This is a genomic window from Janthinobacterium lyxosi (assembly GCF_051380665.1).
Lineage (GTDB): Bacteria > Pseudomonadota > Gammaproteobacteria > Burkholderiales > Burkholderiaceae_D > Janthinobacterium.
This window is the reverse complement of record NZ_JBNYXM010000009.1, coordinates 226234-266895: the sequence shown is the minus strand read 5'-3', so window position 1 is coordinate 266895 and position 40662 is coordinate 226234. Positions and strand designations below refer to the sequence as shown.

The following is a 40662-nucleotide window of genomic DNA, read 5'->3' as shown; positions in this document are numbered from 1 at the left end:
GATGACCATAGCAAGTTGGTCCCACCCCTTCCCATCCCGAACAGGACCGTGAAACAACTTTGCGCCGATGATAGTGCTGCAACCAGTGTGAAAGTAGGTTATCGTCAGGCTTGTTATTCGTAGTAGAGAAAAACCCCGATCAGAAATGGTCGGGGTTTTTTTTCGTCTGGATATTTATCCACCAAATCGTACAGGCGTAAAAAAGGCAGCGCTACGCGCTGCCTTTGTCATTTATCAAACCCATTAAAAGTGATAAGCGACTTTGATGTTCATGTAATTGACGCCGCTGTTTGGTTTCTTGTAACCGCCGTTCGAGAAATGCTGGATCTTGGCAGCGACTTCCCATTTGTTATTGAAAATATAGCCGACGCCGATATGGTCGCCGAACTGGAAATGGGTCGACAGGCGGTTATCGTCGTTATCGTACAGCTTGGACAGCATGTGTACGCCAATGCCGCCTTCCGCATAGAAGCCCAATTTGTTTGTATTTTCAAAGCGGAACACGGGAGTAAAGCCCAGATCCCACAGTTTTTGATGCTGGCCAGGGACATTGCGATAGCTCTTGGCATCCCAACCGCCGATGCTGGCATCCCAGTAACCGCTCAGCTGCGTACCATTCGATACAAACCAAGCCTTATCCCAGTTCGAGGTCACGCCAGCGCGTACCATTTGTACCTTTACGCCCTTGGCATACTCACCGTAGACGGAGTCGATCAGTTTGTCGTCGGCGGCAAAGCCGGCGTTGGCCACCATCAGCGCGGCAACGGCGGCGATGGATTTGAGGAGATTCTTCTTGAAGAACATAGAGGCTTTCATCGTAAAATTGGCCGATAGGTTATTGTCTTGTTTGTACAGGCACCTTGCTTTGCATGCCGCTCTCGCCACTTGTTGATCTCAGGGGTTCAATTGACATTCTCTACAAAAATCGCATTTCTCGGTATCGGTCTGATGGGGGATCCGATGGTCCGGTGCCTGCTACGCGCTGGATATTCTGTCACAATTTGGAATCGCACGCACAGCAAGGCCCAAGCCCTGCGTGCTGCAGGGGCACAGCCAGCTGTTTCCTTGATTGAGGCGGTCAATGGCGCGGACGTGGTCATCTCGATGCTGGAAGCCGGTCCCATCGTGGCGCAGGTGCTGCAAGAGGCGCTGCCGGCTTTGGCAGCTGACGCGATGTGGATCGATATGAGTTCCACCAAGCAATCAGAAGCCCAGCAATTCCATGCCATCTTGCACGCGGCAGGCCATGCTTTCATCGATGCGCCCGTGTCGGGGGGCGTTGGCGGGGCGCAGGTGGGCACCCTGGCCATCATGGCCGGCGCCAGCGCCAAGGACTACGCCTGTGTGGAAACGATTTTGTCGGCCATGGGCCGTCCGACCCTGGTGGGCCCGCCAGGCAGCGGACAGGTGGCCAAGCTGTGCAATCAGCTGATCGTCGGTGCCACTTTGGCCATCGTGGCCGAAGCGCTGTTGTTGGCACAGGCGGCCGGCGCCGATGCAGCCGCCGTGCGCGCGGCCATTCGTGGCGGTTTTGCCGAGAGCAAGATTTTGGACGTCCATGGCCAGCGCATGCTGGAGCGCAATTTTGTTGCCGGTGGTCAAGTGAAGAGCCAGATCAAGGACATGCACAACATCCTCGCGGCGGCCGAAGCGGCGCATGTCATCTTGCCAGTGACGCAACTGGTGACGCAGCGCTATGAAACCATTGCTGAAACGTACCCGACGGCGGACCATGCGGCGGCCTTGCTGGCCCTGGAAGCGTTGAATCCGGGCCAGCGCCTGGGCACCGTTCCGGATAAACTGAGCTGAATCAAGCGACGGGCAGGCTCGCTTCGGCCAGCTTGACCCAGAAACTGGCGCCGATGGGCAGCAGGTTGTCGTTGAAGTCGTAGCTGCCATTGTGCAAGACGCACGGCCCCAGGCCATGGCCGCCGTCGCGGTGCTCGCCATCGCCATTGCCGATGAAGATGTAGCAGCCGGCTTTTTCTTGCAGGAAAAAGGCAAAATCTTCCGCGCCCATGGTCGGTTCGACATTCGCGTTGACCTTGTCGGCGCCGACCACGCTTTTCATCACTTCGACGGCAAACGCCGTTTCTTTCGCGTGGTTGACCAGCGGTGGATAGTTGCGCTTGAAGTGGAAGTCGACTTCCGCGCCAAAGGCGGCGGCCGTATGCACGGCGATCTCGCGCATGCGCTCTTCGATCAAGTCCAGTACGGGTGTGGTGAAGGTGCGCACGGTGCCGACCAGGCTGGCGTCATCGGGAATCACATTGGTAGCGCTACCCGCATGGATTTGCGTGATCGACAGCACGGCCGTGTCTAGCGGGCTCTTGTTGCGCGTGATGACGGTTTGCCAGCTTTGCGCGATTTGCACGGCCACCATCACGGGGTCGATACCCTTGTGGGGCTGGGCCGCGTGGGCGCCCTTGCCCTTGACGGTGACGTGGAATTCATTGCTCGACGCCATCATCGGTCCTTCCACCACGCTCAGGGTGCCTGTTTCGGCGCCTGGCCAGTTGTGCATGCCGTAGATGGCATCCATGGGAAAGCGTGTAAACAAACCGTCTTCGATCATTTCGCGCGCGCCGGCGCCGCCTTCTTCGGCCGGCTGGAAGACCAGATACACGGTGCCGTCGAAATGGCGGTGCTGGGCCAGGTAATGGGCCGCGCCCAGCAGCATGGCCGTGTGGCCGTCGTGACCGCAGGCGTGCATCTTGCCGGGGTGGCGCGAAGCATGCTTAAAGGTATTCATTTCCTGCATCGGCAAGGCATCCATGTCGGCGCGCAGGCCGATGGCACGTGTCGAGGTGCCATTCTGGATGATGCCGACGACGCCGGTGCGACCCAGGCCGCGTACCACGGGAATGCCCCATTCCGTCAGTTTGGCGGCGATCACGTCCGAGGTGCGCTGTTCTTCATAGCATAGCTCGGGATGCGCGTGCAGGTCGCGGCGGATACCTTGCAGCTCGGATTGAAACGCCAAGATGGGATCAACTAATTTCATCGGACTCTCCTGTGTATGCTGGCGCACGGCATGTATGGCGCGCCGGACCGCGGCTGTTTGATCAAAAACAGGCGCGGCTAATAATGCATTGTAGCCCTTGTTTGCCGGGTAAATCCAGCGCACGGCCCAGCTTGCCATGGCGCCAACAGCAAGCGCGCGGAATGGTTTACAGTATCGCCTTCCCCCAACGTTTTTGGATTGCCCATGACCACCACCCAAGTGCGCGCCGCCTGCCCGCTCGACTGCCCTGATACCTGCGCCTTGCTGGTCACCGTGACCGATGGCGTGGCAACAGCCGTCAAGGGCGATCCTGACCACCCGACCACGGCTGGCGTGCTGTGCACCAAGGTGTCGCGCTTCACGGAACGTACCTACCATGCGGACCGGCTGCTGCATCCGCTGCGCCGCGTGGGCAAGAAGGGGGAGGGAAAGTTCGAGCGCATCAGCTGGGAAGAAGCATTGCAGACCATCGCCGCCCGCTTGAAACCGATCGCCGCGCGCGATCCGCAGGCGATCTTGCCGTACAGCTACTGCGGCACCATGGGCCTGGTGCAGGGCGAATCGATGTCCTCGCGTTTTTTCAACCAGCTTGGTGCTTCCTTGCTGGACCGCACCATTTGCGCCTCGGCCGGCGCCACGGGCTACCGCTACACGGTGGGGGCCAGCATCGGCACGGACCTGGAACAATTCCAGAACGCCAAATTGATCATCATCTGGGGCGGCAACCCGATCGCCTCGAACCTGCACTTCTGGATGCGGGCGCAAGAGGCCAAGCGCAACGGCGCGACCTTGATCGCCATCGACCCGTATCGTTCGCTGACGGCCGAAAAATGCCATCAGCACGTCGCCTTGCTGCCGGGTACCGATGCGGCCCTGGCGTTGGGCTTGATGCATGTCTTGATTGGGGAAGATTGGCTCGATCATGACTACATCGAACGCCATACCGTCGGCTACGATGCCTTGAAACAGCGTGCCCTGGAATGGCCGCCCGAGCGCGCGGCCGAGGTGTGCGGCATTACGACGATGGAAGTGGTGGACCTGGCACGCCTGTACGGCCAGGCGTGCCGCTCTGGCGAGGGCGCCGCCATCCGTACCAACTACGGCGTGCAGCGCGTGCATGGCGGTGGCATGGCAGTGCGCAATATCGCCTGCCTGCCGGCCCTGACGGGCGCGTGGCGCCATCCAGCCGGCGGCATGCAGCTGTCGAGCTCGGGTTCCTTTCCTGTCAATCGCAAGGCCTTGCAGCGCCCCGATTTGCTCAAAGGCACGCCGCGCACCATCAACATGAGCACCATCGGCGACGATCTGCTGAAAACCACGTCACCCGAGTTCGGCCCGCAAGTCGAGGCCGTGATCGTCTACAACTCGAATCCCCTGGCGGTGGCGCCCGATTCCTCGAAAGTGGCGCAGGGTTTTGCCCGCGAAGATTTGTTTACGGTCGTGCTCGAGCACTTCCAGACCGATACCGTCGATTACGCCGACATCGTGCTGCCCGCCACCACGCAGCTCGAGCATGTCGATGCGCACTCCACCTATGGCCACTTGTACATGATGGCGAACAATGCGGCCGTGGCGCCGCTGGGCGAAGCGAAGGCAAATACGGAAATCTTCCGCTTGCTGGCGCAGCACATGGGTTTTGATGATCCATGCTTCCAGGAAAGCGACGATGCGCTGGCGGCCAAGGCGTTCGATGCGACGGATGCGCGCGCCGTGCATTTCGACTGGGAATCGCTGAAACGCACGGGCTGGCAAAAGCTGGCCATGGCCGAGGCGCCATTTGCCGAAGGTGGTTTCCCCACGCCATCGGGCAAGTGCGAGTTTTATTCCAGCGCCATGGCGCAGGCGGGACTCGATCCCTTGCCGACGTACATTGCACCGCACGAATCGCTGGCCAGCAATCCCACGCTGGCGGCGCGCTATCCGCTGGCCATGATTTCCCCGCCGGCACGCAATTTCCTCAATTCCACTTTCGTCAACGTGAAAAGCCTGCGCGCGGCGGAAGGCGAGCCACACCTCGATATTCATCCTGACGATGGCGCAGCGCGCGGCATCGCCGCCGGTGACATGGTGCGCATCTTCAATGACCGCGGCAGCTTTGTTGCCAAGGCCAGGGTCACGGACAAGGCGAGACGGGGCCTGGTGGTGGGTTTGTCCGTATGGTGGAAGAAGCTGGCCAGCGACGGCAAGAATGCCAATGAAGTGACCAGCCAGCGCCTGACGGACATGGGCCGCGCGCCGACCTTTTACGATACGCTGGTCGAAGTGGAAAAGGTTGCCTGACATGCTGCGCTGGCCCGCCTGCTTGCTTGTCGGCACCTTGTGCATGCTGCTGGGCGGCTGCACGCAGTTGCGTTACTACACGCAAGCGGCGCAGGGACAATATGCCCTGTGGTCCGGCGCGCGCCCCATCGGTGACTGGCTCGACGACCCGGCCACCGAGCCGCGCCTGAAAGTGCGTCTGGCCAAGGCGCAGCAAATTCGCCGCTTTGCCGTCAGCGAGCTGGAGTTGCCCGATAATGGCAGCTACAAGAACTACGCGGCCCTGCGGCGCCCGTTTGTGCTGTGGAACGTGGTGGCCACGCCGGAATTGTCGCTGCAGCCGCTGCAATGGTGTTTCCCCATCGCCGGCTGCGTCAGCTATCGAGGCTATTACAGCAAGGAAGAGGCGCTCGCGTATGCCGAGCAGTTGCGCGCCCAGCATTACGATGTGCAGGTGGGCGGCGTGCCCGCCTATTCCACCCTGGGCTGGTTCGACGATCCCCTGCTGTCGACCTTTATCAACTACAACGATGCGGAACTGGCGCGCCTGATTTTTCATGAACTGGCACACCAGGTGGTGTACGTGCCCGGCGATTCGGCCTTCAACGAGTCGTTTGCCGGTGCCGTGGAAGAGGCGGGCGTGCAGCGCTGGCTGGCACGCGAAGGTAATGAGGCCATGCGCGCGTCGTATGCCCAGTATGCGGCGCGGCGCCAGGATTTTCTGGCCTTGCTGCTGAAATATCGTGAGGAGCTGGAGGCCGTGTATGCCAGCGACGCCAGCGATGCGGACAAGCGCGCGCGCAAGGCGCAGGTGTTTGCTGCATTGCAAGACGCGTATCAGGTGCAGAAGCGAGAGTGGGGTGGTTTTGCCGGTTACGACCGCTGGTTCGAGCAGCCATTGAGCAATGCGCACCTGGCTTCCGTGTCTACCTACAATGAATTTTTGCCTGCCTTCAGAAAATTGCTGGAAGAAAAAAAGAACTTTCGTGCTTTTTATGCTGCAGTGCACACAATGACCCAGATCAAAAAGCCTGAGCGCAGGCGTGCGCTGGAACAATTGTCCAGCCCCTGACCCGTAAAGATTGTCTCGCACGTCAGGGCGAACGATCCTGCAACAGTGTATTTATCATGCTGCACTGCAGCACAAAAAGCCCCTAGAGTTGCCGCTCGAATACTGTTAAAAGCGCTTGCATGGAAGCGCGGCGCCCGATAGCATCGCATTAGTAGCATAGAGCAATTGCTCGTCAGAATGCTCAAACTGACTGCAGGACGACAGAATCCGCAGCAATGATCCGCGCCGGCAGGCTGCGCCGGCTCCCCACGATTATTCGAGACAAGAGGCACAGGATGGAAAAAATTTGGCTGAAGTCGTATCCTCCCGGCGTTCCCGCCGACATCGATCCTGATCAATATCGTTCGCTGGTGCATTTGCTGGAAGAGGCGTTTCAAAAATATGCGGACCGCAATGCCTATGTCTGCATGGACAAATTTCTCACCTATGCCGAACTCGACACTTATTCGCGCCAGTTGGGTGCCTGGCTGCAAAGCCGCGGCTTGAAAAAAGGGGCCAGAGTCGCCCTGATGATGCCGAACGTGCTGCAGTATCCGGTGGCGATCGCTGCCGTGCTGCGCGCCGGTTACACTGTGGTCAACGTCAACCCGCTGTACACGCCGCGCGAACTCGAGCACCAGCTCAACGATTCGGGCAGCGAAGCCATCATCGTGCTGGAAAACTTCGCCCATACGCTAGAACAAGTACTGAGCAAGACGGCCGTCAAGCACATCGTCGTCGCCAGCATGGGTGAAATGTTGGGCGGCTTGAAAGGCATGATCGTCAATTTTGTCGTGCGCAACGTCAAGAAGATGGTGCCCGCATATTCCTTGCCGAACGCCATGCGTTTCAAGCAGGCGCTGGCGCTGGGCAGCCGCATGAAACTCACGCCCGTCGAGCTGAGCATCAACGACGCTGCCTTCCTGCAATACACGGGCGGCACGACGGGCGTGTCGAAAGGCGCGACCTTGAGCCACCGCAACGTGATCGCCAATGTGCTGCAGAGCGAAGCGTGGTCGGGCGCGGCGCTCGACCAGAACAGCCGCGAGCAGTTGATCATCGTCTGCGCCTTGCCGCTGTACCATATCTTTGCCCTGACGGCGTGCGCGATGTGGGGCACGCGCGTGGGCGCCCTGAATATCCTGATCCCGAATCCGCGCGATATCCCGGGCCTGATCAAGGAGTTGGGCAAGTACAAATTCAACCTGCTGCCAGCGGTCAATACGCTGTATAACGCGCTGGTGAATCACCCCGACTTCGCCAAGCTCGACTTCTCGGGCTTGAAGATCGCCAATGGCGGCGGCATGGCGGTGCAGCAAGCCGTCAATGACAAATGGCTGCAAGCGACGGGTGTGTCCATCATCGAAGGTTATGGCCTGTCGGAAACGTCGCCCGTCGCTACCTGCAACCGCGCCGACAGCACGGCGTTTTCCGGCACCATCGGCTTGCCGATTCCGTCGACCGAGATCGCGATTTTCGACGATGACGGCAGGGAAGTGCCGCTGGGCCAGACGGGCGAGATCGCCATCCGTGGCCCGCAAGTGATGACGGGCTACTGGAACCGTCCCGATGAAACGGCCAAGGTCATGACACAAGACGGCTACTTCAAATCGGGCGACGTGGGCATCATGGACGAGCGCGGCTACGTGAAGATCGTGGACCGCAAGAAAGACATGATTCTCGTCTCCGGTTTCAATGTGTATCCGAACGAGGTCGAAGCCGTCATCGCGGCCCATCCGGGCGTGCTCGAGTGCGCCTGCGTGGGCGTACCCGATGAGCATTCGGGCGAGGCCGTGAAAGTGTTTGTGGTACGCAAGGATCCGAACCTGACCCAGGCAGCGCTGGCCGCGTATTGCAAGGAACAATTCACGGGTTACAAGCGGCCGAAATACATCGAGTTCCGCGATGAACTGCCGAAGACCAACGTCGGCAAGATTTTGCGTCGCGCCCTGCGTGACGAAACGAAGACAGCAGCATAAACAGTGCGGGATGCGCCAGGAGGCGCATCCCTTTTACAGATAAAGATGAGGCGAGATGGACAAGATTTGGTTGAAGTCGTACCCGGACAGCGTTCCCGCAGAGATTGATTGCACGCAATACCGTTCCGTGACGCATTTGCTGGAAGAGTCGTTCCAGAAATATGCGGACCGTAACGCTTTCGTGTGCATGGATAAATTCCTTACCTACCGCGAGCTCGACCAGCTGTCGCAACAGATGGGCGCCTGGCTGCAAAGCAAGGGGCTGCAGCCAGGTGCGCGCGTGGCGATCATGCTGCCGAACGTGCTGCAGTACCCGGTGGCCATGGCGGCGATTTTGCGCGCCGGCTATACCGTGGTGAACGTCAACCCGCTGTACACGCCGCGTGAATTGCAGCACCAGCTGATCGATTCGGGCAGTGTAGCGATCATCGTGCTGGAAAACTTTGCCACCACGGTGGAGCAGGTGTTGCCGCATACCCAGGTCAAGCATGTGATCGTGGCCACCATGGGTGATTTGCTGGGTGGCTTGAAGGGCACGATTGTTAATTTCGTCGTGCGCAAGATCAAGAAAATGGTGCCCGCGTTTTCCTTGCCGGGCGCCATCAGTTTCAACAAGATGCTGGCCGAAGGTGCGCGCCTGGCGCTCAAGCCCGTGCAGCAGGGGCATGACGATATCGTCTTCCTGCAATACACGGGGGGCACGACGGGCGTGTCAAAAGGCGCGATGCTGTTGCACCGTAACGTGATCGCCAACGTGCTGCAAAACGAGGCGTGGATGTCGCCCGTGATGACGCCTGAAATGCGCGCCACCTCGATGGGCTTCATGTGCGCCTTGCCCCTGTATCACATCTATTCGCTGACGGTCAGCGCCCTGATGGGCATGCGCCTGGGCGGCATGAGCGTGCTGATCCCGAATCCGCGCGACATCCCCGGTTTCGTCAAGGAATTGAGCAAGCACAAGATCGTCGTTTTCCCGGCCGTCAATACCCTGTACAACGCGTTGCTGAACAATGCCGACTTTGCCAAGCTCGATTTCTCCAGCTACAAGGTGTGCAATGGCGGCGGCATGGCCCTGCAGCGCAACGTGGCCGAACGCTGGCTGAAACTGACGGGCTGCCCGCTGATCGAAGGCTATGGCATGTCGGAAACATCGCCCGTGGTGACGGGCAACCGTGTCGATATCACGGAATTCACGGGCAGCATCGGCTTGCCATTCCCGTCGACGGAAGTGGCGATCCTGAACGATGATGGCGTGGAAGTGCCGCTGGGCGAACCGGGCGAAATCGCCGTGCGCGGCCCGCAAGTGATGGCCGGCTACTGGCAGCGTCCGGACGAAACGGCCAAGTCGATGACGGCGGACGGCTACTTCAAGACGGGTGACGTGGGCGTCATGGACGAGCGCGGCTACGTGAAGATCGTGGACCGCAAGAAAGACATGATCATCGTCTCTGGCTTCAACGTGTATCCGAACGAGGTGGAAGACGTGGTCTCTTCGTGCCCGGGCGTGCTCGAATGCGCATGCATCGGCGTGCCGGATGCCAACGCGGGCGAAGCCGTGAAAGTGTTTGTCGTGCGCAAGGATCCTAAGCTGACGGTGGAACAGATCCGCGAGCATTGCAAGCATGAATTGACGGCATACAAGAAGCCGAAATACATCGAGTTCCGCGATGAATTGCCGAAGACCAATGTCGGCAAGATCTTGCGCCGTCAATTGCGCGACGAAAAGAAGGTTGCTTAAGCGTTAGCTCTGCAAGCCAGCTTTGCCATCCTGGACGGTAAAGCTGGCCAATGTTGCGATGCCCGATACGCTGTCGCGCACATTCTCCAAACCCTGGAACAGGGTCGTGGTTTTCTCCGGTGTGATTTCCAGCAACATGTAGCCGCGCTTGTCGCTGCGCCCGTAGCGGATGTGCGGGTTCATCGCCACGTACTGCTCGGTGCGCGCCTGCGGGCGTGAACTCGAGGTGATGGAAGTGCCGCAAAACTCGGTGGCCAGCACGGGATTCTCCTTGCCGGCAGGGCGCATGGCATTGCGGCTCAGTTCCGTGGCATAAAAGGTGTGCACGTCGCCTGACAGCACCAGCGGGTTGCGCGCGCCGCTGCTGCGCAGGGCGTCGAGCAGGTGCTGGCGCGCCATGGGATAGCCATCCCAGCCATCGGTCCAGATGCGCTCGTCGCCGGGCCGCAGGATGGGCACCTGGCTCGATTGCGCCATCAGCGTTTGCTGGGCCAGGATATTCCAGCGCGCGGGAGAATCATCGAGACCGGCTTGCAGCCAGCGCTGCTGTTCCTCGCCCAGCATGGTGCGCTGTGGTTTCAGCAAGTCGGGGCAGTTGCGCGTGGTGACGGAATTGGAGCCGCCGCGGCCCGGCCTGGCGCACGCGTGATAGGCGCGGTATTGCCGGTCGTCCAGCACGTGGAAGCGCGCCAGGCGGCCCCAGTCATAGCGCTGGTAAATACGCATGTCGACAAAGCCCCGTCGTCCCAGCGGCAGCAGGCGCAGCGGCATGTGTTCATAAAACGCCTGGTAGGCGGCCGCGCGGCGCTGCAAAAAGGTGGGCGTGAGCAATTCGTCGCGGTCATTGCCGTAATCGTTGGCCACTTCATGGTCATCCCAGGTGACGATCCACGGCGCGGCCAGGTGTGCGCCCTGCAAATCCTGGTCGCTCTTGTATTGCGCATAGCGGGCGCGGTACTCGTCCAGGCTGAAACTTTCGTGCGTGCGCACTGCCCGGCTCGGGTGCTGCAGCTGGTACGGTCCCCACTCATAAATGTAATCGCCCAAGAAGGCCACCAGGTCGGGTGCGGCCGCCGCGATGTGCCGGTGCGCCGCATACGCGCCGAATTCCCAGTGCTGGCACGAAGCCACGGCCAGTTTCAGCGAGGAAGGCATGGAGCCGGGTTCGGGTGCCGTGCGCGTACGGCCCACGGGGCTGACGGCGTCGCCAAGCATGAAGCGGTACCAGTACCAGCGCCCGGGCGCCAGACCCGCCACGTCCACATGCACGCTGTGCGCGAGGCCGGGCGTGGCCGTGGCCTGGCCCTTGGCAACGATGCGGCGAAAACCTTCGTCGTCGGCCACTTCCCAGCGCACGTTCAGGGCGATGGCGGGTGTGGCGCTTGCGTGCAGCGGGTCGTAGCAGATGCGCGTCCACAGCACCACCGCATCGGGCAAGGGCGAACCGGAAGCGACGCCGAGCGCAAAAGGATAGCCGTTGCCATTCAAGCGCGTGGCGGCGCTCGTGCTGGAACCGGACAGCACGCCGCCAGCGGCGGCCAGCGAGACGATGCGCGCAGCACTGAGCAGGAAGATGCGGCGCTGCCTATCCATGCCGGCCGGCCATGCAATGTAGGATTATTGCGACAGCAGGGTCTCGATGGGCGGCACCTTGCGCGGCTTGCGGTCGGAGTCGGTCGCCACATAGATCAGCGTCGCTTCCGTGACTTTCACGATGCACGCCTGCAGGCGGTTGCGTTCAGCATACACCTCGACATTGACGGTGATCGAAGTATTGCCAACCTTGACGATGTCGGCGTAGAAGGAGAGCAGATCGCCGACGAACACGGGGTTTTTGAAGACGAAGGAGTTGACGGCGATGGTGGCGACACGGCCGTTGGCACGCCGCGTGGCCGGCAGCGAGCCGGCGATATCGACTTGCGCCATGATCCAGCCGCCGAAGACGTCGCCGTACACATTGGCGTCGGAGGGCGCGGGCATCATGCGCAATTCCGGCATTTTTCCGGCGGGCAGGCCGGAGGCGAGGCAGTTATCAGGGCGGTAGGGGGAGGTGCTCATCTTTTATTCTCATGAAAGGCTACAATTGCCCCGATTGAACCATAAAAAGCCGACCTTCGCCATGCGCCGTTCCCAGACTCCCCCCCCACCCCGCTCGCCAGCCTCCGCCAGCCACAGCGATTTCGCCACCATCAAGACCTTGCTGCCGTACCTGTGGGTCTACAAATGGCGGGTCCTGCTGGCGCTGCTATGCCTGGTGGGCGCCAAGCTGGCCAACGTGGGCGTGCCCCTGATCCTGAAAAAACTCGTCGACGCCATGACGATCACGGCGGCCCATCCGCAAGCGCTGCTGGTGTTGCCGGTCGGCTTGCTGGTGGCCTACGGCTTGCTGCGCCTGTCGACCACCTTGTTTACCGAATTGCGCGAATTCCTGTTCGCCCGGGTGACGCAGCGGGCCGTGCGCACCATCGCCCTGCAAGTGTTTCGCCACCTGCATGCCTTGTCGCTGCGCTTCCACCTGAACCGCCAGACGGGCGGCATGACGCGCGATATCGAACGGGGCACGCGCAGCGTCGGCTCGCTCATTTCCTATACCTTGTTCAATATCTTGCCGACCCTGGTGGAAATCACCCTCGTGCTCGGCTACCTGGTCTTGCATTACGACATCTGGTTCACCGTGATCACGGCGGTGGCGTTGGTGTCGTACATCGCGTTTACCGTGCTGGTGACGAACTGGCGTACGCATTTCCGCCGCACCATGAACGACCTCGACTCGAAGGCGAATACCAAGGCCATCGATTCGCTGATCAACTATGAAACCGTGAAATATTTCGGTAACGAGGATTACGAGGCGAAGCGCTACGACGAAGGCTTGCAGCGCTATGAATCGGCCGCCGTGAAATCGCAGACTTCCTTGTCCCTGCTCAATACGGGCCAGTCGCTGATCATCGCCACAGCCGTCACCTTGATCCTGTGGCGCGCCACGGTGGGCGTGATCGACGGCAGCATGACGCTGGGCGACCTGGTGCTGGTGAACGCCTTCATGATCCAGCTGTACATCCCCCTCAATTTTTTAGGGGTCATTTACCGCGAAATCAAGCAAAGCCTGGCCGACATGGAGCGCCTGTTTTCCCTGCTGAACGAAAACCGCGAAATCGCCGATACGCCGGAGGCAAAACCGCTCGTCACGCGCGGCGCGGCCGTGCGCTTTGCGCATGTGGATTTCAACTACGAAGCCAAGCGGCAAATCCTGTTCGACGTGGATTTCCAGATACCGGCCGGCACCACGACGGCCGTGGTGGGCCACAGCGGCTCGGGCAAGTCGACCCTGTCGCGTTTGCTGTTCCGCTTCTATGAAGTCGATGGCGGCAGCATCACCATCGATGGCCAGGACTTGCGCAGCATCACACAGGACTCCCTGCGCGCCGCCATCGGCATCGTGCCGCAAGATACGGTGCTGTTCAACGACAGCATCGAATACAACATCGCTTACGGCAAGCCGGGCGCCAGCAAGGACGCCATCGTGGTGGCGGCAAAAGCGGCGTCGATCCATGATTTTATTGAAAGCTTGCCGGATGGCTACAACTCCATGGTGGGCGAGCGGGGCTTGAAGCTGTCGGGCGGTGAAAAGCAGCGCGTGGCCATCGCCCGCACCTTGCTGAAAGACCCGGCCATCCTGATTTTCGACGAAGCCACGTCGGCGCTCGATTCCAAGGCCGAGCAGGCGATCCAGGCGCAGCTGAAGGACATCGCCAAAAACCGCACCACCCTGGTGATCGCACACCGGCTGTCGACGGTGGCCGACGCCCAGCAAATCCTGGTGCTCGACCATGGCCGCATCGTCGAGCGGGGCACGCATCCGCAATTGCTGGCCGCCGATGGCTTGTACGCGCAAATGTGGCAACGCCAGCAGGTAAATAGGGACGATGAAGCGGAAGAGGACGACGCGCTGGCGGGTTTGGCGTCAGCAAAATAAATCGGTGGAGGAAAATCAGTAGGAAAAATGCTACAGCCGCGCTGATTCAGGCGCGCGTATAGCGCCTATTTGCGGACAATCGCAGAAAACGGCTGGTCCGGCGCTGAAAATGAAATAAAATTAATTCTATTGGTGGCATTTGCACCACAGTTGTTTCGTCCGGCTTTGTGTCCGGTTTGTCCGTCCAGGAGAATTTATGAAATTGACCAAAATCATCGCCACGTTGCTCAGCGTCGGCGTCATCAGTAGCATGTCGCCAGTCCAGGCTCAGGAATTGACCGGCACCTTGGCCAAGATCAAGAAAGCCGGTTCCGTCACCCTCGGTGTGCGCGACGGCTCCGTTCCCTTCTCCTATCTCGATGACAAGCAGCAATACCAAGGCTATTCGATCGACCTGTGCATGAAAGTCGTCACGGCCCTGCAAAAGCACTTGGGCATGAGCGAACTGAAAGTGGTGATGAGCCCCGTCACCTCGGCCAACCGTATCCCGCTGATGGCCAACGGCACCATCGACCTCGAATGTGGCTCGACCACGAACAATCTGGAGCGCCAGCAGCAGGTGGCATTCGCCCCGACCATGTTCGTCATCGGCAACCGCGTGCTATCGAAAAAAACCTCGAACATCAAGACCCTGGAAGACTTGCGCGGCAAGACTCTGGTCGCCACGGCCGGCACGTCGACCATCAAGCAGATGACGATTTTGAACAAGGAAAAGAACCTGGGCATGACGATTGCCGTCGGCAAGGATCATCCTGAGTCGTTCCTGATGCTGGAAACGGGCCGCGCGGTGGCCGAAGCCAACGACGACATCCTGCTGGCATCGCAAGTGGCCAATTCGAAAAACCCGAACGACTACGAAATCACCAAGGAAGCGCTGTCGGTCGAGCCGTACGGCATCATGCTGCGCAAGGGCGATCCGGCCTTCAAGAAAGTGGTCGACGACGCGCTGATCCGCCTGTACAAGAGCGATGACATCAACCGCATTTACGCGAAATGGTTTACCTCGTCTATCCCGCCGAAAAACATCAACCTGAAATTCCCCATGCCGCCGCAATTGAAGGCCGTGTTCATGAATCCGACCGACTCGGGTGACCCGGCTGCGTATGCGGCGGTGCCCGAAGCGCAGAAGACATCGGACAAACGGAAAAAGTAACAAGAGTGCGTAACAAATCGGGGGGCGCAAGCCTCCCGTTTCAATTGCGGGACGGGCGGCAGACAAGCCGCCTTCCTTGGGCTGCATGGGAAGGATGATCATGAATTACAACTGGAATTGGCGCATTTTCTGGGAGATGTCCCCCGATGGCGTGGGCACGTATATGGACACGCTGTGGTCTGGCTTGATCTGGACCCTGGCCACGGCCGGCGCAGCCTGGATCATGGCCTTGATCCTGGGCCTGGTGATCGGCACCGTCCGCACCCTGCCGAACAAATGGCTGGTGGGCGTGGCCAATGCCCACGTTGAATTGTTCCGCAATGTTCCGCTGCTGGTACAGATGTTCCTGTGGTATTTCGTCATGCCGGAACTGCTGCCGCCGGACCTGGGTGCCTGGGTCAAGTCACTGCCGAACGCGCCATTCGTCACGGCCGTTTTATGCCTGGGATTCTTTACCTCCTCGCGCGTGGCCGTGCAGGTGACGACGGGCATCGAGGCGCTGCCGCGCGGGCAGAAACTGGCCGGCACCGCGCTGGGCCTGACCTTGCCGCAAACCTACCGTTTCATCTTGCTGCCGATGGCCGCGCGCGTCATCATGCCGCCGCTGACCAGTGAATTTCTGAATATCATCAAGAACAGCTCCGTGGCATTGACCATCGGCCTGATCGAACTGACGGCCAGCGCGCGCGCCATCCAGGAGTTTTCCTTCCAGGTGTTCGAGGCGTTTTCGGCCGCCACCATTATTTACGTCGTCGTCAATCTGCTGGTGGTGGTGCTGATGCACCTGATCGAGAAAAAGGTCGCCATACCGGGCTTCATCGTCGCCGGCGCCAAGACGGGAGGACACTGACATGTTCGGTAACTTCGACTTCGATGTCATCTCCCGCTCGTGGGTTTACCTGTTCCAGACCGGCATGGTCTTCACCCTGAAACTGACGGCGCTGGCCATGGTGGGCGGCATCGTGCTGGGCACCTTGCTGGCGCTGATGCGCCTGTCCAGCAACCGCCTCATCTCGGGCGTGGCATCGAGCTACGTCAACCTGATACGCTCGATCCCGCTGGTGCTGGTGATCTTCTGGTTCTACTTCCTGGTGCCGTACATCGCCGCCTGGGTCATCGGCGCGAACGAGCCCGTGAAAGTGGGCGCATTTTCTTCCGCGCTGATCACCTTCATCATGTTCGAGGCGGCATACTATTGCGAGATCATGCGCAGTGGCATACAGTCGATTCCTCGCGGCCAGGTATGGGCCGGCCAGGCGCTGGGCATGAACTACGCGCAGACCATGGGTAGCATCGTGCTGCCGCAGGCCTTTCGCAACATGATCCCCGTGCTGCTGACGCAGACCATCGTGCTGTTCCAGGACGTGTCGCTCGTGTACGTGTTGTCGATCCCCGATTTCGTCGGCGCCGCCTCGAAAATCGCGCAGCGCGACGGCCGCCTGGTGGAGATGTATGTGTTTGTCGCCGTCGTGTATTTCGTGCTGTGCTATGCCTTGTCGTTCCTGGTAAAACGCCTGCAGAAACGCGTCGCCATCATTCGCTAACCGAAAAAGAAAGAACAAGATGATCGAACTCAATAACGTCAGCAAATGGTATGGCCAGTTCCAGGTACTGACCGACTGCACCACCAAGGTCGCGAAGGGCGACGTGATGGTCATTTGCGGCCCGTCCGGCTCCGGCAAGTCGACCTTGATCAAGACCGTCAACGGTCTCGAACCGATACAGCAGGGGCAGATTATCGTCGACGGCATCAGCGTCAACGACCCGAAGACGAACTTGTCGAAACTGCGTGCGCGCATCGGCATGGTGTTTCAGAATTTCGAGCTGTTCCCGCACCTGTCCATCCGCGAAAACCTGACCATCGGCCAGATCAAGGTGCTCGGTCGCAGCGCCGACGAAGCCAATGCCAAGGGCTTGAAATACCTGGACCGCGTGGGCCTGCTGTCGCAGCAAGATAAATTTCCGGGCCAGCTGTCGGGCGGCCAGCAGCAGCGCGTGGCGATCGCCCGCGCGCTGTCGATGGACCCGATCGCCATGCTGTTCGACGAGCCCACTTCGGCGCTCGACCCGGAAATGATCAACGAAGTGCTGGACGTGATGGTGGGCCTGGCGCAGGAAGGCATGACGATGATGGTCGTCACGCACGAGATGGGCTTTGCCAAGCGCGTGGCCAACCGCATCGTCTTCATGGACCAGGGCAAGATCATCGAGGATTGCAGCAAGGATGACTTCTTCAACACGACACGCTCGGACCGCGCGCGCGATTTCCTCGCCAAGATCATCCATTAATTTTCACCGTGCGAACAGGAGTTGACGGCCAGGGTGGCTGCATCCTGATTCGCGTGCACTCCTGATATTGAAAACGGCCAGTGCACACTGGCCGTTTTATCGTCCGGCAGCGAGTGTGCACGGGGTGTCCGGGTCGGCGGGCCGGTCCGGCGGCTGGTAAAATGGCACCATCCGCAATGACCGCCTGAGAGCTGCCGCCATGTCCACACTCGATCACACCCCGACTTCCATCACCATCACCCGTCCTGACGACTGGCATTTGCACCTGCGCGATGGCGCCGTCATGGCCAGCGTGCTGCCGCACAGCGCGCGCCAGTTCGGCCGCGCCATCGTCATGCCGAACCTGAAACCGCCCGTCACCACCACGGCGGACGCCGCCGCCTACCGCGAGCGCATCCTGGCCGCCGTGCCCGAAGGCATGAACTTCGATCCGCTGATGGTGCTGTACCTGACGAACAACACCTCGCCCGACGAAATCCGCCGCGCGCAGGACAGCGGCATCGTGCAGGCCGTCAAATTGTATCCGGCCGGCGCCACCACCAATTCCGACCTGGGCGTGACGGATTTGAAGAATTGCTACAAGGTGCTTGACGTGATGCAGGAAGTGGGCATGCCCTTCCTCGTGCACGGCGAAGTGACGGACCCGGAGATCGACATCTTCGACCGCGAAGCCGTCTTTATCGAGCGCGTGATGCGCCCGCTGCGTAGCGCCTTCCCGGCCCTGTCCGTCGTGTTCGAACACATCACCACCAAGGATGCGGCGCAGTACGTGGCTGAAGCGGAAGGCCCGATCGCCGCCACCATCACGGCGCATCATCTGCTGTACAACCGCAACGAGATTTTCAAGGGCGGCATCCGCCCGCATTACTACTGCCTGCCCATCCTCAAGCGCGAAGAGCACCGTTTGGCGCTGATGACGGCCGCCGCCAGCGGCGACGAGCGTTTCTTCCTCGGCACCGACTCGGCGCCGCACGCGCAAGGCGCCAAGGAAATGGCCTGCGGCTGCGCCGGTTGCTACACGGCCCTGCACGCGATGGAAATGTACGCCGAGGCATTCGAACGGGCCGGCGCGCTGGATAAACTGGAAGCATTCGCCAGCTTCCACGGCCCGGCCTTCTATGGCGTGCCGCGCAACACGGACAGCATCACCTTGAAGCGCGAAAGCTGGACTTTGCCAGCTTCGCTGCCACTGGGTGACAGCCACGTGATTCCGCTCAACGCGGGTGAGCAGATCAACTGGAAAATGGTCTAATTCCCCCATGCTGCCATCGATAGACTGGAGCCGCCCCTGGTATGCGACGGTGCTGCCGGCGCGACGGCAGCTGGACCTGCAGCGCGACACGGTGATTGCCGCGCTCAACGGGCAGGCGCGGGCGCTGGACTTGCGCAATCCGTCCGGCTTGCCGGTGTGCTTCGTGCCGCAAGCCGACCTGCCTGAAGGCGTGGCCTACGAGGAGTTCATCGGCGCAACGGGCGGCGTGCCGACGCGCGACAATCTGCATGACTTTTTCAATGCGCTCGTGTGGCTCACCTTCCCGCGCATCAAGCGGCAGTTGAATGCGCTGCAGGCGGCGCAGATCGCCCTGTCCGGCGTCGGCAAATCGCGTGGGCCGGCACGCGACGGCGCCACGATCTTTGACGAAAATTCCGCCTTGCTGGTGCTGCGCAACAGCGATGCCGGACGCGCGTTGGAAGCGGCCTTGCGCGGACACGACTGGCGCAGCGCCTTCATCGCGCAGCGCGACAAGTTTGGCGCCGGCGGCGATGCCGAAGTCTGGCTGTTCGGCCACGCGCTGATGGAAAAACTGGTGGCGCCGCGCAAGGCCATCACGGCGCACACGCGCGTGATCTTCGCCGGCGACGCTTACTTTGCGCTCGATGATGCAGCACGGCGCGCCTGGCTCGACGAGCGGGTGGCGCTAGACCTGGCGCAGCAAGGCCTCACCACGGCGGACTTTACGCCGCTGCCCGTTCTGGGTTTGCCCGGCTGGTGCGAAGGCCAGGACGACGATTTTTACAATGACGCGGCGGTGTTCCGCCCGAAGCGCAAGGTAGCTGGCGCAGAAAGAGATCAATAGCATGGAAAACACCATCCGCTGGGGCATCCTCGGCACCGGCAAGATCGCCCGCGCAATGGCCCATGGCTTGCGCGACGCGCCCGGTGCGCAACTGGTGGCGGTTGCTTCGCGCAACGCCGTCGGCGCGCAAGCCTTTGGCGCCGAATTTGGCATCGAACGTTGCCATGGTTCCTACCAGGCGCTGGCCGATGATCCCGACGTGGACGTGATCTACATCGCCACGCCGCATACGCTGCATGCGGAAAATGCCTTGATGTGCCTGGCCGCCGGCAAGCATGTCGTGTGCGAAAAACCGTTCACCATGAACGCGCGCGAAGCGCAGGCCGTGGTCGATATGGCACGCGAAAAAAATCTGTTTTTGATGGAAGCCATGTGGAGCCGTTTCCTGCCCGCCGTACAGGAAGCGCAGCGCATCATCGCCAGCGGCGAGATCGGCGTGCTGCAGCAAGTGCAAGCCGATATCGGCTTTGTCGCCAATTTCCCGCCCGAGCACCGCATGTTCAATCCCGAACTGGGAGGCGGTGCACTGCTCGACGTGGGCATCTATCCGCTGTCGATGGCGGCCTTCTTCCTCGGCCCGGTATCGCAGGTGCAGGCGCTGGCCGAGATGGGCGCCACCGGCGTCGATGAGCAGGTCGTGTTTTCCTTGCTGCACGCGGGCGGCGGCACCTCGTCCTGCGCCTGCAGCCTGCGCGCGCAAACGCCGACGGAAATGAGCATTTCCGGCAGCCTGGGACGCATCCGCCTGCCCAACCGTTTTTATAAACCCGATCACCTGATCGTCGAAGCGATGCATGGCGAACGCCGCGTTGTCGCCGCACCTTACCTGGGCAATGGCTATGCGCACGAGGCGATCGAAGCGATGCGCTGCATCCGCGCCGGCCTGCTGGAAAGCCCCGTCATGCCGCACGCCGACAGCGTGGCGCTGATGCACAACCTTGACACCATGCGTGGCCAGATCGGCCTCGTTTATAGAGCCGACCAGGCGTGAACAGGAACCCCATGACATTGCACTCATCGCGCCCCAGCCTGAAAACCGTCCTGATCGCCAGTGGCGTCGTCCTGACCCTGGCGATGGGCGTGCGCCACGGCCTGGGCTTCTGGATGCAGCCGATTTCGCAAGCCAATGGCTGGACGCGCGAAACCTATTCGTTGGCGCTGGCCATGCAAAACCTGATGTGGGGCGTCTTCGGCCCGTTCGCCGGCATGGCGGCCGACCGTTTCGGCACCATGCGCGTCGTCATCGTGGGCGCCATCAGCTACATGGCGGGCCTGGTGTGGATGGCGCTCGTGACGCAACCCGTCCTGTTCATCGCCGGTTCCGGCATCTTCATCGGCCTGGCGCTGGCCTGCACGGCCTTTGGCGCCATCAGCGGCATCATCGGGCGCAGCGCGCCGCCCGAGCAGCGCTCGTGGGCCTTCGGCATCTCGTCGGCGGCGGGTTCGTTCGGCCAGTTCCTGATGATGCCGGTCGAACAGCAACTGATTTCCGCCGTGGGCTGGCAAAACGCCTTTTATGTGCTGGCCGCGCTGGTCCTGCTGGCGATGATCCCGATGGCCTTCTACCTGCGCGAGCCGCCCGTGACGCATGCCAGCGGCCCGCAGCAAAGCATCGGCGCCGCGTTCAGCGAAGCCATCGCCAGTCGCTCGTTCTGGCTGCTGCTGGCAGGGTATTTTGTCTGCGGTTTCCAGCTGGTCTTCATCGGCGTGCACTTGCCGGCCTACCTGAAGGATCAGGGTTTGATGAATCCGAACATCGCCGTCACGGCGCTGGCGCTGATCGGCCTGTTCAACATCGTCGGCTCCTATTACGCGGGCAAACTCGGTGGCAAGATCGCCAAGCGCTATCTGCTGTCGGCCATTTACGTGACGCGCGCGGTGGTCATCACACTGTTCCTGCTGGCACCCTTGTCGGCGTGGTCGGTGTACCTGTTCGCCGCAGGTATGGGCGTGCTGTGGCTGTCGACCGTGCCGCTGACGAACGGCATCATCGCCGGTATCTTCGGCGTGAAGCACCTGTCGATGCTGGCCGGGATGGTGTTCTTCTCGCACCAGGTGGGCAGTTTTCTGGGCGCGTGGCTGGGTGGCTATCTATACGAGCACCAGGGTAGTTACCACGTCGTGTGGATGATCACCATCGGCCTGGGCTTGCTGGCCGCGCTGATCAACCTGCCCATCGACGAGCGCGCCGTCAAGCGCGTGGCGGTGGCCGCGTAATGGCCAACTGGCGCACATGGCTATGGCGCCTGGCTGGCGCCGCGCTGCTGGCCATCGTCTTCCTGGCGTATTTGCGGCCCGACTTCATGCTCGACCTGGCGAACCGCTTCTGGATGTGCATGTAGCCCCATTGAAGGATGAATGATTTGACTTTCCATTTTTCTGCGGCCGATGTCGCCGCCAGTTTTGATGCCGGCACCTTGAATCGCGGCCGCGACTATGCGCGCCGCGGCAAGGTGCTGGCCCTCACGGCCGATGGGGATGAGATCAAAGGCAAGGTCAGCGGAAGTGGCGGCCAACGCTACCGGCAAACGGTGCGGATCAAGCCAGGCCTGCGCGGCCTGCGATTCGATGGCGATTGCAGTTGTCCCATGGATTACAACTGCAAGCATGTGGCGGCGCTGCTGCTGCATTATTTGGAATTGAACAAAAATACTCCCGCCGGCGCGTCCGATGCGCTCGCTTCCTGGATGGGAACCGTGGCCAAGGCCTTGACTGAAGCGTCCAAAGTGAAGAGCGGCCTTGTTGCCGATAAGATTATCTATCGCGTAGCCTATGTCTTGATGCCCAATGATGTCGGCCGCCTCGATCTGTATTTGTGCCGTGCGCGCCTGCGCGCCGATGCGACGATCGCAGCGGCGACAATGCTGCCTTACAGCTATGATTTAATGATGAAGCCGCCTGCCTATGTGACACCGGCCGACCGTTACGCAAACTATCGGTTTGGACTGCTGAGCGGCTTTGGGGGCTATGGCAAAGTTTCGGCCGAACCGCATGGCGCTGTCGGTGCGCAGTTGTTGCGTGACTTGGCGCAGGCGGGACAATTGTTCTTCGCTGCCACGCGCGACGCGCTCAAAACGGGACTGTTGCGGCCATTGCATCTGTCGCCTGCGCGCGCCTCTCGCCTGGGATGGTCTGTGCCCGATGAAGTGGATGGTGGCGTGCGCCTGCGCTGGGAATTTGCCGATGGCGCGGCGCTGGAGTACATGCTGCCGACCGAGCCTCCCATGTACGTGCATGGTGCTGACATTGGCGAGCTGGGCATTCCTGATGGCGCCGCCATGATCCCGGCGCGCGATTTGAGGTCACTGGTGGCGATGGCGCCGCGCGTGGCCGGTCCGGCCCGTGAGCAGGTAGCGACACAATTGGCGGCGCATGGTTTGGTGCAGGTGATTCCGCCACCGCCGCCGCCGCGCCAAACTGTGCGCAGCGATATCAAAGCTACGCCCTTCCTGCTGCTCGCCAGCCTTGACAACGGCACTGCCGAATCGGCATGGCACGATTTTGCTCTGCTGGCCTTCGACTACGATGGCGTACGCGTCTCGGCCGATCCGGCGCAGGCGGCCATGCGCCATGGCGTCGGCGGCACCGAGGTGATTAAACGCGACAGCGCCGCAGAGGCGCAGGCCGTCGCCGTGCTGCGCGCATTGGGCTTCGCCGATGCCGCAGGGCAGGATGCGCCATTGCGTTCGCTGGCGGGCGCGCAACAGCTGCCGGAGCAAGCCGCCTGGATAGCCTTCGTGGCGCAGGGCTTGCCGACCTTGCGCCAGCAGGGCTGGCTGATCGAATACGGTCCCGGCTACCGCTACGATCTGGCATCGGTCGACGATTGGTACGCCGAGGTGGAGGAAGACGGCGAGGGCGGCAACGCCTGGTTCGAGCTGGAACTGGGCATCGTCGTCAATGGGCAGCGCGTCCCCTTGCTGCCGGTGCTGCTGCAATGGATACGCGAGGCGCCCGATCACTTCGATCCGGCCGCGCTGGCGCTGCGCGACGATGCCGAACACTTGATCGCCAGTCTGCCAGACGGCATGCGGGTGGCCCTGCCGTGGAGCCGCATCAAGCCCATCCTGCATACCTTGGGCGAGCTGTATTTCAAGGAGCGTATCGGCGCCGGCATGCGCTTGCCGGTGCTCGATGCGGCGCGCCTGGCCGAACTGGAAGCGAGCGCTCAGCTGCGCTGGACGGGCGGCGAACGGCTACGCCAGCTGGGCGCCAGACTGCGCGGTTTCGACGGCGTTGCGCCGGTTGCCGCGCCGGCCGGCCTGCAGGCGAGTTTGCGTCCCTACCAGAGCGAAGGGCTGACATGGATGCAGTTCTTGCGCGAGTACCATTTCGCCGGCATCCTGGCCGATGATATGGGACTGGGGAAAACCATCCAGACACTGTCCCACATCTTGCTGGAAAAGGAGGCGGGCCGGCTAACGTCGCCGGCGCTGGTGGTCGCGCCGACTAGCCTGATGGGCAATTGGCAGGCCGAAGCGGCGCGCTTCGCGCCCGCTCTGAGGGTGCTGCTGCTGCACGGACCGCAACGCGCGCAGCATTTTGAACAGATGGGGCTATATGACCTGGTGCTGACCACGTATGCGCTGCTGCCGCGCGACGAGGAAGCCCTGCGTCGCCAGCATTTTCATTTGCTGATCCTGGACGAGTCGCAATACATCAAGAACAGCAATTCGAAGGCCGCGCAGACTGCGGCGCTGCTACCGGCCACGCACCGCTTGTGCCTGACCGGCACGCCGTTGCAAAATCACCTGGGCGAGTTGTGGGCGCAGTTTCACTTTCTGATGCCAGGCTTGCTTGGCGATCAAAAAACCTTCAACGCAGAGTTCCGCAAACCGATAGAAAAGCTCGGCGATGGCGCGCGCAGCGCTTTCCTGGTACGGCGCATCAAACCGTTTTTGCTGCGCCGTACCAAAGATACGGTGGCCAAGGAATTGCCGGCCAAGACAGAAATGGTGCGCGAAGTCGAACTGGCCGGTGCGCAGCGTGATCTGTACGAAACGGTACGCCTGGCGATGGCGGAAAAAGTGCGCGCGGCGATCGCCGCCAAGGGACTGGCGCGCAGCCAGATCGTGATCCTGGAAGCTTTGCTCAAGCTGCGCCAGGTCTGTTGCGACCCGCGCCTGGTGGCCGGCGCCGGCAAGAAAGGCATGGCGCCGTCGGCCAAGTTGATGGAATTGATGGAGATGCTGGAAGCGTTGTTGGCCGAAGGGCGCAAAGTGCTGGTGTTCTCGCAATTTACCAGCATGCTGGCGCTGATCGAAGAGCAGTTGCGCGAGCGCGGCATCGCGTATGCTTTGCTGACTGGCGAGACCAAGGATCGCAGCGCGCAGGTCGACACCTTCCAGCAAGGCAGCGTGCCACTATTTTTGATCAGCTTGAAGGCTGGCGGTGTTGGCTTGAACCTGACCGCAGCCGATACCGTGATCCACTACGATCCGTGGTGGAATCCGGCGGTGGAAAATCAGGCCACCGACCGTGCCTGGCGCATCGGCCAGGACAAGCCGGTATTCGTCTACAAATTGATCGCCAAAGGCACGCTGGAAGAAAAAATTCAGGAAATGCAGCGCCGCAAGGCCGAACTGGCCGATGCCGTATTGGCCCAAGGTCCGGCGCAAGCGCTGGCGATCACGCAAGACGACTTGCAGGCGATTTTCGCGCCCTTGAAAAGCGCTTAGACTTTCAAAAACTCTTCCTTGCCGCCCAGCCAGCGCGCCAGATGCGCTTCCACTGTGGCGGCGCTATCGGCCGAGGTGGAGTGCAGCAGGTCGTGCGCCACGTCGCGCGCCTGGTCGACCAGCCATTGATCCGTTTCCAGGTCGGCGAAGCGCAGCATGGCCTGGCCGGACTGGCGCGCGCCGAGGAATTCGCCGGGGCCGCGAATTTCCAGGTCGCGGCGGGCGATTTCAAAACCATCGGTCGTTTCGCGCATGGTCATCAGGCGCTGGCGCGCCACGCCGCCCAGCGGACCTTGATATAGCAGCAGGCAGGCGCTGGCCGCCGTGCCGCGGCCTACGCGCCCGCGCAACTGGTGCAGCTGCGACAGGCCGAAGCGCTCGGCGTGCTCGATCACCATCAGCGACGCATTCGGCACGTCCACGCCCACCTCGATCACGGTGGTGGCCACCAGCACGTGGATATGTCCGGCAATGAAGGCATCCATCACTTCCTGCTTTTCCGCCGGCTTCAGGCGGCCATGCACGAGGCCCACCTGCAGCGCGGGCAGGGCCTCGGCCAGCATCATGTAGGTGTCGGTGGCTGTTTGCAGCTGCAGCGCTTCCGATTCCTCGATCAGCGGGCAGACCCAGTACACCTGTCGCCCTTCCAGTGCGGCCGCATATACGCGGGCGATGACTTCGTCGCGCCGGTTCTGGTCGATGGCGCGCGTGACGATGGGGCTGCGTCCCGGCGGCAGCTCGTCGATCACCGACACTTCCAGGTCGGCGTAATACGTCATCGCCAGGGTGCGCGGGATCGGCGTGGCCGACATCATCAGCTGGTGCGGCACGGCCGCGCTGTCGCCCTTGTTGCGCAGGGTCAGGCGCTGGCCAACGCCGAAGCGGTGCTGCTCGTCGACGATCACCAGGCCCAGTTTGGCAAACAGCACATTGTCCTGGATCAGCGCATGCGTGCCGATCACCAGCTGCGCTTCGCCCGATTCGATCAGGGCCAGCGCCGCCGTCTTCTCCTTTTTCTTCAGGCTGCCCGTCAGCCACGCAACCTTCACGCCCAGCGGCTCCATCCAGGCGGCGATTTTGCGGAAGTGCTGCTCGGCCAGAATCTCCGTGGGCGCCATCAGCGCGGCCTGGTAGCCGCTGTCGATGGCCTGCGTGGCGGACAACGCCGCCACCACCGTCTTGCCGCTGCCGACGTCCCCCTGCAGCAAGCGCTGCATCGGATAGGGCTGGCGCAGGTCGGTGCGGATTTCCTCGAGTACGCGCGCTTGCGCGCCCGTCAGCTTGAAGGGTAGGGCGGCGCCAAAGGCATGCGACAGGGTACCGACGATGGGCAAGGAGGCGGCGCCTTTCGAGCGGCGCGCGCGCTGGGCGCGTTTCAGCGACAGCTGCTGCGCCAGCAGTTCATCGAATTTCATACGCACCCAGGCCGGGTGCGAGCGGTCCATCAGCGCGCTTTCATCGATGTCCTGCGGCGGGTAGTGCAGCAGGCGCACGGCAGCCTGGAATGGCGAGAGCTGCATCTCGCGCAGCAGATGATCGGGCAAGGTGTCGTGCCAGTCGATGCGGCGCATGGCGTCGGCGATCTCGCGCCGCAAGACGTGCTGCGACAGGCCTTCGCCGGAAGGGTACACGGGCGTCAGCGCCGTCGGCAGCGGCGCCCCCTCGTTGACCACTTTATACGTCGGGTGCACCATCTCGGCACCGAAAAAGCCGTGTTTGAGCTCGGCACGCGCGCGTACCCGCGTGCCTTCGGCCAGCTGCTTGACCTGGCTGCCGTAGAAATTCATGAAACGCAGTAGCAGGTTGCCCGTTTCGTCGGCGATCGTCACCAGCAATTGCTTGCGCGGCTTGAAGTTGACTTCGCACTTGGTGACGACCGCTTCCACTTGCCACGACTCGCCGCCGCGCAGGCAGGCGTCGCGGATGGTGTAGACCTTGGTTTCATCCTCGTAGCGCATCGGCAGGTGCAGCACCAGGTCCATATCCGTGCGCAAGCCCAGTTTGGCCAGCCGGCTTTCCGTGCTGACCACTTTTTTGACGGCTTTCGGCTTGGTGGCGGGCTTGGCTATGGGGGGAAGATCGGGCTTGGGTTCGGACATATCGGAGACTTTTTTGCCGCTAGCGTAAAATAGAGGGTTGTCCGGCACACCCTGTGCGTACCGCAGTCATATAGTGTTGCGGCGGATTATTGTAATGCCTGTATAGGCGCACAGTATAGTGCCAGATGTTCCATTGCGCACTCCTAATCATTTTTGACGTACTTTTGAAGTAAAACGCATGTATTCGCTTTCCGATTTCGATTTTAATCTGCCGCAAGAAAACATTGCGCAAACTCCGTTGGCCGAGCGCAGCGCCTCGCGCCTGTTGCATCTGGACGGCGACGCCCTGGTCGACCGCCAGTTCACCGACATCGTCGGGCTGTTGCAGGCGGGCGACCTGCTGGTGATGAACGATACGCGCGTGCTGAAGGCGCGTTTCTTTGGCGTCAAGGAGAGCGGCGGCAAGATCGAGGCGCTGGTCGAGCGCGTGCTCGACGAGCGTACCGTGCTGGCCCAGGTGCGCGCCTCGAAGTCGCCGCCGCCCGGTTGCCGCATCCGCCTGGCCGACGCCTTCGACGTGACGGTCGGCCAGCGCGCCGGCGAATTCTTTACCCTGCATTTCGAGGCCGACGTGTTCGAGCTGATCGAGGCGCATGGCCGTTTGCCGCTGCCGCCCTACATCGAGCACGATGCGGACGAATTTGACGAGACGCGCTACCAGACTGTCTTCAACAAGGTGCCAGGCGCCGTCGCCGCGCCGACGGCCGGCCTGCATTTCGACCAGGCCTTGCTCGACCAGTTGAAGGCCAAGGGCGTCAACTTTGCCTATGTGACCCTGCACGTGGGCGCGGGCACCTTCCAGCCCGTGCGCACGGAGGTGTTGGCCGAACACAAGATGCATACCGAGTGGTACACCATGCCGCAGGACACCGTCGACGCCGTGCGCGCCGCGCAACTGGCCGGGCGCGACGTGGTAGCCGTCGGCACGACCAGCTTGCGCGCGCTGGAATCGGCCTCGCAAAGCGGCCAGCTGGTGGCGGGCAGCGCCGATACGGCCCTGTTCATCACGCCCGGCTATGCCTTCAAAACGGTGACGCGTTTGATCACCAATTTCCATTTGCCGAAGTCGACCCTGCTGATGCTGGTGTCGGCCTTTGCTGGCTATGCGCCGATCCGCAGCGCCTACGCGCATGCGATCGCGCAGAACTACCGTTTCTTCAGCTATGGCGATGCGATGCTGCTGACCACGCAATCGCGCGTTGCGCTGAACCTTGATACTCCCGTGAAAGACTGACCATGCTGGAATTTACCCTCCTCAAGACCGACACGAGCGGCCTGACCAAGGCACGCCGTGGCACCTTGAAACTCAACCATGGCGTCGTGCAGACGCCGATCTTCATGCCAGTGGGCACTTACGGTACCGTCAAGGCGATGTCGCCGCTGGAACTGAATGAGATCGACGCGCAAATCATCCTGGGTAACACTTTCCATTTGTGGTTGCGTCCTGGCAACACCGTCATGGAGAAATTCGGCGGCTTGCACGGTTTCATGGGCTGGAACAAGCCGATCTTGACCGATTCGGGCGGTTTCCAGGTGTTTTCCCTGGGCGCCATGCGCAAGATCACGGAAGAGGGCGTGCATTTCAATTCGCCGATCAATGGCGATAAACTGTTCCTCTCGCCGGAAGTGTCGATGCAGGTGCAGCGCGTCTTGAATTCCGACATCGTCATGCAGTTCGACGAATGCACGCCGTACGAAATCGAAGGCCGCCCGGCCACCCTCGAGGAAGCGGCCAAGTCCATGCGCATGTCCTTGCGCTGGGCGCAGCGCTCGAAGGACGAGTTCCACCGCGGTGAAAACCCGAACGCGCTGTTCGGCATTGTGCAGGGCGGCATGTTCGAAATGCTGCGCGACGAGTCGCTGGCCAAGCTGGAAGAGATCGATTTCCCCGGCATCGCCATCGGCGGTCTGTCCGTTGGCGAGCCGAAGGAAGACATGATGCGCATGCTGGCCCACGTGGGCCCGCGCCTGCCGGCCAACAAGCCGCATTATCTGATGGGCGTGGGCACGCCGGAAGACTTGGTGGCCGGTGTGTCGAACGGCATCGATATGTTCGATTGCGTCATGCCGACGCGTAACGCCCGCAATGGCTGGCTGTTTACCCGTTTCGGCGACATCAAGATCAAGAACGCCAAGTACAAGGAAGACCAGGCGCCGCTCGACGCGACCTGCAGCTGCTACGCCTGCCGCAACTTCTCGCGCGCCTACCTGCACCATTTGCACCGTTCCAAGGAAATCCTCGGCGCGCGCTTGAACACCATCCACAACCTGCATTACTACCTGGATCTGATGCGCCAGATGCGTGTAGCGCTGGATGAGGATCGTTTCCACGCGTTCACCCTGCAATTCCACGCGGAACGGGCACGCGGAACTTAAGAAAAGCTTAGCTTGCGCCCTGGCGGCAGCATGGTTGGAAGTTTTGTGTATTGGTGCTTGGACTGGGGCGATAAAGCATTGCATAATGCTTTTTTAGCCCCATTTAAAGTTGCCATGCCTGCAATTCGGGTTATGACGTATAGCCAATGCTAGAATACAGCGCTATTTTTTCAAACTGATTAGAACTGGAGTCACCGTGTTTTTCATTTCCAACGCTTATGCGCAAGCCCCAACCGACGCCCTGGGCTTCGGCGGCAACCTGACCAGCTTCTTGCCGCTGGTATTGATGTTCGTGGTCATGTATTTCCTGATGATCCGTCCACAGCAAAAACGCGCCAAAGAACAACGGGCGATGATGGACGCGCTGGCCAAGGGTGACGAAGTCGTCACCGCTGGCGGCATGTTGGGCCGTGTTGTCAAGGTAGTGGACGCTTACGTCACCATCGAAGTGGCGACCGGCACCGAAGTCACGGTGCAAAAGAGCTCCATTACCACTTTGCTGCCTAAAGGCACCCTAAAGGCGCTGTAATTCCTCGCTGTCATTGCCTCGGCAATGATTCACCGGGGCGGCTACCCGCCGCCCCTCGCGACGCCTCCGACGCTCAACACTGAACGCTGAATCATTATGAATCGCTATCCTGCCTGGAAATACATCATCATCGTCGTCGCCTTATTGCTGGGCGCACTCTATACGGCGCCCAATTATTTCGGTGAGTCACCGGCGCTGCAAGTAACCAGCGGCAAGTCGACTGTCAAAGTGACGAGCGAGCTGATGACGCAAGTCGAGCAAATATTGACGAAAGAGAACGTCAAGTCGGAAGGTGTCACTATGGATGGCGCCGGCAACCTCGCCTCTGTGCGTGCGCGTTTCGCCGATCCCGATACCCAGTTCAAGGCAAAACTGGTGCTGGAAAAGGACCTGAACCCCGATTCCACCGATCCCGCGTACATCGTGACGGTCAATCTGCAAGCCAATACGCCAATGTGGATGCAAAAATTGCATGCCTTGCCCATGTACCTGGGCCTGGACTTGCGCGGCGGCGTGCACTTCCTGATGCAGGTCGATGCGAAAGCAGTACTGAACAAGAAAGTCCAGGGCGTCCAGTCCGCCGCGCGTAGCGTGTTGCGCGACAAAAATATCCGCCACGCCGGCATCGAGCGCGTGGGCGACAGCGTGCAGATCAACTTCCGTGACGCCGATACGCGCCTGAAGGCAAAAAATGTCCTGTCCGACCAGATGACTGAGCTGGCGTTCGCCGATGCGGGCGAAGGCAGCGACCTGAAACTGAACATCACCCTGAAACCGGCCGCCCTGAAGGCGACCATCGACGAAGGCGTGAAACAGAATATCTCCACCCTGTCCAAGCGCGTCAACGAGCTGGGCGTGGCCGAGCCGCTGATCCAGCAGCAAGGTCCTGACCGCATCGTGGTGCAATTGCCTGGCGTGCAGGACGTGGCCCGCGCGAAGGCCATCATCGGCCGCACGGCGACCCTGGAAGTGCGCCTGGTCGATGAAAGCATCGTGCCTGGCACGGAACTGTCGAGCGCCATCCCGTTCAACTCGGAACTGTTCACTGTCGGCAAGGGCGTCCCTGTCGTGCTGGCGAAAGACGTGATCCTGACGGGCGACTACATTTCCAGCGCCACGGCCAGCTTTGACCAGAACCAGCAAGCGGCCGTGTCGATCGACCTGAACGGCGACGGCGGACGCAAGATGCGCGAGGCGACGCGCGAACGCGTAGGCAAGCGCATGGCCATCGTGCTGTTTGAAAAGGGCAAGCCGGAAGTGCTGTCGGTCGCGACCATCCAGCAGGAACTCGGTTCGCGCTTCCAGATCACCGGCATGGGCGGCGCGGAAAACGCCAATGAACTGGCGCTGCTGCTGCGCTCGGGCGCCCTGTCCGCACCGATGGCCGTGATCGAAGAACGCACGATCGGACCGCAACTGGGCGCGGAAAACATCGCCAAGGGCTTCCACTCGACCTTGTATGGCTTCATCGCCATCGCCATTTTCATGATCGCCTACTACATGTTGTTCGGCGCTTTCAGCGTGCTGGCCCTGGCCGCCAACCTGCTGTTGCTGATCGCTTTGCTGTCGATGATCCAGGTGACGTTGACTTTGCCCGGTATCGCCGCGATCGCGCTGGCGCTGGGCATGGCGATTGACGCCAACGTGCTGATCAATGAACGTATCCGCGAAGAGCTGCGTGCCGGCAATACGCCGCAAGCGGCAATCGCTGCCGGCTTCGACCGCGCCTGGGCCACGATTCTCGATTCGAACGTGACCACCCTGATCGTCGGCCTGGCGCTGCTGGCCTTCGGCAGCGGCCCGGTGCGGGGCTTCGCTGTTGTGCATTGCCTGGGTATCCTGACCTCGATGTTCTCCTCCGTCTTCGTCTCGCGCGGCGTGGTCAACCTCTGGTATGGCCGCAAGAAAAAGCTGACGACCTTGTCGATCGGCACGGTGTGGGTGCCGGGCGCCAGCAAATAAGCGACGGCCCGGCCTTAGCCAATAGCGTCAACAGCGATCGCGTCCGGAGGCACAGCCGCCGGACGCACAGAATAGAACTCAGAGGATTTCATGGAATTTTTCCGGATCAAAAAAGATATTCCCTTCATGCGCCATGCGTTGATTTTCAACGTGATTTCGGCGGTGACCTTCCTTGCCGCCGTCTTCTTCCTGGTGCACAAGGGCTTGCACCTGTCCGTCGAATTCAAGGGCGGCACCCTGATGGAGGTGAAATACCCGAAGGCGGCCAATCTCGAAGGCATACGCGGCACCCTCATTGCCATGGGCTATGAAGAGCCGGGCGTGACCAGTTTCGATACGGCGCGCGACGTGATGATACGCCTGCCGGTGGAAAAGGGCGTCAGCGCCGCGAACACGTCGCAGCGCGTGTTTGACGCCCTGTGCAAGGCTGAGCAAGGCACGACCAAGGCCATCGACACCGTCACTGCAAAGGGCGAGCATGTGCTCAAGAGCGCATGCATGGACGCTGCCGGCAGCGAGGCGGTCGTCTTGCAGAAAGTCGAATTCGTCGGCCCGCAAGTGGGCGAGGAACTGGCGCAGAACGGCTTGAACGCGCTGGTGGTGGTGATTATCGGCGTGATGATCTACCTGGCCATCCGCTTCGAGTGGAAATACGCTGTCTCGGCCATTATCGCCAACTTGCATGACGTGGTGATCATCCTGGGCTTCTTTGCCTTCTTCCAGTGGGAATTCTCGCTGACGGTACTGGCGGCCATCCTGGCGGTGCTCGGTTATTCCGTCAACGAATCGGTGGTGATCTTTGACCGTATCCGCGAAAACTTCCGCAAGCAGCGCAAGGCGACCGTGCATGAAGTGATCGACAGCGCGATTACCAGCACCATTTCGCGTACCATCATCACCCATGGCTCGACCCAGATGATGGTGCTGTCGATGCTGGTCTTCGGCGGCCAGACCCTGCACCACTTCGCACTGGCGCTGACCATCGGTATCTGCTTCGGTATTTACTCTTCCGTGTTCGTCGCGGCCTCCATCGCCATGTGGCTGGGCGTCAAGCGCGAAGACTTGATCAAGCCGGTCAAGGAAAAAGACGAAACCGACGGCGCCGTGGTGTAAGCGCAGTTTGTTGCATGACGAATTCAAGAACGATCACCCGCGCGGTGGTCGTTTTTTTTGTAACGGATGATGATGAAGCGTTTGATAGTGATGGGCATCATGGCGGGCATCAGCACGCTGGCCAGTGCCGCTGAATTGCGCCGTGTGGCCAGCGATACCATCGCCCTGCGCGGTGCCATCGCCGAGGGCGACGTGGACAAGCTGCGGCAGCTGGCCAGGCCAGGGACAACCGTGTTGCGCATCAATAGCGACGGCGGCGATCCGCAGGCGGCCATGCAGCTGGGGCGCTACCTGCGCCAGCGGCAATGGGGTCTCGCCATCGACACGGTGTGCGCGGGCAGCTGCGCCCTGTACGTTTTCCCGGCCGCGCGGTACAAAAGCATCCCCGGCACCGCCGTGCTGGCGCTGCAGGACACGGCCGTCCTGCGCGCGCAGGCCGGCCCGGAGCACATGCGCCGCAGCCTGCTTGAGGCGGGCGTGCCGGCCGATGAGCTGGACCGTGAAACAGCGGCACTGGCCGCACAACTGGCGCGGGTGGCGGCGCTGGAAGCGGCCTTTGCCGTGGAGCTGGGCATTGCCCCCGCCTTTTACCGTGATTTCCGGCAGGTGGCGGCGCAGGCCGATAGCGTGCGTCAGCGCTTTCCCGACCAGGATGCGGCCGTCTACTGGTGGCCGGCCGCCGCCCGCCTTCAGCGCTGCTACGGCATCACCGGCGTGGACGAAGGCCCGCGCGCGGCGCGCCTGGCGCCGGACGGCTATCTGTACGTGCCGGCCCTGTCAGCCCTGGTCATGGGCGACCAGGCCTTGCCGGACTGCCCATGAGTCGCAGCGGCCGTTTGTTCCTACTGATGGACGCCATGCGCGCCAAACGGGTGCCCGTCACGGCGGCCCAGTTGGCGCAGCAGCTGGGCGTCTCCGAGCGCACGATTTACCGCGATATCCAGACCCTGGCCGAACTGGGTGCGCCCCTGCAGGGCGAGGCGGGCATCGGCTATGTGCTGCGCCGTGGCGCCTTCTTGCCACCGCTGATGTTTGGTTCCGATGAACTGGAAGCGCTGGTGCTGGGCGCCCGCTGGGTGCGCCGCCAGGGTGATGCTGGCCTGGCGCAGGCGGCCAGCAATGCCCTGGCGAAGATCGCCGCCGCCTCGCCGCGCGACCTGCGCGACAGCATGGCCGAGACCAGCCTGTGGGTGCCGCTGGGGCGTCCTGCCGATGGCGCGCAGCCGGCCGATCAGCATGTGCAGCCGGTGCGCGAGGCGATCCGCTATGAACAGAAGCTTACCCTGGGCTACCAGGATGAGCATGGCAGCGCCACCTTGCGCACGGTGTGGCCGTTTGCCCTGGCCTTTTTTGAAGGCAAGCGCCTGCTGGCTGCCTGGTGCGAGCTGCGCGGCGATTACCGGCATTTCCGCATCGACCGCATCGCCAGCGTGCAGCGGTACGAGGAACGCTATCCTACGCGCCGCCATGTGCTGCTGGATGCCTGGCGCAAGGCGCACGAGATTGATCCGGAAAGCTAGTGATCCGGAATCGTGATATTCGCTCATGACAAAAACTGTCAGTGACGGCGACTACGATGGTGGCTTCTTCACTCACCGGAGTACTCCATCATGCGCCTGTACCACCACCCCATGTCTTCGAATGCCCGCCGCGCCCTGATGACGGCGATCCACCTCGGCCTGCCTCTGGAGCTGGCCGAAGTCGACTTGATGAATGCGGACGACCGCCGCCGCCTGGCCGAGCTCAATCCAAACGGCAAGCTGCCCGTGCTGGCCGATGGCGCTTTCCTGCTGTGGGAATCGTGCGCCATCATGCAATACCTGGCCGAGCAGGTGCCGGGCCAGACGATTTATCCGCAGGCGCCGCAGCCCCGCGCCGACGTCAACCGCTGGCTGTTCTGGGCCGCGCAGCATTTCGCGCCGGCCATCGGCGTTCTGGCCTGGGAACGCGCGTGGAAAGGCATGACGGGTGGCGGCCCGGCGGACCCGCTGGAAGAGGCGCGCGGCGAGCGCGACCTGCATGCCTGCGCCGTGGTGCTGGACGCGCACCTGGCGGGGCGCAGCTGGCTCAGCGGCGAAGGGCTGACCCTGGCCGATTTCGCCGTGGCCGCGCCGCTGATGTACAGCGAGGCCGTGCGGCTGCCGCTGGCGCAGTACCAGCACATCCAGGCCTGGTTTGCCCGCGTGCGTCAGTTGCGCGCCTGGCAGGAAACGGACGTGGCGCTGTTGCCGGGATAATGTGCGCGCTAAGTGTGCCAGCGCACGGAGCCGGCGCGGCACACCGCATAAGATAGGCTTGTCTCTTTCAGGACATCCCTAGCTTTGGACTTTACCCGCTTTCGAGCGGGTTTTTTTTTCCGCTTTCGAGCGGATTTTTGTCCGGTGCTTGAAAGTGGCTTGATAATTTGATCATCGCTGCACATATGGGACGACGCCCACTGCAAGCAGGTACGCCATGTTCATGCCACGCCATCCGAAGCCACTATTGAGTACTCGGGCGGTCGCCATGCAAGTCGTCCAGCAGAAGCAGGGAACGAAGGCCATGGGCAAGCATGTGCTGATCGTCGACGCGCCGAAACCGGCGCCAGGCACGCCGATCATGCCGCCGGCGCCGGTTAAACAGGATTAATGCACGAGCACCTTCAGCAGTGACTGTACTTCATCGTCCGATTCTTCCATGATGCTCGACAGGGTTGCATCGCCGATCACGCAATCGATGCTGCCGGCGGCGCGGGCGGCCCGCACGGCGATGGCGGCCGGGCTTTCGTTGAGGGGCGAGGCCACCGGCGCCAGGTCATTCGCCAGCAACAGCGTGTCGCCCAGCGATTCGGGCGGGATGGCGCGCAAGCCTTCCCACAGCGCATTGATGGCGCCCATCACGGCTTCCGGCACCTTCAGTTTGGTCAATACGCCATGGCCGATGGCTTGTTCGCCATGTTCGACCCAGTCCTGCGGTTCGCCGTCGAGGATGCCGGGGAATTCGGCTGCGCGCGACAGCAGATAAAAGCCGCCCACTTCATGCATGATGCCGGCAAACAGGGCCGTATCGGGGTCCACCTTGGTGACGCGGCGGGCCAGTACCTGCGACAGGGCCGCCACGTGGGCCGTATGTTCCCACAGCTGCTTGGCCTTCGCTTGCAGCACGGGATCGGTGATGGTGCTGCCCAGCTGGCGCACGATCAGCGACGCTACCACCGACTGCAGGGTACGCACGCCGAGCCGTTGCACGGCGTTGCGCACGCTGGTGATTTCATTGCCGGAACGGTTGAACGCCACCGAATTGGCGATGGCCACCGTGCGCGCGGCCAGCAGCGGGTCGGCTTGCACCAGCTTGGCAGCGGCCTCGATATGGCAGTCGGGATCAGCCAGCGCCTCTTGCAGCTTGAGCGAAGCGTTCACATTAGCAGGAAAGGTCAGCTCGCCACGAGCGGCTTGTGCGGCGATGCTTTTAAAGGCGTCGAGTCTGTTCATTGAAAAAATTATACTCGCAATATTTCCGTACGGAACTTTTTAACCGTGATCTTTTCGTAAACAAGCGAGTAAAAGGCAAGCAAAGCCCCGTAAACGGAAAAGGCATGCTCCTATATGGGGGGCATGCCTTTTTTCTAACGACAGCGTTCGTTAAGCGCTACTACAGAGATTCGCTGAAGATGGCGTCGCAGCCTTCGACCAGTTCATCGCTGTCTTCCAGCTCATCCGTCAGGCCCAGGTCGAACAATTCTTCGACGGCATTCATGAAGCTGTTGTGCTTGGTGGCGCCGATCAGGCGGTAGATTTCGCCGTCTTCGTTGCGCACGCCGATGATCAGTTTTTCCTGGCGTACCAGTTCCGGCGTGCTGGCGTTGAGCAGCAGGTTGCCGATGATGTGTTTATCGAAATGAGCGGGCTTTTTGCCGTCGAGCAGTGAGGTTTTCAATTTGGTTTCCTTTGTCTTGTTTGAATGTCTGTGCTTGGTGAATGGTCAGCCGTGGCCGTGGCCGTTGGCGATGGCGTGCTTCAAGCCCGCCAGGGTGGTTTCCAACCGCATGAAATCGTCTTCGGTATAGCCGTCGAACAGGTGCTGGCCCTGCTTTGTCAGCTTGGGGAACACGTCATGGAACACCTGTTCGCCCTCGCAGCTCAAGCGCACGAAGTAGGAGCGCTTGTCACGTGGACAACGTTCGCGTATCACCAGCCCCTTTTGCTCCAGCCGGTCCACCACACCCGTCAAGGTACCCTTGGTAATCAGGGTTTTCTGGCCCAGTTCCTTGTAGGACATGCCGCAGGTGTTGCCGAGCGTGGCAATGATGTCGAATTGCGCATGCGTCAAGCCGTACTGGCGCACAAAGTCGCTAGAAAACCGCTCGAAGCCTTGCATGCATTCGGCCAGCAGCCGGATACTTTTTAAATATCGTTCACCCATGGGGGTGATTATATCCTTCCATCCCGCTTTTTTCCGCCGCGTCAGGCCCCGCTGTTGCATGCGGGTCTGGATGGGGCGGAACTCCGGTATCATGTGGGCAACTCAGCCCTTGTCCCTGGTCCGCCCCGCCGATGTCCTTCGCTAATCTTTCCCGTATCGGCCTCGACAAACCGCTGCGTTTGCTGCTGGTCCATGCCGGCGATGCCGAGTCGATTACCTGGGCGGGCCTGGTGCAACCGTTGCGCCTGTGTGCGCGGGCGCTGGGGCCGGACGCCCTGCAACTGGACGTGCGCACGCCCGAGCAAGTCGCCCAGCAGGGCGGCAACTGGCATATCGCGCTGCTGGTGGCCGATGAAACGGAGGCGCCGCTGCGCGCCGAGCTGTGCCGGGCCGTGATCGAGCGCTGCCGTTCGGCGCCATTCTGGGGTGGCGTGGGTGCGGCCGTGCTGTGGCTGGCCGACGCGGGCGTCATGGATGGCGTGCGCATCGCCTTGCCGTGGGCCCTGTACGCCGATGCGGAAGCGAAGGCCGAACGCGCCATTCTGACACCGCACCTGTTCGACATCGACGGCCCGCACATTACTTGCTGCGGCGGCGCGGCCAGCATCGACTTTTCGCTGACCCTGATCGAAACCATCTTTGGTGCCGACGTACAGGCGCTCGTCAAGGAAGCGTTGTGCGTGGACAAGGTGCGCGGCAAGGAAGAACGCCAGCGCGTGGCCCTGCAGGCGCGTTTCGGTGTACTGCAGCCCAAGCTTTCTGAAGCGGTGACCTTGATGGAGGCGAATATCGAGGAGCCGCTGTCGACCGATGACATCGCCAGCCTGGTGGGCTTGTCGCGGCGCCAGCTGGAGCGCCTCTTCAAGCAATACCTGGGCAGCTTGCCGTCGCGTTACTACCTGGAGCTGCGCTTGCAGCGTTCACGGCAACTATTGCTTGATACACATTATTCCATCGTGCAAGTGGGCCTGATGTGCGGCTTTTCCTCCGGTTCGCACTTTTCCACGGCGTTTGGTACCCTGTTTGGCAATACCCCCCGCGAAGAGCGACAGCGCAAGCTGATGCCGCCAGCCTAGCCGGTGTCAAGGCAGCTGTGATGAATTGTGAAAATCCTTGTCGCAGATTCAAAAGAGTTTTAGCATCCCGCTTTTTATAATGCAGTACACACGTAGCTGTCGTAGCTGCGGAGTACCTAACATATTGATGGGGAAATGCTATGAATGCCAAGCTTGATTCGACCGTAACGGCTCGTCCAGTCACCCGGGAAACCTTTGACCAGGTCCTCGTTCCTACCTACGCCCCAGCAGCCATGGTGCCCGTGCGCGGTTCCGGACTGGATTTGTGGGACCAGTCAGGCAAGCATTACCTCGATTTCACCTCCGGCATCGCCGTCAACAGCCTGGGCCACTGCCATCCGGTCCTGGTCGACGTATTGACCAAGCAAATCAATAATTTGTGGCATTTGGGCAACGGCTACACCAACGAGCCCGTGCTGCGCCTGGCGCTGGCCCTGACGGAAGCGACCTTCGCCGACCGCGCCTTCTTCTGCAACTCGGGCGCAGAAGCCAACGAAGCGGCCCTGAAACTGGCGCGCAAATACGCGCACACCAAGTTCGGCGCGCACAAGTCGCGCATCATCTCGTGCTTCAGCTCTTTCCATGGCCGCACCCTGTTTACGGTCTCCGTCGGCGGCCAGGCCAAGTACACGGAAGGCTTCGAGCCGCTGCCACCGTCGATCGACCACATCGCCTACAACGACATCGAAGCGGCGCGCGCCGCCATCGGCGATGACGTGTGCGCCGTGATCGTCGAGCCGGTACAAGGCGAAGGCGGCGTGGTGCCGGGCAATCCGGAGTTCCTCAAGGAACTGCGCGCCCTGTGCGACAAGACCGGCGCCCTGCTGATTTTCGACGAAGTCCAGTGCGGCATGGGTCGCACTGGCGCGTTGTTCGCCTACATGGGCTATGGCGTCACGCCGGACATCCTGACGGCCGCCAAGGCGCTGGGCAACGGCTACCCGATCGGCGCCATGCTGACCACGAATGAACTGGCGCAGACCCTGGCCGTCGGCACCCACGGCACCACCTACGGCGGCAACCCGCTGGCCGCCACCGTGGCCCTGAAGGTATTGGAAACGATCAACACGCCACCGTTCCTGGCGCGTGTAAAAGAAGCGAGCGTCAACACCATCGCCATGCTGCAAGGCTTGATCACGGATTACCCGCAAGTGTTCTCCGTGGTGCGCGGCAGCGGTTTGCTGCTTGGCCTGGTAGTCAGCGATGCCTTCAAGGGCCGCGCGAAAGACATCCAGAAAGCGGCCGAAGCGCAAGGCTTGATGGTGCTGATCGCCGGCATGGACGTGGTGCGCCTGGCGCCGGCCCTGATCGTCTCGGATGAGCAGATCGCCGAAGCGGGCCGTTTGCTGCGCGTGGCCGTCGACGGCCTGCTGAAAGCCTGAGGCTAGCCTCGCTCCCTGTTTGATCACCGGCCCGCCGCTTTGCTGCGGGCCGGCTTGGTTCTAGCCGGGTTTTCAGCCCAAGTATTGTCTGCATTGAAGGAGTACCCATGTATGTTGTCCGTCCGGTAGAAATTGCGGATATTGCAGCCCTCGAAGCGCTGGCCGCGGTAACCATGCCGGGTGTCCATACCCTGCCGAAGACGCGCGAAAAAATCGCCGCCTCCGTCGAGCGCTCCATCGCCTCGTTTGCCGCCCATGTCGACATCCCCAGCGAAGAGTCGTATCTCTTCGTGCTTGAATCCCTGCTCGACAATAGCATTGCCGGCACGGCCGCCATCTTCGCCTCGGCCGGCTCGAACGGCACCTATTTTTCCTTTCGCAACGACGTCATCCAGCAAGTTTCGCGTGACCTGAACATCAGCCATAGCGTGCATGCGCTGACCCTGTGCTCGGAGCTGACGGCGTATTCGCAGCTGTCTGGCTTCTACGTGCGCAACATGGAGCAGGCTGGCCTGGAAGCGG

36 protein-coding genes and 1 rRNA gene (1 of these 37 only partly in view) are annotated in these 40662 nt (G+C 61.4%); 29 read left to right on the top strand and 8 right to left on the bottom strand.

Features of this window, described 5'->3' with window-relative positions:
- Nucleotides 1-110, top strand: a 5S ribosomal RNA gene (gene rrf, locus ACQ4WP_RS12345); the annotation flags it as partial.
- Between the two features lie 133 nt (nt 111-243).
- Here rrf and ACQ4WP_RS12340 read toward each other — a convergent pair.
- Nucleotides 244-816, bottom strand: coding sequence for an acyloxyacyl hydrolase (locus tag ACQ4WP_RS12340; RefSeq protein ID WP_436520942.1), 573 nt, complete (start codon nt 814-816; stop codon nt 244-246).
- A gap of 90 nt (nt 817-906) precedes the next feature.
- Between ACQ4WP_RS12340 and ACQ4WP_RS12335 the strand changes: the two genes are divergently transcribed.
- Entirely contained in the window at nt 907-1809 is a 903-nt protein-coding gene (locus ACQ4WP_RS12335; RefSeq protein WP_436520940.1) for an NAD(P)-dependent oxidoreductase, read from the top strand.
- 1 nt (nt 1810) lies between these two features.
- Here the strand turns inward: ACQ4WP_RS12335 and ACQ4WP_RS12330 are convergent, their stop codons facing one another.
- Nucleotides 1811-3004: a M20 aminoacylase family protein gene (locus tag ACQ4WP_RS12330; RefSeq protein WP_436520938.1), complete on the bottom strand. Its 1194-nt coding sequence runs from the start codon at nt 3002-3004 to the stop codon at nt 1811-1813.
- Nucleotides 3005-3208: 204 nt separating this feature from the next.
- Between ACQ4WP_RS12330 and ACQ4WP_RS12325 the strand changes: the two genes are divergently transcribed.
- The 4 genes from ACQ4WP_RS12325 (at nt 3209) to ACQ4WP_RS12310 (ending at nt 10031) form a co-directional block, all read left to right on the top strand.
- A complete protein-coding gene (locus ACQ4WP_RS12325; protein ID WP_436520936.1) occupies nt 3209-5284 on the top strand; it encodes a molybdopterin-containing oxidoreductase family protein in 2076 nt (691 codons plus the stop codon).
- 1 nt (nt 5285) lies between these two features.
- Nucleotides 5286-6335 carry an aminopeptidase gene (locus tag ACQ4WP_RS12320; protein ID WP_436520934.1) on the top strand — a complete coding sequence of 350 codons (1050 nt, stop codon included), beginning with the start codon at nt 5286-5288 and terminating at the stop codon, nt 6333-6335.
- Nucleotides 6336-6610: 275 nt separating this feature from the next.
- Nucleotides 6611-8293: a long-chain fatty acid--CoA ligase gene (locus tag ACQ4WP_RS12315; RefSeq protein ID WP_436520932.1), complete on the top strand. Its 1683-nt coding sequence runs from the start codon at nt 6611-6613 to the stop codon at nt 8291-8293.
- A 55-nt stretch (nt 8294-8348) separates the two neighbouring features.
- Nucleotides 8349-10031 carry a long-chain-fatty-acid--CoA ligase gene (locus tag ACQ4WP_RS12310; RefSeq protein ID WP_436520930.1) on the top strand — a complete coding sequence of 561 codons (1683 nt, stop codon included), beginning with the start codon at nt 8349-8351 and terminating at the stop codon, nt 10029-10031.
- A 3-nt stretch (nt 10032-10034) separates the two neighbouring features.
- On the opposite strand, the gene ACQ4WP_RS12305 is transcribed toward ACQ4WP_RS12310, so the two are convergent.
- Both ACQ4WP_RS12305 and ACQ4WP_RS12300 read right to left on the bottom strand, forming a co-directional pair.
- On the bottom strand, nt 10035-11624 hold the full coding sequence (locus ACQ4WP_RS12305) for an alkaline phosphatase D family protein (RefSeq protein ID WP_436520928.1): 1590 nt from the start codon (nt 11622-11624) through the stop codon (nt 10035-10037).
- A 24-nt stretch (nt 11625-11648) separates the two neighbouring features.
- Nucleotides 11649-12089: an acyl-CoA thioesterase gene (locus ACQ4WP_RS12300; RefSeq protein WP_436520926.1), complete on the bottom strand. Its 441-nt coding sequence runs from the start codon at nt 12087-12089 to the stop codon at nt 11649-11651.
- A gap of 61 nt (nt 12090-12150) precedes the next feature.
- On the opposite strand from ACQ4WP_RS12300, the gene ACQ4WP_RS12295 reads away from it, so the two are divergent.
- The 11 genes from ACQ4WP_RS12295 (at nt 12151) to ACQ4WP_RS12245 (ending at nt 25202) form a co-directional block, all read left to right on the top strand.
- Nucleotides 12151-14004 (top strand): ABCB family ABC transporter ATP-binding protein/permease, encoded by a 1854-nt coding sequence (locus ACQ4WP_RS12295; RefSeq protein WP_436520924.1) that lies wholly within the window; start codon nt 12151-12153, stop codon nt 14002-14004.
- A 196-nt stretch (nt 14005-14200) separates the two neighbouring features.
- Entirely contained in the window at nt 14201-15157 is a 957-nt protein-coding gene (locus ACQ4WP_RS12290) for an amino acid ABC transporter substrate-binding protein (RefSeq protein WP_436520922.1), read from the top strand.
- A 100-nt stretch (nt 15158-15257) separates the two neighbouring features.
- Nucleotides 15258-16007 (top strand): amino acid ABC transporter permease, encoded by a 750-nt coding sequence (locus ACQ4WP_RS12285; protein ID WP_436520920.1) that lies wholly within the window; start codon nt 15258-15260, stop codon nt 16005-16007.
- 1 nt (nt 16008) lies between these two features.
- A complete protein-coding gene (locus ACQ4WP_RS12280) occupies nt 16009-16701 on the top strand; it encodes an amino acid ABC transporter permease (protein ID WP_436520918.1) in 693 nt (230 codons plus the stop codon).
- Nucleotides 16702-16720: 19 nt separating this feature from the next.
- On the top strand, nt 16721-17446 hold the full coding sequence (locus ACQ4WP_RS12275; protein ID WP_099376217.1) for an amino acid ABC transporter ATP-binding protein: 726 nt from the start codon (nt 16721-16723) through the stop codon (nt 17444-17446).
- A gap of 199 nt (nt 17447-17645) precedes the next feature.
- A complete protein-coding gene (pyrC, locus tag ACQ4WP_RS12270; protein ID WP_436520916.1) occupies nt 17646-18698 on the top strand; it encodes a dihydroorotase in 1053 nt (350 codons plus the stop codon).
- A 7-nt stretch (nt 18699-18705) separates the two neighbouring features.
- The gene (locus tag ACQ4WP_RS12265; RefSeq protein ID WP_436520913.1) at nt 18706-19524 is read left to right on the top strand and encodes a DUF3025 domain-containing protein; all 819 of its coding nucleotides are present in this window, start codon (nt 18706-18708) and stop codon (nt 19522-19524) included.
- Between the two features lies 1 nt (nt 19525).
- The gene (locus ACQ4WP_RS12260; protein ID WP_436520911.1) at nt 19526-20515 is read left to right on the top strand and encodes a Gfo/Idh/MocA family protein; all 990 of its coding nucleotides are present in this window, start codon (nt 19526-19528) and stop codon (nt 20513-20515) included.
- A gap of 11 nt (nt 20516-20526) precedes the next feature.
- Nucleotides 20527-21741 carry an MFS transporter gene (locus ACQ4WP_RS12255; protein ID WP_436520909.1) on the top strand — a complete coding sequence of 405 codons (1215 nt, stop codon included), beginning with the start codon at nt 20527-20529 and terminating at the stop codon, nt 21739-21741.
- Entirely contained in the window at nt 21741-21866 is a 126-nt protein-coding gene (locus tag ACQ4WP_RS12250; protein ID WP_268991989.1) for a hypothetical protein, read from the top strand. Before ACQ4WP_RS12255 ends, ACQ4WP_RS12250 begins: the two co-directional genes overlap by 1 nt.
- A gap of 21 nt (nt 21867-21887) precedes the next feature.
- Nucleotides 21888-25202 (top strand): DEAD/DEAH box helicase, encoded by a 3315-nt coding sequence (locus tag ACQ4WP_RS12245; RefSeq protein ID WP_436520907.1) that lies wholly within the window; start codon nt 21888-21890, stop codon nt 25200-25202.
- On the opposite strand, the gene recG is transcribed toward ACQ4WP_RS12245, so the two are convergent.
- Nucleotides 25199-27301, bottom strand: a complete 2103-nt coding sequence (recG, locus tag ACQ4WP_RS12240) for an ATP-dependent DNA helicase RecG (RefSeq protein ID WP_436520905.1) — start codon at nt 27299-27301, stop codon at nt 25199-25201. The two genes, ACQ4WP_RS12245 and recG, sit on opposite strands and share 4 nt — an antisense overlap.
- A gap of 178 nt (nt 27302-27479) precedes the next feature.
- Between recG and queA the strand changes: the two genes are divergently transcribed.
- From queA to ACQ4WP_RS12195, 9 genes are all read left to right on the top strand, one after another.
- Nucleotides 27480-28535 carry a tRNA preQ1(34) S-adenosylmethionine ribosyltransferase-isomerase QueA gene (gene queA / locus ACQ4WP_RS12235; protein ID WP_436520903.1) on the top strand — a complete coding sequence of 352 codons (1056 nt, stop codon included), beginning with the start codon at nt 27480-27482 and terminating at the stop codon, nt 28533-28535.
- Nucleotides 28536-28537: 2 nt separating this feature from the next.
- Nucleotides 28538-29677 (top strand): tRNA guanosine(34) transglycosylase Tgt, encoded by a 1140-nt coding sequence (gene tgt, locus ACQ4WP_RS12230; RefSeq protein WP_436520901.1) that lies wholly within the window; start codon nt 28538-28540, stop codon nt 29675-29677.
- Nucleotides 29678-29873: 196 nt separating this feature from the next.
- Nucleotides 29874-30206, top strand: a complete 333-nt coding sequence (yajC, locus tag ACQ4WP_RS12225) for a preprotein translocase subunit YajC (RefSeq protein ID WP_096238151.1) — start codon at nt 29874-29876, stop codon at nt 30204-30206.
- Between the two features lie 96 nt (nt 30207-30302).
- Nucleotides 30303-32168, top strand: coding sequence for a protein translocase subunit SecD (gene secD, locus ACQ4WP_RS12220; protein WP_436520899.1), 1866 nt, complete (start codon nt 30303-30305; stop codon nt 32166-32168).
- 90 nt (nt 32169-32258) lie between these two features.
- A complete protein-coding gene (secF, locus tag ACQ4WP_RS12215) occupies nt 32259-33281 on the top strand; it encodes a protein translocase subunit SecF (RefSeq protein WP_436520897.1) in 1023 nt (340 codons plus the stop codon).
- 72 nt (nt 33282-33353) lie between these two features.
- Nucleotides 33354-34103 (top strand): hypothetical protein, encoded by a 750-nt coding sequence (locus ACQ4WP_RS12210; RefSeq protein ID WP_436520895.1) that lies wholly within the window; start codon nt 33354-33356, stop codon nt 34101-34103.
- Entirely contained in the window at nt 34100-34801 is a 702-nt protein-coding gene (locus tag ACQ4WP_RS12205; protein WP_436520893.1) for a helix-turn-helix transcriptional regulator, read from the top strand. The genes ACQ4WP_RS12210 and ACQ4WP_RS12205 overlap by 4 nt, the downstream gene beginning before the upstream one ends.
- Nucleotides 34802-34891: 90 nt before the next feature.
- Nucleotides 34892-35518: a glutathione S-transferase family protein gene (locus tag ACQ4WP_RS12200; protein ID WP_436520891.1), complete on the top strand. Its 627-nt coding sequence runs from the start codon at nt 34892-34894 to the stop codon at nt 35516-35518.
- Between the two features lie 268 nt (nt 35519-35786).
- Nucleotides 35787-35909, top strand: a complete 123-nt coding sequence (locus tag ACQ4WP_RS12195; RefSeq protein WP_436520889.1) for a hypothetical protein — start codon at nt 35787-35789, stop codon at nt 35907-35909.
- Here the strand turns inward: ACQ4WP_RS12195 and ACQ4WP_RS12190 are convergent.
- From ACQ4WP_RS12190 to ACQ4WP_RS12180, 3 genes are all read right to left on the bottom strand, one after another.
- On the bottom strand, nt 35906-36751 hold the full coding sequence (locus ACQ4WP_RS12190; RefSeq protein WP_436520887.1) for an HDOD domain-containing protein: 846 nt from the start codon (nt 36749-36751) through the stop codon (nt 35906-35908). The two genes, ACQ4WP_RS12195 and ACQ4WP_RS12190, sit on opposite strands and share 4 nt — an antisense overlap.
- Nucleotides 36752-36911: 160 nt before the next feature.
- A complete protein-coding gene (locus tag ACQ4WP_RS12185; protein WP_426074043.1) occupies nt 36912-37196 on the bottom strand; it encodes a hypothetical protein in 285 nt (94 codons plus the stop codon).
- 45 nt (nt 37197-37241) lie between these two features.
- Nucleotides 37242-37682, bottom strand: a complete 441-nt coding sequence (locus ACQ4WP_RS12180) for a MarR family winged helix-turn-helix transcriptional regulator (RefSeq protein WP_436520884.1) — start codon at nt 37680-37682, stop codon at nt 37242-37244.
- Nucleotides 37683-37813: 131 nt separating this feature from the next.
- Here ACQ4WP_RS12180 and ACQ4WP_RS12175 point away from each other — a divergent pair, with 131 nt between their 5' ends.
- From ACQ4WP_RS12175 to ACQ4WP_RS12165, 3 genes are all read left to right on the top strand, one after another.
- The gene (locus ACQ4WP_RS12175) at nt 37814-38758 is read left to right on the top strand and encodes a GlxA family transcriptional regulator (protein WP_282409528.1); all 945 of its coding nucleotides are present in this window, start codon (nt 37814-37816) and stop codon (nt 38756-38758) included.
- A 140-nt stretch (nt 38759-38898) separates the two neighbouring features.
- A complete protein-coding gene (gene astC, locus ACQ4WP_RS12170) occupies nt 38899-40140 on the top strand; it encodes an acetylornithine/succinylornithine family transaminase (RefSeq protein ID WP_436520882.1) in 1242 nt (413 codons plus the stop codon).
- Nucleotides 40141-40247: 107 nt separating this feature from the next.
- On the top strand, nt 40248-40662 hold the start of the coding sequence (locus ACQ4WP_RS12165; protein ID WP_436520880.1) for an arginine N-succinyltransferase. The gene runs 617 nt beyond the window's last position; 415 of the gene's 1032 nt are visible here — the first part of the coding sequence; its start codon is at nt 40248-40250; the stop codon falls past the right edge of the window.

Excerpts from the sequence above, each read along its gene's own strand:
- ACQ4WP_RS12290 (WP_436520922.1), top strand. The coding sequence starts at position 14,201 with ATGAAATTGACCAAAATCATCGCCACGTTGCTCAGCGTCGGCGTCATC.
- ACQ4WP_RS12320 (WP_436520934.1), top strand. The coding sequence starts at position 5,286 with ATGCTGCGCTGGCCCGCCTGCTTGCTTGTCGGCACCTTGTGCATGCTG.
- ACQ4WP_RS12205 (WP_436520893.1), top strand. The coding sequence starts at position 34,100 with ATGAGTCGCAGCGGCCGTTTGTTCCTACTGATGGACGCCATGCGCGCC.
- ACQ4WP_RS12200 (WP_436520891.1), top strand. The coding sequence starts at position 34,892 with ATGCGCCTGTACCACCACCCCATGTCTTCGAATGCCCGCCGCGCCCTG.
- ACQ4WP_RS12285 (WP_436520920.1), top strand. The coding sequence starts at position 15,258 with ATGAATTACAACTGGAATTGGCGCATTTTCTGGGAGATGTCCCCCGAT.
- ACQ4WP_RS12280 (WP_436520918.1), top strand. The coding sequence starts at position 16,009 with ATGTTCGGTAACTTCGACTTCGATGTCATCTCCCGCTCGTGGGTTTAC.
- ACQ4WP_RS12310 (WP_436520930.1), top strand. The coding sequence starts at position 8,349 with ATGGACAAGATTTGGTTGAAGTCGTACCCGGACAGCGTTCCCGCAGAG.
- ACQ4WP_RS12300 (WP_436520926.1), bottom strand. The coding sequence starts at position 12,089 with ATGAGCACCTCCCCCTACCGCCCTGATAACTGCCTCGCCTCCGGCCTG.
- secD (WP_436520899.1), top strand. The coding sequence starts at position 30,303 with ATGAATCGCTATCCTGCCTGGAAATACATCATCATCGTCGTCGCCTTA.
- ACQ4WP_RS12265 (WP_436520913.1), top strand. The coding sequence starts at position 18,706 with ATGCTGCCATCGATAGACTGGAGCCGCCCCTGGTATGCGACGGTGCTG.
- ACQ4WP_RS12305 (WP_436520928.1), bottom strand. The coding sequence starts at position 11,624 with ATGGATAGGCAGCGCCGCATCTTCCTGCTCAGTGCTGCGCGCATCGTC.
- ACQ4WP_RS12175 (WP_282409528.1), top strand. The coding sequence starts at position 37,814 with ATGTCCTTCGCTAATCTTTCCCGTATCGGCCTCGACAAACCGCTGCGT.
- recG (WP_436520905.1), bottom strand. The coding sequence starts at position 27,301 with ATGTCCGAACCCAAGCCCGATCTTCCCCCCATAGCCAAGCCCGCCACC.
- tgt (WP_436520901.1), top strand. The coding sequence starts at position 28,538 with ATGCTGGAATTTACCCTCCTCAAGACCGACACGAGCGGCCTGACCAAG.
- ACQ4WP_RS12260 (WP_436520911.1), top strand. The coding sequence starts at position 19,526 with ATGGAAAACACCATCCGCTGGGGCATCCTCGGCACCGGCAAGATCGCC.
- ACQ4WP_RS12250 (WP_268991989.1), top strand. The coding sequence starts at position 21,741 with ATGGCCAACTGGCGCACATGGCTATGGCGCCTGGCTGGCGCCGCGCTG.
- ACQ4WP_RS12180 (WP_436520884.1), bottom strand. The coding sequence starts at position 37,682 with ATGGGTGAACGATATTTAAAAAGTATCCGGCTGCTGGCCGAATGCATG.
- ACQ4WP_RS12255 (WP_436520909.1), top strand. The coding sequence starts at position 20,527 with ATGACATTGCACTCATCGCGCCCCAGCCTGAAAACCGTCCTGATCGCC.
- queA (WP_436520903.1), top strand. The coding sequence starts at position 27,480 with ATGTATTCGCTTTCCGATTTCGATTTTAATCTGCCGCAAGAAAACATT.
- ACQ4WP_RS12330 (WP_436520938.1), bottom strand. The coding sequence starts at position 3,004 with ATGAAATTAGTTGATCCCATCTTGGCGTTTCAATCCGAGCTGCAAGGT.
- ACQ4WP_RS12275 (WP_099376217.1), top strand. The coding sequence starts at position 16,721 with ATGATCGAACTCAATAACGTCAGCAAATGGTATGGCCAGTTCCAGGTA.
- ACQ4WP_RS12295 (WP_436520924.1), top strand. The coding sequence starts at position 12,151 with ATGCGCCGTTCCCAGACTCCCCCCCCACCCCGCTCGCCAGCCTCCGCC.
- ACQ4WP_RS12195 (WP_436520889.1), top strand. The coding sequence starts at position 35,787 with ATGCAAGTCGTCCAGCAGAAGCAGGGAACGAAGGCCATGGGCAAGCAT.
- ACQ4WP_RS12210 (WP_436520895.1), top strand. The coding sequence starts at position 33,354 with ATGAAGCGTTTGATAGTGATGGGCATCATGGCGGGCATCAGCACGCTG.
- ACQ4WP_RS12340 (WP_436520942.1), bottom strand. The coding sequence starts at position 816 with ATGAAAGCCTCTATGTTCTTCAAGAAGAATCTCCTCAAATCCATCGCC.
- astC (WP_436520882.1), top strand. The coding sequence starts at position 38,899 with ATGAATGCCAAGCTTGATTCGACCGTAACGGCTCGTCCAGTCACCCGG.
- pyrC (WP_436520916.1), top strand. The coding sequence starts at position 17,646 with ATGTCCACACTCGATCACACCCCGACTTCCATCACCATCACCCGTCCT.
- ACQ4WP_RS12190 (WP_436520887.1), bottom strand. The coding sequence starts at position 36,751 with ATGAACAGACTCGACGCCTTTAAAAGCATCGCCGCACAAGCCGCTCGT.
- secF (WP_436520897.1), top strand. The coding sequence starts at position 32,259 with ATGGAATTTTTCCGGATCAAAAAAGATATTCCCTTCATGCGCCATGCG.
- ACQ4WP_RS12315 (WP_436520932.1), top strand. The coding sequence starts at position 6,611 with ATGGAAAAAATTTGGCTGAAGTCGTATCCTCCCGGCGTTCCCGCCGAC.
- ACQ4WP_RS12325 (WP_436520936.1), top strand. The coding sequence starts at position 3,209 with ATGACCACCACCCAAGTGCGCGCCGCCTGCCCGCTCGACTGCCCTGAT.